The following is a 57393-nucleotide window of genomic DNA, read 5'->3' as shown; positions in this document are numbered from 1 at the left end:
CGGCGTCGGCCGACCACCTCGACCACCAGGCCGAGCACGCGCGGCGGGCGCCCGCCGAGCCGCAGCGAGACCACGACGTCGCGGACGCGGCCGACCTGGTCGCCGTTGGGGTCGAAGACCGCGATGGCCGACAGGTGGGAGATGAAGACCCGCGTGCCTGGCCCTGCCATGGACTCCCTCGACTCGCTCGACGCCGTGCGTGGTGCGCCCGGGCGCACCACGCGGCCAAATCTACCCGCGAGTGCGGGGCCCGGCCCGACGAGGGCACGGTAGCCGGGCGAGGAGTCCTCGGCGTGAACCCTCAGCGGCGCTTGAACAGCAGCTTGGGCAGGCCGGCCGGGATCGGGCGGCGGGTGGTGGCCGGGGTGGGCATCGGCTGTGCGGCGTGCGAGCCGTCCGGCATCGCGCCCGGGCCCTCGGCGAGCGGGCCGGAGGGCTCCAGCCGCAGCACCCGGCACTCGCGGGCCCAGCGCTCGGTGATGGCGTCGGTGTCGGGCGCGTTCAGCCGCTTGCCCTTGAGTTCCTCGACCGCGCCCAGCCACTGCGGGCTGCCCGGCGCGAGCTCGACCACCCGGGCGTGCCAGCCGGTCAGCCGGCCGCCCTTGTCCTTGCTGCGGACGGTGACCACGGCCCCGGCGCCGGGGGCCAGGCCGTGCAGCGGCTGCTCGCCGCCCTCGCCGACCACCACGACCGCGCCGTCGTGCCAGGCGTGCCACAGCGGCCGGGCCTGCTCCTGGCCGTCCGCGCGCACCCAGAGCAGGCCGGACTTCTTCGCGGCCTCCTCCAGCAGTGCCTGGTCGAGGAAGGCGTCGGCGGTCGCGGCAGCGGGCGTACGGTCCATGGCCGACAGCGTACGGGTTTCCGGTCCGTTCCCGTCCACGGGACGGCGGGACGTCTCAGCCTCCGGGCGACAGTTCCATTACTGCGCCACGGGCCTTACCGTATGAGCGCCCCGCCCACCGCGACCAGCAGAGGAGCGCCGTGCCCGCCGCCCGGCCCGCGACCGCCCCCGCCGCCACGCCCACCGCCGACCCGCGGCCGACGCATCCGCTCCCCACCCTCGACCTGCTGCTGCTCGCCGTCTCGATCGGCGGCATCTCGCTGTCCGGTCCGCTGATCAGCGCCACCGCCGCGCCCGCGCTGGCGATCGCCTTCTGGCGCAACGTCATGTCGGTCGGGGTCCTGGGCCCGTACGCGCTGCTGCGCCACCGCGCCGAGCTGCGCGGGATCGGCCGGCGGGCGCTGCTGCTCGCGGTCGCGGCCGGGGCGCTGCTCGCCGTCCACTTCGCGCTGTGGATGCCCAGTCTGCGGATGACCTCGGTGGCCTCCGCCACCGCCCTGGTCACCACCACCCCGCTGTGGACCATCCTGCTGATGCGGCTGATGGGCGTCCGGGCGCCCCGGACGGTCTGGCTCGGCACGGTCGTGGCCTTCGCCGGCGTGCTGGTGCTCACCGGGGTCGACCTCTCGCTCTCCCCGCGCGCGCTGCTCGGCGACGCGCTCGCCCTCGCCGCCGGCCTGGCCGCGGCCGGGTACATGCTGCTGGGCGCCGAGGTCCGCAGGACCGTCAGCACCACCGCGTACACGCTGGTCTGCTACGCCACCACGGCGGTCGTCCTGCTCGGCATCTGCCTGGTCGCCGGGACCCCGCTGTCCGGCTGGCCGGCCGGGGTGTGGTGGCAGATCGTGCTGCTGATGGTCGCCGCCCAGCTGCTCGGCCACTCGCTGAGCAACCGCGTGGTGCGCAGCCTCGGGCCGTCGATCACCTCCACCGCGATCCTGCTGGAGACCCCGGGCGCGGCCCTGATCGCCGCGCTCTGGCTGGGCCAGTGGCCCCCGGCGGCCGCCTACCCGGCGGTGGTGCTGATCCTGCTCGGCCTCGTCCTGGTCGCCCGCGGCGGCCGGCGCTGACCGGCCCTAGAGCCAGCCGTTGCGGCGGAAACCCCGGTACATCCCGACGCAGATCAGCGCGATCGCGCCGAGCACCATCGGGTAGCCGTACTCGTGGTGCAGTTCGGGCATGTAGTCGAAGTTCATGCCGTACACGCCGGTGATCATGGTGGGCACGGCGAAGATCGCCGCCCAGGCGGTGATCTTGCGCATGTCCTCGTTCTGCGCGACCGAGACCTGCGCCAGGTTGGCCTGCAGCAGCGAGTTCAGCAGCTCGTCGAAGCCGTGCACCTGCTCGGCGACCCGGGCCAGGTGGTCGGCGACGTCCCGGAAGTACTTCTGGATGTCCGGGTCCACCAGGCGCTGCAGCGGCTCGGACAGCTGCTGCATCGGGCGCAGCAGCGGCACCACGGCGCGCTTGAACTCCAGGACCTCGCGCTTGAGTTGGTAGACCCGGCCGACGTCGGAGCTGCGGCCGCCCTTGGCCGAGAAGACGCCGTACTCGATCTCGTCCACGTCGTTCTGCAGCCGCTCGGCGACCAGCAGGTAGTTGTCCACGACGTGGTCGGCGATCGCGTGCAGCACCGCCGCGGGGCCCTTGGCGAGCAGTCCGGCCTCGTCCGCGTCGGCCTCCAGGCGGTGGCGCAGCTCCTGCAGCGAGCCGTGGCCGCCGTGCCGGACGGTGATCACGAAGTCCCGCCCGGCGAACACCATCAGCTCACCGGTGTCCACCACCTCGCTGGTCGGCGTGAGCTGGTCGTGCTCGACGTAGCGGATGGTCTTGAAGACGGCGAACAGGACGTCGTCGTAGCGCTCGACCTTGGGCCGCTGGTGCGCGTGCACCGCGTCCTCGACCGCGAGCGGGTGCAGGCCGAAGCGCTGGGCGATCCCCTCGAACTCCGCCTCGGTCGGCTCGTGCAGTCCGATCCAGCTGAACGATCCCGCGCCGTCGTGGAGTTGCTGCTCGGCCTTGACCCGGCGGGCGGCCTCGCGCGGGCTGCAGGACTCGCCCTTGCGCTTGCCGTGCTGGTAGACCGCGCAGTCCACGACCGCCGAAGCGGCGTCCTCGGGCAGGACGTCGTACACCCCGGCCGCGACCCGGCGGCGGTTGGTGCGGACGGCGGCACGCAGGCTGTTGATCATCGACATGGCAGGCTCCCAGGGGCAGGGAGCCGTCGCAAGGCGGCGCGGAAGAAGAAACGTTCGGCCGCGGTACGACGGCGAAGAACACCGGTGAAGGGGGGGATGAAGGTGCTCTCCCGGCCGGTCCGTCCGCCGTGGTCCTGCGCCCTGGGCTACTGCGGCTGATTCAGCCGGTTGGGCCTGCGGGGCGAGGGGTACGGGGAAGTCGGGGCCGGGCAGAGCTGCCGGTACTGCATGGTCGGCCGGTATCCACCGCAACCACCTCCTTCGCGCCGCCGCCCCGGGACGGAAGCATCCCGGTGGCCAGTCGCTCACCCTAACATCTGACCGGCCATCGGCGCCCGGGGGTTCCCCGAGGCTTTACGGGTCCTTGACGGGCCGCTCCACCGGGCCGCCCGCACGCGGCCCGCACGCCCCACCGGGTTACGCTCACCGGCATGGCCCACGACTTCCCGCTCTTCGGCGATCCCCACGGCGGCAGCTCCCCGGAGCTCTCCCGGGAGGCGGTGCTGGCCGCCGTCGAGGCCCGGCTGATCTCCACCTTCGGCGAGCCGAGCGGCCGGGCCGCGGTCACCTTCCTCGGCACCGACCGGATCGAGGTGCTGCGCTTCGGCCCCGACGCCGAAGGCCTGGTGCGGTACGCGACGCTCGGGATGTCCGCCGCGCCGATGGCCGACCCGACCGCGATGGTCGCCGACCAGGTGCGCGGCCCGCGCGCCGAACTGGTGCTGACCGTCCGCGGCGGGCGTGACGGCGTGCTGCGCAGCCTGGCCACCTTCGCCGCCACGCCGCAGGTCGAGGGCCTGGTGGTGGCCCCGGGCGGCTCGCTGGACCTCGGCGCCCCGCTGTGGGAGGGCGCGCCCTTCACCTCGGTGCTGGCCGCCGAGCCGGGCGGTCTGGTCGAGGACCTGGAGCTGGCCGAGCCGGCCGAGCCGGTCCGCTTCCTGCCGCTGCTGCCGATGACGCCCAACGAGGCGGGCTGGAAGCGGGTGCACGGCGCGGCCGCGCTCCAGGAGCGCTGGCTGAACCAGGGCACCGACCTGCGCGATCCGGAGCGCCGCGGCGTCCGGCTGGACTGACGGCCCGGTCCGCGGCCCGGTCGGCGTTCCCCCGGCGGCCGCTGACGGCTGTTCAGGCGCCGCTCGGGCAGGGCCCGGAGGGGGACCCGGGAGGGCGTGCGGGTCGCGCCCGCAGGCCCCTGCCGCGCCCCGCACGCCGGAGCGCGGCGGCCCGCACCCTCAGCGCTCGATCGGCTTCGCGCCGGTGGCCTGCGCCAGCAGTGCCTCGTAGACGGCGGGGTCGGTGGTGTGCTCGCCGAGCCGGACGGTCTTGCGGGTGCCGTGGTAGTCGCTGGAGCCGGTGACCAGCAGGCCGAGCTCGCCGGCCAGCCCGCGCAGCCGGGCCCTGGTCTCCTCGTCGTGGTCGGTGTGGTCGACCTCCAGTGCGCCCAGCCCGGCCGCCGCGAGGTCGGCGATCACCGCGTCCGGGACCACCCGGCCGCGCTTGACCGCGCCGGGGTGGGCGAAGACCGGCACCCCGCCGGCCGCCCGGACCAGCCGGACCGCCTCCAGCGGATCGGTCTCGTGCTTGCGGACGTCCGCCCGCCCGCCGTTGGCCAGCCACTCGGGGGTGAAGGCGTCCGAGACGGTGGCCACCACGCCCGCCTCGACCAGCGCGCTGGCGATGTGCGGCCGCCCGACCGAGCCGGCGCCCGCGATCCGCTGCACCTGCTCCCAGCTGATGTCCGCGCCGAGCTCCCGGCAGTGCTCGACGATCGCCCGGCCGCGCCGGAACCGGTCGGTGCGCACCAGCTCCCGCTCCTGCGCGAACTCGGGCTCCTCCGGGTCGAACAGGTACGCCAGCAGGTGCATGCTGACGCCGTCCACGACGCAGGACAGCTCCGCGCCGGGCACGACGGTCAGTCGGGTGCCGTCGGGCAGCGCGTGCACCGCCCCGGCCGCCTCGGCGTGGCCGGCCACGGTGTCGTGGTCGGTGAGCGCCACGACGTCGAGGCCCGCGGCGACGGCCGCCGCGACCAGCTCGGCCGGGCTGTCGGTGCCGTCGGAGGCGTTGCTGTGGGCGTGCAGGTCGATGCGCACGGGGCGGGCTCCTGGGGGCTCGTGGGTGCCGACCAGGATAGGCCGTCCGGGCGAGGGGCGGGCGGTGCGGCGGGGGGCCGGCGGCCCGGGCGGGTCAGCCGAGCAGTCGGGGTGAGAGCGCCCCGCAGGGCAGCAGGTCCAGCTCGGCACCGGCGTCGCGCAGGTCGGTGAGCACCAGCTCGTCGTACATCACCAGCGCGGACTGCTCGGGCCAGGCGATCGCCCACAGCCACAGCCCGCGCGCCTCGCCGACGAAGACCGCGCGGTCGGCCGGGGCGTCCGGGACGTGGAACATCGGGGTGGGCCGGCCGGCGGCCATCAGCTTGGCGTCGGCGGGCTTGTAGAGGCCGACGGAGTCGCCCGGGTCGGGCCCCGGGAGTCCGGCGTAGCGGGCGCCGAGCCCGACGCCCAGTTCCTCGGCGACCAGCACCAGTTCACCGAAGCCGCCGAGCGGCGCCGGGCCGGAGCAGGCGACGGCGGTGGCGCGGGCGCCCGAGACGTCGTCGCCGGCGTGGGCGATGCCGGTGTAGAGCCAGCCGACCGGGAGCGGCCAGGGCATCCAGACGGGGACCTGCGAGCGGGCGACGGCGACGCCCAGGGCCTCGACGCTCGGGGGCAGGACGGGCTGCATCGGGTGCACGGCTCCGTGCCGGTCGCACTGCCAGGTGTCTGAGAACAGACCGGGGGCGCGGACCCGACCGGCGCACCTCGGGCAGCTTGGCTCGCCCCTCATAGCCGACAACGCTCCTCCCTCCGGACCGCCGCGTCAAGGACGATCACCCGTACGGAGGGCTCGGCGGCACCTGTCGGTGGCGGACGCCCGGCCGGCGCGGGGTGGGCGCGGCGCGGGGTGGTTCCCGTTGGGGGATGTCCCGTGACGGGCGGCGGCAAACGTCCGGGGCGCGACCCCGGACACACTGACGCCCCGTCATCGGCGGTCGCGATGACGGGGCGTCAGTCCGGTATCGGGACGTCCGGATCGGACGCCCCCGGCTCGTCTGCGGCGGGTGAGGACTCCCGGTCGGAGGCGCCGCGCGGGGTCAGACGGTCGGGCACGGCCGGATGAGCAGGCGTTCGCCGGTGCGGGCGGCGGCCTGGACGTGCTCGCGGACGGTCGCGGCGTCGGCGATCAGACGGTCGGTGGCGGAGCCGTTGGTGTCGTCCAGTCGGACGATCTCGAAGCGCATGGTCTTCGTCATGGGCGTCTCCCTTCCTTGCCCCGTCGGGCGGGGCGATTGCGGCTGAGTCGGTATCAGCCCTTTCGGGGTCTTGCGGGTCCGGCGAAGGGGCCGGACCGGGCGGGTCGTGCGTGCGGCGGTCTGCTGCGGCAAGGGCTCCCCCTGCTTGCCTGGTGCGTCCAGTGCCTCGTAACCACGGTGTCGTGGCGGTGCTACCGGGCCGTTGCCCGTCCGTGAAGTCCAGGTTTCGAGCGGTACGCGTCGGCGTCGAGGCCGACGATGATTCCCGGACAGAATCAAAGATTACCGTAACTAACGAATTTTGTCCTGCGGTGAAGCCCGTCGAACTTCCGAAAGTGGTACAGACCACTCCCGGAAGGCGGTGAGGTGACGTGGGTCGGCCGGGGCCGGAGGGCGGTCAGGCCCAGAACGCGGCCAGCGCCTCGGCGGTCGCGGCCGGCTGCTCGGCGTTGGGGGAGTGGCCCGCGTTCGCGACCACCACCCGTCGGGCGCCCAGGCGCTCGGCCATCCCGGTCTGCTCCGGGACCGGCCAGGCGTAGTCCCGCACGCCGGACAGCACCAGCACCGGCAGCCCGGCGGTGGCGGCGGCCAGCTCGTCCACCCGGTCCGGCGCGGCGACCAGGTGGCCGCCGGTGACGGACAGCGCCCGCGGCACGTTGGCCAGCCAGCGGCGGTGCAGGAACTCCGCGACGGCGGGGTCGAGGGCCGGCAGCGGCTGCCCGCTGTCGGCCTCCATCTGCCGCATGACCTGCCAGATCTCCTCCAGGCCCATCACCTGCAGCGCGTCCAGCAGCAGCTTGGTGCGGGCCGCCTCGGCCGGGTCGATCGCGCCCGGCCCGGTGGACATCAGGGTCAGCGACCGCCACGGCAGCGGGCCGTGCGCGGCGGCGGAGAGCACTGCCTCCCGCACCACCTGGCCGCCGAAGGAGTGCCCCAGCAGGTGCAGCGGCTCGCCGTCCGCCGCCAGAGCCTCGGTGAGCGCCAGCACGTCCGCGCCCAGCTCGCCGGCGGCGTACGCCGCGGGGTCGTCCGGCCCGCCGGTCTCGTGCTGCCCGCGCTGGTCCACGGCCGTCACCCGGTACCCGGCCGCCGCGAGCGGTTCGAGCAGCCCGATGAAGTCCTCCTTGCTGCCGGTGAACCCCGGGACCAGCAGTGCCGAACCCAGCACCGCCCCGTCGGGCTCCGCCCGCAGCGCCGCGAACCCGCCGCGCCCGGTCACCACCCGCTCGGCCCGCGCGCACCGGGGCAACCTCAGGAACGGCGGCGTGCTCATGGCGTGGTCTCCCTGCTCTCCTGCCTGCGACTTCCCGACGTCCCCGAGCTTAGGGCGTGCCCGCCGCCGTCCGGCGCCCGTGCCGTCGGCGACGTGTCGTGCCGCCGGCCGCCGGTGGGCCCGGACGGCGGCAGGCTCCTCGTCGCCGGTGCGGCCGGGGCCCGGGAACGCCCGAGGGGGCGGGCCGGGCCTGTCGGCCTGGCTCGCCCCCTCGGGGATGCACCGGGATCAGCTCTCCGGGGTCGCCTCGACGGTCGCGGCGGCCTTGCGGGCGCGGGTGCGCTTGCGCGGAGCCGGGACCTCGGCCGCCTCGGCCTCGGCCGCCGGCGCCGCCGGGGCGGTCTCGGCGGTGGCCGCGGCCTTCGGCTTGCGGGTCCGGGTCCGGGCGGCCGGCTTCTTCTCCTCGGCCGGGGCCTCGGTGACGACGGCCTCGGCGACGACGGCCTCGGCGGCCGGAGCGGCCTCGACGGCCTCCGCCTTCGGCTTGCGGGTCCGGGTCCGGGTGGCCGGCTTCTTCTCCTCGGCCGGGGCCTCGGTGCCGACCGCCTCGGCGACGGCAGCCTCGGCGGCGGCCTCGACGGCCTCCGCCTTCGGCTTGCGCGTGCGGGTCCGGGTGGCCGGCTTCTTCTCCTCGGCCGGGGCCTCGGTGCCGACCGCCTCGGCGACGACGGCCTCGGCGGCCGGAGCGGCCTCGACCGCCTCCGCCTTCGGCTTGCGCGTCCGGGTCCGGGTGCGGGCGGCCGGCTTCTCCGCCACCGGAGCCTCGACGGCGGGAGCGGCCTCGACGACCGGAGCCGCCTCCACCACGGTCGCCTCCACCGCGGCAGCGGCCACGGCCTCACCGGCGGCACCGCCGCGCGAGCGGCGACGGCGACGGCGCGGTGCGGCCTCGCCCTCGGCGCCCTCGGCGGCCGGGGCCGCCACGGCGGCCTCGGTCACGCCGGCGACGGCCTCGCCCTCGGCGCCGAGCGCCGAGCCCCGACGGGTGCGGCGGCGCTCACGGGTGCGGCGCGGCTTCTGCTCCTCGGTCTCGGCCGGGGCGGCGGCCGGACGGCCGGGGCCGCCCTGTCCGCCGCGACCGCGGCCGGAACGGGCGGAACGGCTGCCGCGTCCGCCGGTCTCGCCGAGGTCCTCGACCTCCTCCGCGTTGAGCCCCGCCCGGGTCCGCTCCGAGCGCGGCAGGACACCCTTGGTGCCCGGCGCGATCTTCAGCAGCTCGTAGAGGTGCGGCGAGGTGGAGTAGGTCTCCTCCGGGTCGTTGAACGGCAGGTCCAGCGCCTTGTTGATCAGCTGCCAGCGCGGGATGTCGTCCCAGTCGACCAGGGTGACGGCGGTGCCGGAGGCGCCGGCCCGGCCGGTGCGGCCGATCCGGTGCAGGTAGGTCTTCTCGTCCTCGGGGCACTGGTAGTTGATGACGTGCGTGACGCCCTCGACGTCGATGCCGCGGGCGGCGACGTCGGTGCAGACCAGGACGTCCACCTTGCCGTTGCGGAAGGCCCGCAGCGCCTGCTCGCGGGCGCCCTGGCCGAGGTCGCCGTGGACCGCGCCGGCCGCGAAGCCGCGCTGGGTCAGCTGGTCGGAGACGTCGGCGGCGGTGCGCTTGGTGCGGCAGAAGATCATCGCCAGCCCGCGGCCGTCGGCCTGCAGGATGCGCGAGACCATCTCGACCTTGTCGAGCGAGTGCGCACGGAAGATGTGCTGCTCGATGTTGGCGACGGTGGTGCCGGTGTCGTCCGGGGCGGTGGCCCGGATGTGGGTCGGCTGGCTCATGTACCGGCGGGCGAGGCTGATGACCTGGCCCGGCATGGTGGCCGAGAACAGCAGGGTCTGCCGCTTGGCCGGCAGCATGGTGATGATCTTCTCGACGTCCGGCAGGAAGCCGAGGTCGAGCATCTCGTCGGCCTCGTCCAGGACCAGCGCGCGGACCTTGGACAGGTTCAGCTTCTTCTGGCCGGCCAGGTCGAGCAGTCGGCCCGGGGTGCCGACCACGATGTCGACGCCCTTGGTGAGCGCCTCGACCTGCGGCTCGTACGCCCGGCCGCCGTAGACGGCGAGGACGCGCACGTCGCGGACCTTGCCGGCGGTCTGCAGGTCGTTGGTGACCTGGGTGCAGAGCTCACGGGTCGGGACGACGATCAGCGCCTGCGGGAAGTCCGAGAGCTGCTCCTCGGTGCACCGGCCGGCGTCCACGTCGGCGCGCACGACGACCCGCTCGATCAGCGGGAGGCCGAAGCCGAGGGTCTTGCCGGTGCCGGTCTTGGCCTGGCCGATGACGTCGTGGCCGGTCAGCGCGACCGGGAGGGTCATCTCCTGGATGGGGAAGGGGTGGACGATGCCGACGGCTTCGAGCGCCTCGGCGGTCTCCGGGAGGATCCCCAGGTCCCGGAACGTCGTCTTGATGGGTTCAGCGGTGGTGGACAGGGTGCTGCCTCTTCCGTGTGGAGGGGCCGAGAGCGAGCGGCGGGCGGGCAGCCGCGCGGCTGCGTACGGGCCTGTGCGGCCCCGATTACAGCTGCGCGGACGCACAACCGCGCCGGTCCCTGCGGCCGGCCGGTGCGCGCTGCCCTGGTACGGGGCGCGTCGCCGGCGGCGTCGGGGAGGGTTCCCGTGAGGGACCTGCGCGGGACCTCCGCCAGGGGGCGTGGTCTCGGCGGCCCTCGCTCGGCCACTGATGCGGTGCCAAGGCTTGAAGTCCAAGCCATGGTCGGAGCCGATCGGCTCTCCGACCGGGCATCCGCGTACGTGAGTACCCGTGCCTCCGGTGCGGACACGTCCGGCTGGACGGTGCCGCTTCGGAGCGGGCTTGCGCGGGTTACCGAGACGGCGGTGACACCGTGCAAGCACGACGGGGCTCCGTACCACCATACAGTCAGGCGACGACTCGAACACGTGACGCGTCTGACATTGCCCCCGGCGACCGCCGCACGATCACACGATCGGGCCGGTCACCCGGCGTCGCGACGCGGGCGGGAGCCCGGGGACAGGCCTTAAGGTGACAGGTCATGGAGACCCATGGTGAGACGCAGGACGCCGCGGCCGGCTCGATCGGCGACTGGGCCGCGTGCTCGGCCGACCCCGGCTACCGGGCGGCGGTGCTGGATCTGCTCGGCGCGCTCGCGTACGGCGAGCTGAGCGCCTTCGAGCGGCTCGCCGAGGACGCCAAGCTGGCGCCGGACCTCGCCGACAAGGCGGCCCTGGCCCGGATGGCCTCCGCCGAGTTCCAGCACTACCAGCGCCTGCACGACCGGCTCGCCGAGATCGGCGCCGACCCGCAGGAGGCGATGCGCCCGTTCGTCGAGCCGCTGGAGCTGTTCCACCGGATGACGGCGCCCTCGGACTGGCTGGAGGGCCTGGTCAAGGCCTACGTCGGCGACGCCATCGCGACCGACTTCTACCGCGAGGTGGCCGTCCGGCTGGACGACGACACCCGCGACCTGGTGCTCGGCGTCATGTCCGACACCGGCCACGCCCAGTTCGCCGTCGACAAGGTGCGGGAGGCGATCCAGGCCGACCCGCGGGCCGGCGGCCGGCTCGCGCTGTGGGGCCGGCGGCTGATGGGCGAGGCGCTCAGCCAGGCCCAGCGGGTGGTCGCCGAGCGTGACGCGCTGTCCAACCTGCTGGTCGGCGGCGTCCGGGTGCAGGGCTTCGACCTCGTCGAGGTCGGCAAGATGTTCAACCGGATCACCGAGGCGCACACCAAGCGGATGGCCGCCCTGGGCCTGGCCAGCTGACCGACCCGCTACGCGGGCCGGTGCCGCCGCGGCGCGCGGTGGGCGCCGGTCCGGTGCGGGTGGTGGCGGTGCGCCGGGGCCCGCCCGACGGCGAGGTCCGGCCGGGCCAGCATCGAGGTGAGCACGGCCGAGGCCAGTGCGGCAGCCGCCACCGACACCGCCGGGTAGCGCCCGTCCAGGCAGAAGTGCGCCACCACGCCGCCGACCAGTGCCGCCGCCAGTGCGGTGCCGAGCGTCAGGGCGCGCGGAGCCCGGAAGTACGCGGGCAGGGCCAGCAGTGCGGCGCCGCCCGTGACCAGGCCGACGAGGGCGAACGCGAGCGACTCCACCAGCAAGGCTGCCTCCCGGGGACGGGCGTGCGGCACCGTTGCCGCACCTGTCGCCGTACCCAGCCCCACCCGGCCGTACACGCAGCGGTGCCCCGCTCCCTCGCGGGAACGGGGCACCGGTAACGACTGCTCGGGCGGCGCCTCAGAGGGTGCCGAAGCCGACCTTGCGGACGGCCTGCTCACCGATCTCCACGTACGCCAGGCGCTCGGCCGGGACGATGACGCGACGGCCGTGCTCGTCGGTCAGCGTGAGGAGCTTCTCCGAGCCCTCCAGCGCCTTCGCGACCGCGCTCTGGACCTCATCGGCAGTCTGCGAGCTCTCGATCACGATCTCGCGCGGCGCGTTCTGCACGCCGATCTTGACCTCCACGGCTTCCGTCCCTCCGGGGTTGCAGCCTCCACGCGCGGGCACCGGACCGCCTGGAACAAGCGTTCGCGGCGACCGCGCCGTACGGCTTCACCATAGAGCACCGGATCAGCGCCCAGGCGAAGGTCGGCGGATCACCCCTGGTGGGCACCCTCGCCGGGCTGGTCGCCCGGGTGCATCGGGAAGCCCTTCAGACCGCGCCAGGACAGGCTGGCGACCAGCCGCACCGCCTCGTCGCGCGGGATCTCCAGACCCTGCGAGAGCCAGTACCGGGCGGTGATCTGGGCCAGGCCGCAGACGCCGGCGGCGAGCAGCTTGGACTCCGCCTCGGGCAGGTCGGTGTCCTCCTGGATCACCTTGCTGACCAGCGTCGCGCTCGCCTCGGAGGCCCGCTCGACCCGCTCGCGCACGGCCGGCTCGTTGGTCAGGTCCGACTCGAAGACCAGACGGAAGGCGCCCGACTCGCTGGAGACGTAGTTGAAGTACGCCTCCATGGTGTTGGCCACGCGCTGCTTGTTGTCGTTGGTCGTCGACAGCGCCTCGCGGGTCGACTCGACCAGGGCGTCGCAGTGCTTGTCGAGCAGCGCCAGGTAGAGCTCCAGCTTCCCGGGGAAGTGCTGGTACAGCACCGGCTTGCTGACCCCGGCGCGGTCGGCGATGTCGTCCATGGCGGCCGCGTGGTAGCCCTGCGCGACGAACACCTCCTGGGCGGCACCGAGCAGTTGTTCACGGCGGGCGCTTCGCGGCAGGCGGGCACCGCGCGGGCGCTCCTGCGCCTCCTGGATGGCCGTCACGGCGCTCCTCACTTCGGGTCTGTTCGGGGCTGGCAAGATGGCCGATTCTACTTTTCGGTAACCGCGCCCGCGTTCGGCGAAGGCGAGAAAAGACGGTCGGCTGGTTGTCAGGAGCCCACAATACGGCGCTGACCTCGGCCTCGGCAGTGGTGTGACGAAGGGAAGGGACGGCCGGACCACCCCGGGTGCTCCGGGCCCGGGCTCACTACCATCGTCCACCATGAGCAGCGCTGAGCAGCAGGTACGTACGGTCGAGGTCCCCGGCGCGGTGCTCGCGGTGCACCGGGCCGCCGCCGACGGCGTCGCCGGCGCCCGCGAGCCGGGCCTCTTCGTGCACGGGCTCGGCGGCTCGGCCGCCAACTGGACGGCCCTGATGGACCGGCTCTCCGGACTGGTCGACGGCGAGGCCGTGGACCTGCCCGGCTTCGGCCGCTCCCACCCGCCCACCGACGGCAACCTCACCGTCTCCGGTCACGTCCGCGCGGTGATCGGCTACCTGGAGGCCGCCGACCGCGGCCCCGTCCACCTGTTCGGCAACTCCCTCGGCGGCGCGGTCGCCGTCCGCCTCGCCGCCCTCCGCCCGGACCTGGTGCGCAGCCTCACCCTGGTCTCGCCCGCGCTGCCCGAGCTGCCCCCGCAGCGCTCCGCCTGGCCTACCGGCCTGCTCGCCGTCCCCGGGGTGCCCGCGGTGCTGCGCCGGCTGGCCGCGAACGGGCGCGACGTCGAAGCGGCCACCGAGGACCTGCTGCGGCTGGTCTACGGAGACCCGGGCAGCCTGAGCCCGGCCGCCCGGGCCGAGGCGGTCGCCGAGTACCGGCGCCGGCTGGAGGTGCCGCACGCGATGCAGGCGCTGATCGGCTCGGCCCGCGGCATCGTCTCGGCGTACACCGAGCGCGGCGACCAGGCGCTGTGGCGGCAGGCCGAACAGGTCACGGCACCGGTGCTGCTGGTGTACGGGCTGCGCGACAAGCTGGTCTCCTACCGCTCGGCCCGGCGCGCCTGCGCCGCCTTCGCGGACGCCCGGCTGCTGGTGCTGCCGGAGTCGGGGCACGTGGCGATGATGGAGCACCCGGACGAGGTCGCCCGCGCCGTGCGGGAGCTGATCGCGCAGACCGCGCGCTGAGCGGGCGGGCCCGCCGCGGGCGGGCGTCGCGGGCGGGCCGGACGCGGGCGTCGCGGGCGGGCGCGCGTACCGCCCGGTAACGGCCCGGTTCGGGTCGAGGTCACGGCCTTTCACTCGTTCAGGTGGCAGCCAGGCATGTGACCGATGGATTGCCCGGGGCCGGTCCTACCTTTCTGCTGTCGGACCGAACAGGTGTGGGGGAGTCGCGGCCGCCGGAGAAACCGGAGGGCGGCCGCGGCCAGGGGTCCCGGCGGCCGGGTCCGGCCGCCGGAGCGGGCGGGCGCCCGGGGGAACGGAACGCGGCACGGCCGCGGCCGTGCCGCCGGGCCGCCGCACGGGGCGCCGCGGCGCCGGCCCGGCCGACCGACTCCCCGGCCCCGGCCGTCCCCGCCGCGCGCGGGGGCGCCCCCGGCCACCGCTCGGGCCGCTCGGCCGTCCGTGATCCGTCCGCGAATCCGCTCTGCCCTGGAGGTCTCCCGTGCGCATTGCCCTGCTCACCGAGGGTGCCCGTCCGCATCCCCAGCGTGGCGCCGGAGGCTGGTGCGACCGACTGGCCGAGGGCCTGCCGGAGCACGAGTTCGAGCTGTACCTGCTGACCGGCCCGGACGGCCCGGGTGCCGTGGAGCGGCTGTCGCCCGCCTGGCGCGACGTCCGCGACCTGGCCCTGTGGGGGCGCCGGCCGGCCGGGCGGGCACCCGGCGCGGTGCGCAGACGCAGGTACGCCGGGGCGTACGAGCAGCTGGTGCGGGCGCTGGTGCTGCCGGGGGAGCGGGCCGGCTTCGGCCCCGGGCTGTACCGGCTGGCGGCGCTCGCGGGCGAGGACGGCGGGCTGCCCGCCTTCCTGGCCTCCGCGCACGCCCGGCGGATCCTGGAGCGGACCTGGCGGCTGCCCGGCGCGGACACCTCGGCCGGGCAGCCGCTGGTGTGCGACGTGCTGGTCGCGGCCGACCTGCTGGAGCAGTGCCTGCGGCCGCTGTCCGCGCCCTGGTACGGCACCGGCCCCGGCGGCCTCGGCGCGGCCGACCTGTGTCACGTGGTCGGCGGCGGGCTCGCCGCGCTGCCCGCCCTGGTGGCCCGGCACCTGCACGGGGTGCCGTTCGTCGTCACCGAGCACGGCCTGCACCTGCGCGAGCAGTACCTCGGCTACCGCGAGGCGCCGTACCGGTGGCCGGTGCGGGTGCTGCTGCTGTCCTTCTACCGGGCGCTCACCGGCGAGACCTACCGGCAGGCGGCCGTGCTGACCCCGGGCAGTGCCCACGACCGGCAGTGGCAGGGCCGCTGCGGGGCCGACCCGGCCCGCACCCGGGTGGTGTACGAGGGGACGCCGGCCGTGGACCGCCCGGCCGCCGGGCCGGAACCGGCCGCGCCGACCCTGGTGTGGGCGGGCGCGCTGGAGCCCGGCCGGGACCCGGAGCTGGCGCTGCACGCGTTCGCCCGGGTCCGCGACGAGCTGCCCGGAGCCCGGCTGGTGCTGTACGGCGAGGAGGCGGCGCCCGGCTACCGGGCGCACTGCGCGATGGTGGCCGAGCGTCTGGGGGTGGCCGCCGCGGTGGACTTCGCCGGACGGCCGGGGACGCTCGCCGAGGTCTGGGAGGCCGGTACGGCGGTGGTCTTCTCGGCGCTGTCCCAGCGCGCGCCCCGGCTGCTCGCGGACGCGATGCTCAGCGGCCGGGCGGTGGTGTCCACCGACGTCGGGGTGGCCCGCGAGGTGGTCGGGCCCGCCGGGCTGCTGGTGCCCGCCCGCGACCCGCGCGCCCTGGCCGGCGCCTGCCTGGCGCTGCTGCGCGACGAGGAGCGGCGGGCCCGGCTCGGGCTGGCCGGGCGGCTGCGGGCGCAGGAACGCTTCGCCGTCGAGCCGGTGATCGGCGCCTTCCGGGAGATATACCTGGAGCTGGTCTCGCAGTACCCGGCCTTTCCCGGCGGCGGGGGCGGCGGCGGGGGCGGCCCGGCGCCGCGTCCGTTCGCCCGGCCCGCCGAGTACTGGCTGGCGGACGGCCGGGGAGTCCCGGCCGGGGACGGCGGGGACGGTGGCGGGGAGGGCGTGGGCGCCGGCACCCGGACGTCGGCCGCGCCGGAGCCCGCCGCGTTCGCGGAGGCCGTCTGATGTCCGGCCGCGCAGCGCTCGGCAGCAGCGCGGACCCGGTGCGCGAGGTGATGGCGGAGCACCGGGAGCTGTGCGAGCGAGCCGTCGACCCGCTGGAGATCGCCGCCGGGCTGGAGGAGGCCGGGTTCGGCCCGGACGCCGCCGCCCGCTGCCGGCACGCCGACCTGTTCTCGCTCGCCGAGGAGCTGTACGCCCGGGTGCCCCGGCGCCCGGCGGAGCCCGGGCCGGTCCGGCCGCCTCGGCGCGGGGCCGCGGCCAGGGCGGCGCTGACCGCCGCCGCACTGGCCGCGCTGCCCTGCGCGGGGGTGGCCGCGCTCGGTGCCCGCTGGCCGGTGCTGCTGACCGCCGCCGTCCCGCTGGTGCTGCTGCCCGTGCTGACCGCGCCGCCGGAGGGCGGGCCCGGCCTTCCCTCGGCCGCCCCGCCGTGCCGCCCGTCGGACGTCCTCGGGCCGGCTCCGGTGCCGGGGTGGTCCGTGAGCTCCCGTCGGCACCCGGCCGCGTTCGGGTACGGGCTGGGGCTGGCCGCACTGCTGCTGCTCCCGCTGGCCGTACCGGCCGGGGACGGCCCGTCGGCCGTCGCACTGGCCCTGGCGGCGGCGGTGTCGGCCGGGTCCGCCGAGCGGGCGGCCCGCTGGTACCGGCAGGTCGGCCGGGGCCACCTCGGTGCGGCGGGCACCCTGGCCGAGTTCCGGTCCCGGATGCGCCCGGTGCTGCCGGTCGCGGTCGCCCTGCACCTGGCGGCGCTCGCCGCGCTGACCGTCGCCGCACTGGCCGTGCGGACCGTCGTCGCGCCGGGCCCGGCACCGGGCCACGGCGGAGGGCTGCTGCACCTGGCGGCCGAGCGGGCCGGCCCGGGGCCGTGGGCGGCGCAGGGCGTGCTGGGCCTGCTGCTGGTGCTGCCCGCGCTGCTGGCGCACTGCGGCCGGCCGACCGCGGCGGCGGTGGGGGCGCTGGCCGGGCCCGCCGCGACGCTGGGCCTGCTCGCCGCTGGTCGCACCCTGCCCTCGGCCCTCCTGCTCGGCGGCGGCGCCGTCGCGGCGGTGCTGCTGGCGTACGCCTGGGCGGTGCTGGGCCGCGCGGGCTCCTACCGCTGATCCGGCCCGCGCCCCGCCCCCCGATGCCCGCTCCCCGATCCGTGTTTCGTCCCTTCGTTGATTTCAGTCCGCCAGGTCGTCCCCGACCTCGCTTCGTGGAAGGACACCCCCGATGAGGGTGCTGCTGCTGGGCGCCGACGGCTTCATCGGCCGCCGGGTCACCGACCGTCTGCTGATGGACCAGGAGTTGCAGGTGACGGTGCTCGGCCGGCGCGACTCGGCCGACATCCGCTTCGACCTGACCACCGGGAGCCCGGGCGCGCTGGCCCGCTTCCTGGACGCGGTCGCGCCGCAGGTGGTGATCAACTGCGCGGGTGCCACCTACGGCAGCTCGCGCACCCTGATCCGGTCGAACACGCTGGCCGTCGCGACGGTCTGCGAGGCGATCCGGCGCAGCCGGGAGCCGGCCCGGCTGGTGCACGTCGGCTCGGCCGCCGAGTACGGGCCGGTGCCCGGCGGCGTGCCGGTGTCCGAGGCGGCCGAGCCGCGGCCGGTGGGCCCGTACGGGGTGTCCAAGCTGGCCGGGACGGAGCTGGTGCTGGCCTCCGGGCTGGACGCGGCGGTGCTGCGGGTGTTCGACGTGGTGGGACCGGGCGCGCCGACCGCCTCGCTGTTCGGGCGGCTGGCCGAGGGCCTGCGGCGGGCGCTGGAGCGGGACGAGAACCAGGTGCGGATGCCGGACCTGTCCGGATACCGGGATTTCGTCGACGTGCGGGACGTCGCGCGGGCCATCCAGGCGGCCGCGGTGTCGGCCGCCACCGGGGTGATCAACATCGGCAGCGGGCACGCCGTCCGGGCCCGGGACGCGGCCCAGCTGCTGGTGCGGGCCTCGGGCTTCGAAGGGTCGATCGTCGAGGAGAACCGGCAGGTCCTGCTGCCGGCGCAGGCCGTCGGGGCGGGCGGCGACCACCTGCCCGGCCACCTTCCCGGCCACCACCACCAGCCCGGCCCGTACCTGCCGGGGCACCGGCTGGAGGGGCAGCGGCCGGACGGCCGGACCGTGCCGGGCGAGCCGGTGCCGTGGCGGCAGGCGGACGTGCGCACCGCCAGGGACCGTCTCGGATGGCGGACACAGGTGCCGTTGGAGGAGTCCCTGGGGGACGTCTGGCTGGAGACGGCCTGCCGGGTCTGAGGGTGTTCCGCAGGCTTCCCCGGGCCCGGGAACCCAGGCCCGGGGCGGCTGTCGGGGCCTCGCGGCCGATTCCACGATCCGGCGCCGCCCGTCTCGCTCTTCGGACGGGCTGTCTCGGAATACCGGGGGGACGTGACACTGTTGGTCTGGACAGCCACCCGAGTGGCGGAGCAACAACCCCACACCGAGGCTGGCCCTGGCCACCCCGAACAAGACACCCATCGGAGTCCCCGTGTCGTTGCCACCCCTGGTCGAGCCGGCCGACGAGCTCACCGTCGATGAGGTCCGCCGGTACTCCCGCCACCTGATCATCCCCGACGTGGGCATGGCCGGGCAGAAGCGGCTGAAGAACGCCAAGGTGCTGTGCGTCGGCGCCGGCGGTCTGGGCTCGCCCGCGCTGCTGTACCTGGCCGCCGCCGGTGTCGGCACGCTGGGCATCGTCGAGTTCGACGTGGTGGACGAGTCGAACCTGCAGCGGCAGATCATCCACGGCCAGTCGGACGTCGGCCGCTCCAAGGCGGAGTCGGCGCGCGACTCGGTCAAGGAGATCAACCCGTACGTGGACGTGGTGCTGCACGAGGAGCGCCTCGACAACTCCAACGTCATGGAGATCTTCTCCGGCTACGACCTGATCGTGGACGGCACCGACAACTTCGCCACCCGCTACCTGGTGAACGACGCCGCGGTGCTGCTCGGCAAGCCGTACGTGTGGGGCTCGATCTACCGCTTCGACGGCCAGGCCAGCGTGTTCTGGGCCGAGCACGGCCCCTGCTACCGCTGCCTGTACCCGGAGGCCCCGCCGCCGGGCATGGTCCCCTCCTGCGCCGAGGGCGGCGTGCTGGGCGTGCTGTGCGCGTCCATCGGCTCGATCCAGGTCAACGAGGCGATCAAGCTGCTGGCCGGCATCGGCGACCCGCTGGTCGGCCGACTGATGATCTACGACGCCCTGGAGATGAACTACCGCCAGGTGAAGATCCGCAAGGACCCGAACTGCGCGGTCTGCGGCGAGAACCCGACGGTCACCGAGCTGATCGACTACGAGGCCTTCTGCGGCGTCGTGTCGGAGGAGGCGCAGGCCGCCGCCGCCGGTTCGACCGTCACCTCGCAGCAGCTGAAGCAGTGGCAGGACGACGCGGAGGACATCTACCTCATCGACGTCCGCGAGCCCGGCGAGTTCGAGATCGTCAACATCCCCGGCGCGGTGCTGATCCCGAAGAACGAGTTCCTGATGGGCGACGCGCTGGAGAAGCTGCCGCAGGACCGGAAGATCGTGCTGCACTGCAAGTCGGGCGTGCGCTCGGCCGAGGTGCTGGCCGTGGTGAAGGCGGCGGGCTTCGCCAACGCCGTCCACCTGGGCGGCGGCGTGCTCGGCTGGGTGAACCAGATCGAGCCGCACAAGCCGGTCTACTAGCAGGTGTCACACGACTGAGGGCCCGGCCGTACGGCGGGGCCCTCAGTCGTGCGCCGGGCACCCCGGCGAATGGTCAGAGCGCGTTCCGGCGCTGCAGCACGTTGTAGGCGATCCAGCCCGGCAGGACCGGCAGCCAGAAGGTGAGCGCCCGGTAGAGGAAGACCGCCGGGGTGGCGACCGCGGGGGACACGTCCGCGACGGTCAGGGCGCCGATCAGGGCGACCTCGACCGGGCCGATGCCGCCCGGGGTGGGGATCGCAGAGCCGGCCGCGTTGGCGGTCAGGAAGACCACCGCGACCGCCGAGAAGCTGACGTCGCCGCCGAAGGCCTGCACCGAGAAGTCCAGGCAGGCGGTGAAGGAGAGGGTCAGCAGCAGGATGCCGCCGAAGCCGGTGACCAGCTTGCTGGGCGTCTGCATCAGGTCGAGCATCCGCGGCACCACGCCGAAGAACAGCGAGCGCAGCCGCCCCAGCACGAACCGGCGCAGCGGCGCGACGGCGGCCACCACCAGGGCGAGCACGGCGGCGGTCAGCACGCCGATGATCACCGCGCGGGAGGCGGAGAGGTCGCCGTTGGTCTGGCTGCCGGTGATCAGACCGAAGCTGAACAGCAGCAGCAGGTGCCCGGCCAGGCCCGCCAGCTGGGAGGCGCCGACCGAGGCGACCGCCTGGCCGGAGCGGATGCCGGCCTTCTGCAGGTAGCGGGTGTTGAGCGCGATGCCGCCGATCGCGGCGGGGGCGACCAGTTTGACGAACGAGCCGGCCAGCTGGGCGGCGACGGTGCGCCGGAACGGCAGCTTCTCGGGGACGAAGCCGGTCAGGCTCATCGCGGCGGCGACGTAGCTGAAGGCGGCCGCGAGCAGGGCGGCCGCGGCCCAGGCCCAGTTCATCTGGGAGAGCTTGAGCTGGGCCGGCTTGATGGTGGTCAGGGCCAGGTACGCGGCGAAGGTGAGCGCGATGACCATGATCAGGGTCTTCGGCTTCAGCCGTTCCAGCTTGGCCGGCTCCATCGGCGCCTCGGGGGCGATCTGGAGGATCTGCCCGCGGATGCGGCTCAGCAGGTCCTCGCCGGCCACCGCGATGTCCTCCTCGGCCTGCTGCTGGGTGCGCTCGCCGGCCGCGACCTGCTCCAGCGCCTTGGCCCGGGCGGTGGCCTTGCGCTCCTTGCTGAGCTTCGACAGGTCCACCCTGGTGGACCGGCTCATCCCGACCGGCTGGAGCAGCGGCAGCGCCTGGGCGACCCGCTCGGCGCCGAGCACCGCGTTGGCGGTGGCGACGGCCCGCTCCGGGCCGATCCGCAGGGCGAAGGTGGTGAGCAGCTGGGCGACGTCGATGCGCAGGGTGAGGTCGGTGGCGGCGATGTCGCCGCCGGAGAGGTTGACCAGGCAGGCGCTCCGCTCGTCCACCACCAGCAGGGACTCGCCGGTCAGCCGGCGGTGGGCGATCCGGCGCTCGTGCAGCGCGGCCACCGACCGCCAGATCGAGGCCATCACCTCGTCGGTGACCTCGTCGTCGGCCAGCTCGTCGAGGGTGCGGCCCTCGACGTTCTCGTACACCAGGATCGCCGCGTCCGGGCCGAGCTCGGAGGTGGCGACCAGCTGCGGGGCGTGGGCGCCGGAGGCGGCCGCCGCGTACGCGATCAGGGCCTCCTGCTCCAGCGCCTGGCGCAGCGACTGCGGGCTGCGGCGCACCGCGACCGAGCGCAGCCGCAGCCGCCGCCAGGCCCGGTAGAAGAAGCCGGAGGCCTGCTGCTCGCGGTCGATGATGTGGACGTCCAGGGGCCGGCCGCCCTGCTGGGTGACGTAGTAGCGGCGGGTGCCGCCGGGGGCGTCGGGGGCGCGGTGGGCGCCGTCCGGGGTGAAGCCGACCTTGCGCAGACCGATCATCAGGTGCTGGCCGGTGGGCCGGATGTTGGGGGAGCCGATCGCGTACAGCGTGCCGTAGGCGACGGACCAGCCGATCAGCACGGTGAGCATCAGCGACAGCGGGGTGGTGTAGCCGCCGAGGAGCTCGGTGACGCCGCTGAAGACCACCACCACCCACAGGGCGACCCGCCAGCGCGGTCTGCTCGACATGCCGACGGCGGTCATGTAGGCGATCACCGGGGCGAGGTAGCCGTGCACCGGGTCGGTGAGGGTGCCGTTGCTGTCCAGCGGCAGCCGGGTCAGCGCGTCGCGGATGTGTTCGGAGGCGCCCTCGGCCACCCACCAGTCGATGCCCAGCGAGACGCCGTACGCGAGCACCGAGGCGAGCACGCCGTCGGCGACCCGCAGGCCGTCGCGTTTGATCAGCCGTTCGACGGCGAAGGCCAGCGGTACGGCGAGCACCGCGACGCTGGAGACCAGGCCGGTGATGGTGGAGAGCACCGCGGAGAAGTGCGGCGCGTTGGTCGCGATGTCCTGCTCGATGCCGGTGGTGGTCGAGGTGGCGATGCCGGCCAGCACGAAGACGGCGACTATCCCGAAGACGCCGGCCAGGAAGCGGATCAGGTCGGACGGGCGGTGCGCGCGGGCGGCGAGCAGCGGCTCGTCGACGTCCAGGTGCGGGGCGTCGTCCAGCGGGTCCTGGTGGTCCGGCAGCGGTTCGGGGGCCGCCGGCTCGGGGGCCGCCGGCTCGGGGGTCGAGGGCTCGGGGGTGGAGGGCTCCGGGGCCGTCGGCGCCGGGACGACCGCCTTCGGGGCCGCGGCCTCCGGTGGTGCGGTCCGTTCGGGCTGTTCCGGGGCCCGGGCGGGTGCGGGGGTCTTGATCGTCCGGTCCTTGATCAGGGAGACTTCCGGCGTCGGCCCGGGTTCGGGCCGGCCTTCGGTCCCGCCGCCGGGCGCCGGGGGCACGGCGGCAGAGGACTCGTCGGAGTCCTTGTCCACGCCCACGTCAGCCGTCCCGGTCATCTGGTCTTGTCCTCGTATCACCACTCACCGCCCCGAAGATGGTGGCATGCCCCGGCCCCCCGTGCTGGACAGGGGGCGGATCGGGCGCGGCGTCCCGTTCGTACGGGACCAAGGGTGCGCCCCTGTGAGGAAGAATGCCGCAGGTGACGGACGCAACAGACGACGGCCCCCCGGACGCCCTGCCGCCCTTCGCCGAACTGGTGCTCGACCTGACCGAGCGGATTCCACCCGGCAGGGTGATGACCTACGGCGACGTCGCCGAGTACCTCGGCCAGGGCGGGCCCCGGCAGGTCGGCCGGGTGATGGCCCTGTACGGCGGCTCGGTGCCCTGGTGGCGGGTGATCCGCGCGGACGGCCGCTTCCTGCCCGGGCACGAGCAGCGCGCCCTCGCCCACTACGGCGAGGAGGGCACCCCGCTGCGCGAGCTCGCCGACCCGCCCCGGGTCGACCTCCGGCGGGCCCGCTGGGACGGCCGGGAGACTTCCCCGAACTCCCCGCACGGACGGGATTGACGGGGGAGGATCGTAGGCTCGATGCGGGCGGGCCCGAGCGGGCCCGCCCTGCCGTGCCCGCCCCGCCCTGCTCGACCCCAGGATCCGTTCGTTGACCTCCCCCTACCGGCTCGTGCGCAGCCCGCTCGTCCAGCCCGACCCGCCGGTGCTGGACGCCTACCAGCGTGCCGTCGTCGAGCACGCCGACGGGCCGCTGCTGGTCCTGGCCGGGCCCGGCACGGGCAAGACCACCACGCTGGTCGAGGCGGTCGCCCGGCGGATCGCGGACGGCACCGACCCCGAGCGGATCCTCGTCCTCACCTTCAGCCGCAAGGCCGCGATGGAACTGCGCGACCGGATGTCCGGCCGGCTCGGCAGCTCCGCCGCCGCCCCGCAGGCCACCACCTTCCACTCCTTCTGCTACGCCCTGCTGCGCGCCCACCAGGACCCCCGGGACTACGCCGAGCCACTGCGGCTGCTCTCCGGCCCCGAGCAGGACGTCATGGTCCGCGAACTGCTGGCGGGCGGAGCCGAGGACGCCCGCCTCGGCAGCTCCCGGATCGCCTGGCCGCTGGACCTGCGGGCCTGCCTGACCACCCGCGGCTTCGCCGACGAGGTCCGCGCCGTCCTCGCCCGCAGCCGCGAGCTCGGCCTCGGCGAGGCCGAGCTGGAGCGCTTCGCGCAGGGCGTCCAGCGCCCCGACTGGGCCGCCGCCGCGCACTTCCTGGCCGACTACCTCGACGTGCTCGACCTGCGCGGCGTCCTGGACTACGCCGAACTCGTCCACCGTGCCGTCCTGCTCGCCGAACGCCCCGAGGTCGAGGAGGACCTGCGCCGGCGCTACGACGTCGTCTTCGTCGACGAGTACCAGGACACCGACCCCTCCCAGGTCCGGCTGCTGCGCCGGCTCGCGGGCGGCGGACGCGACCTGGTCGCCGTCGGCGACCCCGACCAGTCGATCTACGCCTTCCGCGGCGCCGACATCAACGGCATCCTCGACTTCCCGCAGGCCTTCCGCCGCGCCGACGGCGAGCCCGCCGAGGTCAAGGTGCTGCGGGTCTCCCGCCGCTCCGGCGCCCTGCTGCTCGCCGCCTCCCGGGAGCTCGCCCGGCGGATGCCGATGGGACGGCTGCCCGCCGACAAGCTCGCCCAGCACCGCGCCCTGCTGCCCTCCCGCGAGGGCGGCCGGGTCGAGATCTACACCTACCCGACCCCCGGCGCCGAACTGGACTCGATCGCCGACCTGCTGCGCCGCGCCCACCTGGAGGACGGCGTGCCCTGGGGCGAGATGGCCGTGCTGGTCCGGGCCGGCGCCCGGTCCATACCGGGCGTGCGGCGGGCGCTCGGCGCGGCCGGCGTCCCGCTGGAGATCGACGGCGACGACCTGCCGCTGCGCGAGGAGCCGGCCGTCGCCCAGCTGCTGCTCGCCCTGCGGGTCTGCGCCCAGCAGGCGGCCCGGCAGAGCGCCCGCGACCGGCACGGCGAGCCGGATCCCGACACCGGGGACGACGGCGCCGGTGACCCCGGCACCGGGGACGGCGCCGCCGCCCCCGACCCGCTCACCACCGAACTGGCGCACGCCCTGCTCACCGGCCCGCTCGGCGGCCTCGACGGCTCCGACCTGCGACGCCTGGGCCGCGCCCTGCGCGAGGAGGAACGCGCCGCACTGCGCGCCGAAGGCCGTCCCGCCACCGCCCCGCGCCCGGCCGGCGAGCTGATCCGCGAGGCCCTCGCCGAACCCGAGCGGCTGGTCGCCCTCGACCCCGCCCAGGCCCGCCGTGCCCGCGACCTCGGCGCCCTGCTGCGCAAGGTCCGCGAGCTGCTGGCCGGCGGCTGCACCGCCGAGGAGGCGCTCTGGGAGCTGTGGGACGGCAGTCGCCGCTGGCGCGAGCGGCTGGAGCGGGCCGCCCTGCGCGGCGGCGCCGCGGGCCGCAACGCCGACCGCGACCTGGACGCGCTGTGCGCCCTGTTCGAGACCGCGGCCCGTGCCGAGGAGCAGGTCACCGGCCACCGCAGCGCCCTCGACCTGCTCGCCGAGCTCGAAGCCCAGGACATCGCCGCTGACACCCTCACCGTCCGTGCCGTCCGCCCCGAAGCCGTCCGGCTGATGACCGCCCACCGGTCCAAGGGCCTGGAGTGGCGCCTGGTCGTCGTCGCCGGAGTCCAGGACGGCCTCTGGCCCGACCTGCGCCGCCGCGGCTCCCTGCTGGAGGCCGACCGGATCGGCCGCGACGGACTGGCCGAGCCGCTCTCCCCGGCCGCGCTGCTCGGCGAGGAGCGCCGCCTCTTCTACGTCGCCGCGACCCGCGCCAAGGAGCGGCTGATCGTCACCGCCGTCAAGGCCCCGGCCGACGACGGCGACGAGCCCTCCCGCTTCCTGCGCGAGCTCTACCGCGAGGACGTCGACCCCCGTACCGGAAAGGTGGTGCGCCGCACCCCGCCGGTCACCGTCGAGGACGTCACCCACCGCCCGCGCCGGCCGCTGTCCGTCGCCGCGCTGGTCGCCGAGCTGCGGGCGGTCACCGTCGACCCGGCCCGCTCGCCCGAGCTGCGCCGCGCCGCCGCCGAACGGCTCGCCACCCTGGCCGCCGCCGCCGACGAGGACGGGCTGCCACTGGTGCCCGCCGCCCACCCCGAACGCTGGTGGGGACTGGACGACCCGACCGCCGCCCCCGAGCCGCTGCGCAGCGCCGACCTGCCGGTGCGGCTGTCCGGCAGCGGTCTGGAGCAGCTGGAGAGCTGCTCGCTGCAGTGGTTCCTGGACAAGGAGGTCAAGGCACGCGGCGTCGGCTCGGCCGCCCAGGGCTTCGGCAACGTGGTGCACGCGCTCGCCGACGAGGTCGGCTCCGGCCGCACCCCCGCCGACCTCGCCGTCCTGATGGAGCGCCTGGACACCGTCTGGGACGCGCTGGCCTTCGACGCGCCCTGGAAGTCCCAGCAGGAGAAGACCGAGGCCCGTGCGGCCCTGGAGCGCTTCCTCAACTGGCACGTCCTGGAACGCGGCCGGGACGTGGTCGCCACCGAGCACGGCTTCGACGTCACCCTCGACGTCGGCGGCGTCTCGGTGCGCATCCGCGGCTCGATGGACCGGGTCGAGAAGGACACGGCCGGGCGCGCCTACGTCGTCGACTTCAAGACCGGCAAGCAGCTGCCCACCGACAAGTCCCTGCCCGAGCACAAGCAGCTGGCCGTCTACCAGCTCGCCGTCCGGGCCGGCGCCCTCAACGAGCTGCCCGGCTTCGCCGAGCACACCCCGGCCACCGGCGGCGCCGAACTGGTCCACCTGCGCGAGCCCGCCGGCAAGGCCTCCCAGGACGCCCCCAAGGTGCAGCGGCAGGACCCGCCGGAGGGCGAGCCGTGGATCGAGGGCCTGCTCGCCGAGGCCGCCGGGAAGGTCCTGGCCGAGCGCTTCGTCCCGCAGACCGGTGGCGGCTGCGACCGGTGCACGTTCCGCCGCAGCTGCTCGGCCCAGCGGGACGGCGCGCAGCTGGTCGAGTAGCCGACGGGTGGCCGTCGGGTGGCCGTCGAGTAGTCGGGGTCACGGCGGCCGGACGTCCGCAGTGTCGGTCCGGCCCGTTAACGTTGCTGGGTGACCGCCGTGCTCAGCCATCCCGACCAGCTCAAGGAGCTGCTGGGGATCCCCTTCAACCGGGAGCAGATGGCGGCCATCGGCGCCCCCCTGGCTCCGGCCGTGATCGTGGCCGGAGCCGGCTCCGGCAAGACCACCGTGATGGCCGCCCGGGTCGTCTGGCTGGTCGGCTCCGGCGCCGTACGGCCCGAGGAGGTGCTCGGCCTCACCTTCACCAACAAGGCCGCCGGCGAGCTCTCCGAACGCGTCCGCGCCGCCCTGCTCCGCGCGGGGGTGGCCGACCGGGACGCCGCCGACCCGCTCGGCGACCCGGAGATCTCCACCTACCACGCCTTCGCCGGCCGCCTGCTCAAGGAGCACGGCCTGCGGATCGGCATCGAGCCGGACGTGCGGCTGCTCGCCGACGCCACCCGCTTCCAGCTCGCCGCCAAGGTGCTGCGCACCGCCCGCGGCCCGTTCCCCGCGCTCACCGGCACCTTCGCCAACCTGGTCGCCGACCTCACCGCGCTGGACGGCGAACTCGCCGAGCACCTGGTTGAGCCGCAGGCCCTGCGCGACTTCGACGAGGGGCTGCTGGACACCCTCGCCACCGTCAAGCTCACCAACGACGACCTGCGGGCGGTGCCGGCCACCGCCCGGGCCCGCCTGGAGCTGCTGCGCCTGGTCGAGGAGTACCGGCGCCGCAAGCACTCCGCCGGGCTGATGGACTTCGGCGACCAGATAGCCGCCGCCGCCCGCCTCGCCCAGCAGCGCCCCGAGGTGGGCGAGCTGCAGCGCGGCCAGTTCCGGGTCGTGCTGCTGGACGAGTACCAGGACACCTCGGTCGCCCAGCGCCTGATGCTCGCCGGGCTCTTCGGCGCCGGCCCGGACGGCGCGGGCAGCGGCCACCCGGTGACCGCCGTCGGCGATCCCTGCCAGGCGATCTACGGCTGGCGCGGCGCCTCCGTCGCCAACCTCGACGAGTTCCCGCGGCACTTCCCCATGGCCGACGGCCGCCCCGCCGACCGCTACGCGCTCAGTGAGAACCGGCGCAGCGGCGGACGCCTGCTCGCCTTCGCCAACGCGCTCGCCGCGCCGCTGCGGGAGATGCACGAGGGCGTCGAGGCGCTGCGCCCGGCCCCCGGCGCCGAGCTGGACGGCTTCGTGCGGACGGCACTGCTGCCCACCCACGCCGAGGAGGTCGACTGGCTCGCCGACTCGATCTCCCACCTGGTGCGCACCGGCACCGCGCCCGGCCGGATCGCCGTGCTGTGCCGCGGCGGCGCCGCCTTCCCGGACATCCACGCGGCGCTCGTCGCCCGCGAGGTGCCGGTCGAGGTGGTCGGCCTCGGCGGGCTGCTGCAACTGCCCGAGGTGGCCGACCTGGTGGCGGTCTGCGAGGTGCTGCAGGACCCGACCGCGAACGCCGCGCTGGTGCGGCTGCTGGTCGGCCCGCGCTGGCGGATCGGTCCGCGCGACCTCGCGCTGCTCGGCCGGCGGGCCGCCGAGCTGGTCCGCACCGACCGGCCCGAGGGCGTCGAGGCGCTGGCTGCCGCCGTCGCCGAGGCCGACCCGACCGAGGTGGTGTCGCTGGCCGACGCGGTCGAGAGCTTCCTGACTGCTTCGACCGGTGAGGAGGGCTCCCAGCCGGACGAGCTGCCGTTCTCCGCCGAGGCGCGGGTGCGCTTCGCCCGCCTCGCCCAGGAGCTGCGCGAGCTGCGCCGCTCGCTCGCCGACCCGCTGATGGACGTGCTGCACCGGGTGCTGGCGGTCACCGGCCTGGAGGTCGAGCTCGCCGCCTCCCCGCAGGCCCTGGCCGCCCGCCGGCGGGAGACCCTGCACGCCTTCCTGGACGTCGCCGCCTCCTTCGCCGACCTCGACGGGGACCCGGGCCTCGCCGCCTTCCTCGGCTTCCTGCGGGCCGCCCAGGAGTACGAGCGCGGCCTGGACAGCAGCCTGCCCGGCGGCGAGGACACCGTGAAGGTGCTCACCGCGCACAAGTCCAAGGGCCTGGAGTGGGACGTGGTCGCCGTGCCCGGCCTGGTGCGGGGCGCATTCCCCTCCTCGACCCCGCGCGAGCGCTGGACCAGCGCCAAGCGCGTGCTCCCGCACGCCCTGCGCGGCGACGCCGCCACCCTGCCCGACGTGCGCGGCGGGTGGACCGGCAAGGCGATGACCGCCTTCAAGAAGGAGCTGGCCGAGCACACCGCCACCGAGGAACTGCGCCTGGGGTACGTCGCCTTCACCCGGCCGCGCTCGCTGCTGCTGGCCTCCGGGCACTGGTGGGGGCCGAGCCAGAAGACCGTCCGGGGCCCGTCCGCCTTCCTGGAGGGGCTGCGCGAGCACTGCGAGCAGCCCGGTGCGGGCGAGGTCGAGCGCTGGGCCGAGCAGCCGGAGAAGGGCGCCGAGAACCCGGCGCTGGCCGCCCCCGTCCAGCGCCCCTGGCCGCTGCCGCTGGATCCGGCGGCGCAGCACGCCAGGCGCCGGGTCGCCGAGGTGGTGCACGCCCGCCTGGCCGGCGCCCCGGCTCCCGAGCCCGAGCCGATGGCCCCCGAGGACCAGCGCCAGGTGGCCTCCTGGGACCGCGATCTGACCGCGCTGCTGGGCGAGTTGGAGCGCTCCCGGCGGACCGCGCGCGAGGTGCCGCTGCCCGCCGCGCTGTCCGCCACCCAGCTGCTGCGCCTGGCCGCGGATCCGGACGGTTTCGCCCGCGACCTGGCCCGCCCGATGCCGCGCCCCCCGCAGCCCGCCGCCCGGCGCGGCACCCGCTTCCATGCCTGGGTGCAGTCCCGGATCGAGCCGCTGCTGCTGGTCGAGCCGGGCGCGCTGCCCGGCGCCGACGACGACGGCATCGAGGACGAGCAGGACCTGGAGCGGCTCAAGGAGGCGTTCCTGCGCACCCCGTACGCGCAGCGCAAGCCCCACCGGGTCGAGGCGCCGTTCCAACTGGTGCTGGCGGGGCGGGTGGTGCGCGGCCGGATCGACGCGGTCTACCGGGACGGTGACGTGTTGTCAGGATCCGGTGGTGCGTCACGCTACGAAGTGGTGGACTGGAAGACCCACCGCGAGGAGACCGCGGACCCGTTGCAGCTCGCGGTCTACCGACTGGCCTGGGCCGAGCAGGCGGGCGTCGATCCCGAGCTGGTCACGGCTTCGTTCCTGTACGTCCGCAGCGGGCGGATCGTCCGTCCGACAGGACTTCCCGACCGAAAAGAGTTGGAACGGCTCCTGATCGGGAACAGTGAATAATGAGTCACGCAGAGCATCCAAGTCATCACGCCAGTGCCCGAAACCTGTGCGTCGTGCACGTTTCGCGCCTATTGTGGGGTCGGTAACCGGTCAACCCCCGTGCTCCGGCCGCCAGCGAGGCCCGTTTTCCCTAACCCTCAGTCATCACCGCAGGTGCCCTTGGGCATCGGCGCCTTCTGCTGGAGAAACCGACGTTGAGCGCGACCGGATGGATCAGAGAGCGGTTCACCGGGCCGACCCCGGGACCCGCCCCGGGCGCGACCGGCACCTGGCCGAGGACGGCGCTGGCACTGCCGTTCATCGGGATGGGGCTGATCGTCGTCCTCGACTACCTCAGTGGCACCGGGGTGACGGTCGAACCGGCCCTCACCGCCGTGCCCGCGCTGGCTGCCGTGGTCAGCCGGCGCACCTGGTACCCGCTCGTCATCGGGCTGTGCACCGAGGCGGCGGCCTTCCTGATGGCCTTCCGCAGCGACACGCTCGGCTCGTCCGTGCACGCCGCCAGCGTGATCGCCGTCCTGCTCGTGGCCACCATCGGCTGGGTCAGTGCGACCCTGCGGCTGCGCCAGGAACGGGCACTGGCCGACGCCCAGCTGGTCGCCTCGATCGCCCGCCGGGTCCTGCTGCGGCCCGTCCCCGAGCGGGTCGGCACCGTCCGGGCCGCCGTCCACTACGAGGCCGCCGCCGCGCACGCCCGCATCGGGGGTGACCTCTACGAGGTGGTCAACACCCGGCACGGGGTCCGGGCCGTGGTGGGCGACGTCCGGGGCAAGGGCCTCGGCGCGGTCGAGACGGCCGCCGCCGTGCTCGGCGCCTTCCGCGAGGCCGCCCACCAGGAGCCCGCGCTGGACCGGGTGGCCGGCTGGCTGGCCGTCAGCCTCGACCGCGCCCTGCACGAGAACGACCACCCGGGCGTGGAGGAGGAGTTCGTCACCCTGGTGCTGATCGGCGTCGGCCCGGACGGCGCGGCGGAGATCGTCAACTGCGGCCACCCCGCGCCGCTGCTGTTGCGCGCGGGGGAGGTGCGCCCGCTCGAACTCGCCGAGACCGTACCGCCGCTGGGCGTCCTGGACCCGGCCGACGTGCGCCCGCCGGTCCACCGGGTGCCGTTGCTGGGCGAGGACCGGGTGCTGCTGTTCACCGACGGGGTGATCGAGGCCCGCGACCGCGCGGGCGCCTTCTACCCGCTCGCCGAGCGGTTCCCGCGCTGCGCCGACGGCCGCCCCGCCGACGTCCTGCAGCGCCTGCACGAGGACGTGGTGCGGCACGTCGGGCGCCAGCTCGGCGACGACGCGGCGATGCTGCTCCTGCAGTACGACCCGTCGCCGACGGGGGGCGTCCACGTGCCGCAGCAGGCCGGTGTCCTGGCGCGCCACCAGCCGGCCGTCGGAGGCCAGGCCCCGGCCTGACCTAGAGCGAGACCTCGACCAGCAGCGGCCGGTGGTCCGACACCGCGGCGCGCGGGGCCGCGGCCGGGCCCACCGCCGTGCGCGGCACGCCGATCGCCAGCACGTGGTCGAACTGCACCGCCGGCCGGTGCGAGGGGTACGTCGGCGTGCGCGCCAGGTCGTACCAGCCCTGCAGCCGGGCCCGCGGCTCCCGCACCCGCCGCCGACGCGGCTCGGTCAGCAGCGGCCGGGTGCGCCGGGCCGCCCGCAGTTCCCGGACCCGGGCCCTGGGCGCGGTGCGGTCCAGCGCCGCCGCCCCGCCGAGCACCGTGCGCGGCACCGCTCCCACCAGGTTGAAGTCGCCCAGCACCAGGTACGGCTGCGGCAGGTCGGCGATCCACCGCCGGATGCCCGCCAGCTGCGCCATGTTCCAGCCCGGTACGAAGGACAGGTGCGCCGCCACCACGGTGAACGGCCCGCGTTCGCCCTCCAGCACCGCGGCCAGCGCGGCCCGGGGCTCGTCCGGCACGGGGGTCAGCCCGCGCCGCCCGGCCACCCGCAGCGGCAGTCCGAACGGCGCCGGGGCGAAGCGCCTGGCCCGCCAGTGCCGCACCGGCAGCCGGGTCAGCAGCGCCGTCCCGTAGGAGGGCGGGGCGGCCTCGTCCACCTCGGCCGGCCCGTACACGCGCAGGCCGTTCGGCGCGGACGGGTCGGGCACCCAGCCGGCCACCGGCGCCGGCCGGCCGTGCAGCGCGGCGGCGAAGCGCCAGTCCTTCGCGCCCATGGCCGCGGCGGCGACCGCCGCCTGGTCGGTGCCGCCGGAACGCGCCTGGTGCCGGTCCACCTCCTGCAGCGCCAGCACGTCGGCGTCCAGCGCGGCCACCGCCTCGGCCAGGGGCTGCCCGGCGTCGGCCGGGTAGGGCTGCGGCGCGCCGTCCCGGGCGAGCGGCTGACCGTGCAACAGGTTGAAGGTGGCGATGCGCAACTGGCTCACACCGCACGACGGTACCCGCTCGCCGGGGGAGGGGGTGCCGCTTGAGGCGGTGGGGCATACCGGGTATACATACTCGGTATGTCCATCCGTCACGGTCTGCTCGCCCTGCTCGACCAGGGCCCGCGCTACGGCTACCAGCTGCGCACCGAGTTCGAGGCGCGCACCGGCGCCACCTGGCCGCTCAACGTCGGGCAGGTCTACACCACGCTGTCCCGACTGGAACGCGACGGCCTGGTCGAGGCCGCGGGGGAGGACGACGAGGGCCACCAGTTCTACGCCGCCACCGACGCCGGCCGCGCCGAGCTGCGGGCCTGGTTCGACACCCCGGTGCCCCGGACCAGCCCGCCGCGCGACGAGCTGGCGATCAAGCTCGCCATGGCCGTCACCGTCCCGGGGGTGGACGTCTCCTCCGTCGTCCAGGGCCAGCGCCGGCACAGCATCAAGGCGCTCCAGGACTACACCCGGCTCAAGGGCCGCGCCCTGGCCGGCGAGTCGCGCCCCGGCGTGGTGCCCTCCGCGAGCAACGACCTCGCCTGGCTGCTCGTCCTCGACCAGCTGATCTTCCAGACCGAGGCCGAGATCCGCTGGCTCGACCACTGCGAGACCCGCCTCGCCCAGCAGGCCGAACTCCTGCAGACCCGCAACGCCGAGGCCGCCCGCGACGGCGGCGCCGCACCCGCCAAACGCGGCCGCCGCCTGCGCACCTGAGGCCTCCGGCACCCGAACCACCGGCCCGGGCCCCGGCCCCGGGCCCACACCCAGCACAAGGGGGGAATCGTGTCCCACACCCAAGAGTCCCGGCAGAGGCCGGTGTTGCACCTGGAGAACGTCACCCGCGTCCACGGCCACGGCGCGGCCGAGGTCCAGGCCCTGCGCGGCGTCGACCTCAAGGTCCACCCCGGCGAGTTCGTCGCCGTCATGGGCCCCTCCGGCTCCGGCAAGTCGACCCTGCTCACCCTGGCCGGCGGCCTCGACACCCCGAGCACCGGCCGCGTCCTGGTCGAGGGCGTCGTCCTCGGCGACCTCAACCGCAAGAAGCTCGCCCAGGTCCGCCGCCGCTCCGTCGGCTACGTCTTCCAGGACTACAACCTGATCCCGGCGCTCACCGCCGCCGAGAACATCTCGCTGCCGCGCGAACTCGACGGCCTGTCCGCCCGCGCCGCCCGCCGCGAGGCCCTGGTCGCCCTGGAGGAGCTGGGCATCCCCGAGCTCGCCGACCGCTTCCCCGACGACATGTCCGGCGGCCAGCAGCAGCGCGTCGCCATCGCCCGCGCCCTGATCGGCGACCGCCGCCTGGTCCTCGCCGACGAACCCACCGGCGCCCTCGACTCCACCACCGGCGAGGCCGTCCTCGCCGTGCTGCGCGCCCGCTGCGACGCCGGCGCCGCCGCCATGATGGTCACCCACGAGGCCCGGCACGCCGCCTGGGCCGACCGCGTGGTCTTCCTGCGCGACGGCCGCATGGTCGACGAGTCCGCCAGTCAGGACGCCGCCAGCCTGCTCGTCAGCGCCGCCACCAACAGCCTGAAGGTGGACGAGTGAAGCTCAGCGCCTGGCGGGTCGCCCTGCGCATCGCCCGCCGCGACGCCCTGCGCGCCAGGGGACGCAGCGCCCTCGTCATCGCGATGGTGGCGCTGCCCGTCCTCGGCGTCAGCGGCGCCGACGTGTTCTTCCGCAGCGCCGAACTCACGCCCGCCGAACACGCCGTACGGGTCATGGGCCAGGCAGGCGGCGAGCTGGAGATGGTCGAGCGCGGCTCCTCCGTGAAGCAGGCGCCCGACCCGGAGCAGGGGTTCAGCGTCCAGAACCCCAAGGACACCGTGAAGAACGGTGCCGCGCTCACCTACACCCCCGCCCAGCAGCGCGCCCTGGACACCGAACCGGCCGCGCTGGCAGCGCAGTTGCTCCCGGCCGGCGCCACCCTGGTGCCGGAGCGCCAGGGCCCGTACACCGCGGCGAGCAGCGCCGAGGGGCTGCTCAGCACCCGCGTCAACGAGGCCGACCTGAGCGACCCGGTCTGGCAGGGCCGGACGAACCTGGTCAAGGGCCGCGCCCCCGCGGACGAGCACGAGGCCGCCGTCACCCCGGAGTTCCTCAAGCGCGCCGGCCTCAAGCTCGGCGACCGCACCGCCGTCCGCGGTCTGGAGTCGAGCCCCTTCACCATCACCGGCGTCTACGAGTACCCCGGCGAACTGAGCGCCACCGAGCTCTTCGCCCGCCCCGGAGCCCTGATCGACCGGCTGGCCAAGACCGCCGGCACCGGTCGCGGCAAGACCGACGGCACCGACGAGCCGACCCGGTGGCTGGTCAAACTCCCGGCCGGCACCGTCCTCGACTGGCCCAAGGTCACCGAACTCAACCAGTACGGCTTCAGCGTCACCTCCCGCGCCGTCCTGCTCGACCCGCCGGCCCGCGCCGACGTCCCGTACTACGTCGAGCAGGACGCGAAGGGCGCCGCCGACACCGGGTACTTCGACCGGACCTCCGTCGTCATCCTCGCCACCGTCGTCGGCATGGCCCTGCTGGAGATCGTCCTCCTCGCGGGCCCCGCCTTCGCCGTCGGGGCCCGGCGCTCCCGGCGGCAGCTCGGCCTGCTCGCCGCCGCCGGCGGTGACCGTGCCAACGTCCGCGCCGTCGTCCTCGGCGGCGGCATCGTCCTCGGCGTCACCGGCGCCGCGGTCGGCCTCGTCCTCGGCGTCGGCCTGGTCGCCCTGCTGCGCACCCAGGCCGAGGAGTACGCCGGCCAGCGCTTCGGCCACTTCGCGATCCAGCCGGCCGACCTGTTCGGCGTCCTCCTGGTCGGCCTGGTCACCGGGCTGCTCGCCGCCATCGTCCCCGCCGTCCAGGCCTCCCGCCAGGACGTCGTGTCCGCGTTGACCGGCCGCGACTCGCTCAAGCCGCCGAACCGCAAGCTCGCCGCCCTCGGCCTGCTGATGCTCGCCGGCGGCGCCGCCCTCGCCCTGCTCGGGGCCACCAGCGGCGTCGGCAGCCGGAGCCTCGCCGTCCTCGGCGGTTCGGCCGTCGCCGAACTCGGCATGGTCGCCCTCACGCCCGCCCTGGTCAGCCTGTTCGGGCGGCTCGGCCGCTGGCTGTCGCTCGGCCCCCGGCTCGCCCTGCGCGACTCGGTGCGCCACCGCGGCCGCACCGCGCCCGCCGTCGCCGCCGTCATGGCGGCCGTGGCCGGCTCCGTCGCGGTCGGCGTCTACTCGGCGAGCTCGGACGAGCAGTACCGGCGCGAGTACGTGGCCCACGGCCCCGCCGGGTCCGTCATGCTCGGCAACGGCTGGCTGGCCAGCGCCGACGGCAAGGTGCTGCCCCAGATGCGCGAGGCCGTCGAACGCAGCATCCCCGACCTCGGCCCGCGTGCCGACGTCCAGCGCGTCAGCTACAAGACCGCCTGCACCGACAGCGGCCCGTGCGGCTACATCAGCGTGGAGATGCCCAAGGAGGACCGCTGCCCCGCCTTCGAGGCGGACAGGGAGCTGGGCCCGGGCGAACTAGAGCGGCTCATGGCGAGCGACAAGCGCTGCCAGGTCACCACCCGCCGCGGCAACCCCTTCGGCGCGCTGAACGCGGGGGACGCGACCCTGCTGCGCAACCTCTACGGCGTCACCGACGACGCCGCCGGTCAGGCCCTCGCCGCGGGCAAGGCCGTGGTCTTCGACGCCCGCTACATCAAGGACGGCAAGGTCGCCATCCAGTACCGCGAGCCGGTCGACTACACGGCGCGGGGCAACGCCGACCACAAGCCCGCCCAGACCGAGATCGCCGTCGACGCCGTCCTCGCGAACGCCAAGCTGGCCGCCCCCGCCCAGGCGGTGATCAGTCCGGCCACGGCCGCCAGGCTCGGCTTCGTCACCACGGCGGCGGGCTCGGTGTGGCTGCCCGACGCGATGCCCTCCGACGGCTCCGAGCAGAAGGCCGACGGCGCGCTCGCCAAGATCAGCGACCACGACGTCCTGACCATCGAGCGGGGCTACCAGTCCGAGGCCGGCCTGGTCCGCCTCGGCCTGACGGTCTTCGCCGCCCTGGTCGCCCTCGGCGCCGCCGGCATTGCCACCGGGCTGGCCGCCGCCGACTCCCAGCGGGACCTGACCACCCTCGCGGCGGTCGGCGCCGAGCCCCGCATCCGGCGCTCGCTGTCCGGCTTCCAGTGCGGCGTGATCGCCGCCATGGGAGCCCTGCTCGGCGTGGTCTGCGGCATCGTGCCCGGCGTGGCGCTGCGCAAGGTCGAGGGCGCGACGAGCATCTACCCCGGCATGAGCCCCGAGCAGATCGCCAACAAGGCGCTCGTGGTCTTCCCGTGGCCCACCATCGCCGCCACCGTCGTGGTCCTGCCGCTGCTCGCGGCCGCCCTCGCGGCGGTGCTCACCCGCTCGCGGATCACGATGCTGCGCCGCTCGGGCTGAGACCCCGCGGCCCCGCCACCGCCACCTCCGTCGCGCGCCCGTGCCGCGACGGGGGTGACGGACGTTCGGGGGTGACGGAGGTTACAGCCCCGGGAGCGGCCGGCACCCGGACGGCCGGGGCGGACACCCGCACGGGCGAACTACAGTCGTCGGTATGACGAGAACCCCGGACAGCGCCGTCCGCTCCTACATCGACCGGCACCAGGCCTCCTTCCTCGCCGACCTCTCCGAGTGGCTGGCCATCCCGTCGGTCTCCGCGGAGCCGGACCGGGCCGAGGACGTGCGGCGCTCGGCCGACTGGCTGGCCGCCAAGCTGCGGGACACCGGTTTCCCGGTCGCCGAGGTGTGGGAGACCGACGGCCTGCCGGCGGTGTTCGCCGAGTGGCCCTCCGGGGACCCGTCCGCGCCGACCGTCCTGGTCTACGGGCACCACGACGTGCAGCCCGCGGCCAAGGAGGACGGCTGGGACACCGAGCCGTTCACCCCGACCGTGGTCGGCGGCCGGCTGTACGCGCGCGGCGCCGCCGACGACAAGGGCCAGGTGTTCTTCCACACCCTGGGCGTGCGCGCCCACCTGGACGCGACCGGCCGCTCGACGCCGGCCGTCAACCTCAAGCTGCTGATCGAGGGCGAGGAGGAGTCCGGCTCGCCGAACTTCGCCGACCTGGTCCGCCGCGAGGCCGACCGGCTGGCCGCCGACGTGGTCGTCATCTCCGACACCGGCATGTGGTCCGCGTCCACGCCGACCGTCTGCACCGGCATGCGCGGCCTCGCCGACGCCCAGATCGACCTGTACGGGCCGGACACCGACATCCACTCCGGCTCCTTCGGCGGCGCCGTCCCCAACCCGGCCCAGGTCGCGGCCGAGCTGGCCGCCGCCCTGCACGACGCCGACCGCCGGGTGGCGGTCCCGGGCTTCTACGACGGCGTGATCGAGCTGACGGAGCGCGAGCGCGAGCTGTTCGCCGAGCTGCCCTTCGACGAGGAGGGGTGGCTGGAGGTCGCCAAGTCGCACGGCACCCGCGGCGAGGCCGGCTACTCCACCCTGGAGCGGATCTGGGCCCGCCCGACCGCCGAGGTCAACGGCATCTGGGGCGGCTACACCGGCCCCGGCGGCAAGACCATCGTCCCGGCGTCGGCGCACCTCAAGCTGTCCTTCCGGCTGGTCGCCGGGCAGGAGGTGGAGAAGGTCCGCGAGGCGGTGCGGGCGTGGGTGGCCGAGCAGGTGCCCGCGGGCGTGCGGTACGAGCTGGTCTTCCCGGGCGCGACGCGGCCCTGCCTGACCCCGCTGGACCACCCGGCGCTGCAGTCCACCGTCCGGGCGATGGGGCGGGCGTTCGGGCAGAAGATCCTCTTCACCCGCGAGGGCGGCTCCGGCCCGGCCGCCGACCTGCAGGACGTGCTCGGCGCCCCGGTGCTGTTCCTCGGCATCTCGGTGCCCTCGGACGGCTGGCACTCCGTCAACGAGAAGGTCGAGCTCGACCTGCTGGCCAAGGGCGTGGAGACCGCCGCGTACCTGTGGGGCGACCTGGCCGAGAACTTCCGGCCCGGCTCGTGACCGGGCGGCCGCACACCGAGGCAGTCAGATCACTCATCCGGATGATTCACCACGTGGGGATGGAACGACGTGAGCACCGTGCCTGAGACCGAGCGCCCGATGCACCTGGCACTGGCCCGGGCCGGGGTGGACCGGGCGGCCGAGCACCGGTTCGACGAGCCCTGGCTGGCCGCGGCCTGGAGCCACCCGACCACCCGGGTGCTGCCGATCGCCGGCGGCGAGGCGTTCGTGGTCGACACCGCGAAGGGGACCGAACTGGTCCTGCTGCCCTCCTTCGAGTCGCCGCAGACCGGTGACCGGTACTTCCTCGGGACCGACCAGGACGGCGTGTCGTACTTCGCGCTGGCCGGTGAGAGCCTGCCCGGGCGCCTGGACGGCGACGCCCGCCCGGCCGGGCTGCGCGAGGTCGGTGCGATGCTGTCCGACCGCGACGCCGGGCTGCTGGTGCACGCCGTCGCGCTGGAGCACTGGCACCGGCTGCACAGCTTCTGCTCGCGCTGCGGCCACCCGACCGAGAAGGCCGGCGCCGGGCACGTGCGGCGCTGCACGTCCTGCGCGGCCGAGCACTACCCGCGCACCGACCCGGCGGTGATCATGGTGATCACCGACGAGCAGGACCGCTGCCTGCTCGGCCGGCAGGCGCTGTGGCCGGAGGGCCGCTGGTCGACGCTGGCCGGTTTCGTCGAGCCGGGCGAGTCCATCGAGCAGGCGGTGGCCCGCGAGGTGCACGAGGAGGCGGGCGTGCGGGTCGGCGAGGTGCGCTACGTCGCCAGCCAGCCCTGGCCGTTCCCGTCCAGCCTGATGCTCGGCTTCGCGGGCAAGGCGCTGCCGGGCGGCACCGAGATCACCGTGGACGGCGAGGAGCTGGCCGAGGCGCGCTGGTTCTCCCGCGAGGAGCTGCGGGCCGGGATGGAAGCGGGCGAGATCCTGCCGCCGTCCGGCATCTCGATCGCGCGGCACCTGGTGGAACTCTGGTACGGCGAGCCGCTGCCCTCGGCGGCGCGCTGGTAATTCCGCAACGGGGGCTTCCGCCGGGCGGAGGCCCCCGCAGAAAGGGGGCGTGCGGCCAATGCCATGCGCCCCCTTTTTCCTTTCCAATCCCTTCTCGAATTCCTCACCACCTGCTGTTCGTATCCGGACGGGCCAGTTCTGCTACCGGAACGCGGCTCGACGGCCCCGACGCCGACCCGCACGGACGACATTGCCGGAAACGGCTGAAACCGTGTCACCGTGCTCGCTACATTCACTCGGGTGACAATCCCCCGGGGCACCGCCCAATCGCCCAAATACCAGCGCCTCGCCGCCGACCTCCGCCGTCGGATCGCCGAGGGCGAGTTCACCGCCGACGCCGCCCTGCCGGTGGAGAGCGAACTGGAGCGCCAGTACGGCGTCGCCCGCAACACCGTCCGCCTCGCCGTCGACGTCCTGGTCAACGAGGGCCGTCTGGTCCGGCTCCAGGGCAAGGGCACCTACCTGCGCGAACACCCGGTCCTGGACCACCGCGCCTACGGGCCGACCCTGGCCCCCGCGCCGCGCGACTGCCTGGCCGCGCCCTCCGCCGTCTACCTCGGGGAGGCCGCCGAGGCCGGGCGCGAACTCGGCACCGACTTCGAGATGATGATCGTCCGGGCCCGGGTCGACATCGCCGAACGGCTGGGGCTGCGCCCCGGCGAGGCCATCGTGGTCCGCCGCCAGCTGCGGCTGCTCGACCGCGAGCCGTACTCCATCGAGGAGAGCCACTACCGGGCCGGCCTCGCCGCCGGCACCCCGCTGATGGAACCCGACCCGGTCGAGGGCGGGGACGAGGCCGTGCTCGCCGCCCTCGGGCGCACCGAGATCGGCGCCGTCGACCACCTCGTCGCCCGGATGCCCGGCCCCGAGGAGGCCCAGTGGTTCCAGGGCGGCCCGGGCGTGCCGCTCATGGTGCAGACCCGCGTCACCTACGACCGGCGCGGGCCGGTGCGGGTCATCGAGACCCGCTACTCCGCCGACCGCAGCCGGCTCGTCTACGGCATCGGCGACCTCGGCGCGCGCACCACCCTGCCCGCGCCCGCCGCGCCCGTCGACCCCGCCCGGGCCGACGCGACGTGACGCGCGCCGACCGGGCGACCGGGCCGGATCAGGCCGCCAGGGCCTTCTTGACCTGCAGCAGGCTCGGGTTGGTCATGACGACCTGCTCGCCGCCGCCCACCGGCGTCACCAGCACCGTCGGCACCGTCTGGTTGCCGTTGTTCACGGACTCGACGAAGGACGCCGACGCCGGGTCCTCCTCGATGTTGATCTCGGTGTAGCCGATGCCTTCACGGTCCAGCTGGCTCTTGAGTCGGTTGCAGTAACCACACCAGGTCGTGCTGTACATCGTCACGGTGCCGGACATCGAGGGGGCTCCTTCGAAAGAGAGGTGCGTACGGTCTCCGGAGGGAACGTCCGCCGGGCGGCGGGCATTCCGGTCCGCCATCGACCGCACTGCGGAGCGATCATCCTGCGATCACACCCGGCCTGTGGACAACCCCGCCCCCGTTGTCCCACCGGGCTGAGAAGATGGAACGCATGCAGGAAGACCTCTTGAGCGGCAGCCCGTACGACGCCTCCCACGGCTCCCCCTGGGCCGACCCCGGCGCCGCCACGGGCCCCGACGCGGTGCTCGCCGGGCTCGACCCGGAGCAGCGCGCCGTCGCCACCGCCCTGCACGGTCCCGTCTGCGTCCTCGCCGGCGCCGGCACGGGCAAGACCCGCGCCATCACCCACCGCATCGCCTACGGCGTGCGCAGCGGCGTCTACCACCCGCAGCAGGTCCTCGCCGTCACCTTCACCGCCCGCGCGGCCGGGGAGATGCGCGGGCGGCTGCGCCAGCTCGGGGCCGACGGCGTCCAGGCCCGCACCTTCCACGCCGCCGCCCTGCGCCAGCTCCAGTACTTCTGGCCGCGCGCCGTCGGCGGCCCCGTGCCCCAGCTGCTGGAGCGCAAGGTGCAGCTCGTCGCCGAGGCCGCCGGCCGCTGCGGCCTGCGCGTCCAGCGCACCGAACTGCGCGACCTCACCGCCGAGATCGAGTGGGCCAAGGTCACCCAGACCGGCCCCGACGACTACCCCGCCGCCGTCGCCAAGTCCGGCCGCGAGGCCCCCCGCGACCCGGCCGAGACCGCCCAGGTCTACCGCGTCTACGAGGAGACCAAGAGCCGCCGCGGCAACATCGACTTCGAGGACGTCCTGCTGCTCACCGCCGCCATCCTGGAGGACCGCCCGGACATCGCCGACCAGGTCCGCTCCCAGTACCGGCACTTCACCGTCGACGAGTACCAGGACGTCTCCCCGCTCCAGCAGCGCCTGCTCGACCAGTGGACCGGCCCCGGCGGCGGCGCCAGCCTCTGCGTCGTCGGCGACGCCAGCCAGACCATCTACTCCTTCACCGGCGCCACCCCCGACTACCTGCTGAACTTCCGCGGCCGCCACCCCGAGGCCACCGTCGTCAAGCTCGTCCGGGACTACCGCTCCACCCCGCAGGTGGTCCACCTCGCCAACGGACTGCTCGCCCAGGCCCGCGGGGAGGCCGCCCGGCACCGCCTCGAACTCGTCTCCCAGCGCGAGGCCGGCCCCGAACCCGTCTACACCGAGTACGAGGACGAACCCACCGAGGCCGAGACCACCGCGCGCCGGATCAAGGACCTCCTCGCGGCCGGCGTGCGCGCCAGCGAGATCGCCGTCCTCTTCCGCACCAACGGCCAGTCCGAGGTCTACGAGCAGGCCCTCGCCGACCTCGGCGTCCCCTACCAGCTCAAGGGCGCCGAACGGTTCTTCGAGCGCCCCGAGGTGCGCGACGCCGGCGTCCTGCTGCGCGGCGCCGCCCGGGCCGCCTCCGACCCGCTCACCGACGGCGCCCCCGACCTCGCCGGCCAGGTCCGCGCCGTCCTCGCCACCCGCGGCTTCACCCCCGAGCCCCCGGCCGGCTCCGGGGCCGTCCGCGACCGCTGGGAGTCCCTCGCCGCCCTCGTCCGGCTCGCCGAGGAGTTCGAGCGCACCCGCACCGCCGCGGGCCAGGGCACCGACCTCGCCGCCTACGTCGCCGAGCTCGACGCCCGCGCCGCCGCCCAGCACGCCCCCGCCGTCGAGGGCGTCACCCTCGCCTCCCTGCACGCCGCCAAGGGCCTGGAGTGGGACGCCGTCTTCCTCGTCGGCCTGACCGAGGGCACGCTGCCGATCATCTACGCCAAGACCGACGAGCAGGTCGAGGAGGAGCGCCGCCTGCTCTACGTCGGCGTCACCCGCGCCCGCAAGCACCTCACCCTCTCCTGGGCCCTCTCCCGTTCCCCGGGCGGGCGCGCGAGCCGCAAGCCGAGCCGCTTCCTCGACGGGCTGCGCCCCGGCTCCTCCGCACCCGGCGCGCGGACGGGCGCGCGCGGCGGTCGCGGGGGCGTCGAGCACGGCGAGCGCTCCGCCGCCCGGCGGGTCCGCGGACCGGTCAAGTGCAGGGTCTGCGACAAGGTGCTCACCGAGGCCGTCGAGCGCAAGCTGCGCCGCTGCGAGAGCTGCCCGTCCACGATGGACGAGGGGCTCTACGAGCGGCTGCGCGAGTGGCGCGCCGGGCAGGCCAGGAAGCAGGGCGCCCCGGCGTACGTCGTGTTCACCGACGCGACGCTGATGGCGATCGCCGAGGACGTGCCCGCCAGCCGCGGCGAACTGGCCTCGATCTCGGGGGTCGGCGCCATGAAGCTGGACAAGTACGGGGCTGCCGTGCTCTCGTTGTGTGCGGGGGAGGAGCCCGAGGAGGATCCGGACGGCGTCGAGGACGACGGTTCGGTCGATCCGGCGTGAGCCGGCACGGGCGCGGTCCAGGAGACTGCTCGGGGACTTCGAATCCGGCTGCGGAGCGCGCCGTGGAACTCGCCGCGAAAAATAGTTTGCGCGGTGTACCGGGAGCGCAATAGCCTGCCGGGGCGGTCAAGGGGACGCGATCGCACGGGGTCACACCTGTGCCGATTCCCTTGCACCCAGAGCTGTACCGAGACAGACATCCGAACATTCGGAGCCGGGGGAACCGGGCTCCGCGAGACGCCGAGAGGAGGCGAAGACAGTGGGAAACATCATGATCACCAAAATGACTGGCCAGACCGTTGTCGCTGCCTCCCTGCGTGCCGCCCGTCTGCGGGCGCTCGCCGAGCTCGGTGGAACCGGTCTGGGTCTCGACACCACCGGTGTCTCCGTCGCCCCCGTTGTCAGTGGTCTTGGACACACTGATCTGTGCTTCACGGGCAGCAGGAGCATCGAAGGCACCGTTGTCGAGACCGGTCTGTCCCGTGGCTGGGCGTCGTTCGGCACGTCGCGCTCCCTGCGCGATGAGCGACCGACCCAGGCACCGAAGGCAGCTGTAGCCGCCGCCACGCATGGCGGCTATGCGCAGGTCATCGGTGCCGGAAACCCCCAGAAGCAGAACGAGCAGCTGATTAACCAGGCCATGGCCGCCTTCAACGGCGCCAAGGCCGCCCGGATGCGGGCCTTCCGCGGCCCTGAACCCTGGAGAGAACGAACCTGAGTCAGCCTCAGGTCGGCACCTCCAGGGCCGCGGAACCCGTCACACCGGGATCCGCGGCCCTTCTGTTTTGTCCGGTACGCAAGACCAACCCAGGCCCTCCGGGGCCTCCGGCCCAGCACCACCAGTCCACTGGGCCGGAACCACTGAGAAGACGAGGAAGACGCCCACAGTGTCCACGGTCATCACGCCGCCCACCCCGTCCGTACCGCCGACAAGCCAGATCACCAAGGCCGACCAGGCCGACCCCCCGGAGGTTCCTTCCATGCAGATCAGCTCCATCGAGCAGGCCGAGGCGCTCGGTCTCCCCATCCCGTGCCGCGCCTTCGACCCCGAGGTCTTCTTCGCCGAGACGCCCGCCGACGTCGAGTACGCGAAGTCCCTCTGCGGCACCTGCCCGGTGAAGGACGCCTGCCTGGCCGGCGCCCTTGAGCGGCGCGAGCCGTGGGGCGTCTGGGGCGGCGAGCTGTTCGTCCAGGGTGTCGTCGTGGCCCGCAAGCGGCCCCGTGGCCGCCCGCGCAAGACCGAGGTCATGGCGTGAACCCCGCCGACCAGGCCAGGGTCGTCCGCCGGGGAGAGCAGCCCCCGCTGGACAGCGCCCTCCGCCGTTCCGTGCGGATCGCCGCCGCCAAGGCCGACGCCGCAGTCCGTAGCCCATTCCCGAGCACGCACCACGAGCAGGACCACGACATGACCCCCGCCGCCGTCGATCCGACCGCCCGCGCCGAGCAGGCCACCGAACGTCAGACCCAGAACAGGATCCTCGAAATGCAACTCCTCCACGAATCCCTGGCCCGGGCCCATATGCATGACAGGCTCCACGAGGCCGAGAACCAACGGCTCGTCAGCCGGGTCATCCGGGCCCGCAAGCTCAGGCAGCGGGCCGAGCGGGCCTCGCTGCGGGCCCGCAAGGCGCTCGCCGTGGCGCTGATGTAGGACCCGTGGGCCCCGCCGGCCCTCCGCTTGACCCCCGTCGTGCCGCAGGCCGCTTCCCCAGGTGGGGAGCGGCCTGCGGCCGTGGGGGCGGCGGTCGGGGCGGACGCCCTCCGCCGGCCCCGGCGGTGTCAGTCCTTCGTGACGCGGACCGGCGCGGTGCCCTTGCGGGCCTTCGCCTGCTGCGGCGGCCGCGGCCGGTCGCCGAACTCGGGGAGCCACTCCAGCATCTCCGCGCGGAACGGCGCCTTGGCGCCCAGCTGGCAGAGCACGCCGATGGTGCTCAGCGTCACCCGGTGGATCAGCAGGTAGGCGGGCGGCAGGTTGAGCTGCTTGCCCAGGTTGTAGGCGGGCGAGCGCGGATCGGCGATCCGGGCCGCCTGCGCGCGCATCCAGGCGCGGGTGAAGTGGAAGTTCTCCACCGCGGCCGGCTCGATGATCGGGAGCAGGTAGTCCAGCACCGCGTCCGGGTCGAGCTGGATCGAGGGCTTCACGAAGCCCTCCTCACGCAGCATCTTCAGCACGCCCGCCGCGTTGCCGTCCAGCGCCATCCGCAGCGAGGCCCCGATCGGCGCGGGGAGCCCGCCGGGCAGCCGGTCCACCGTGCCGAAGTCCAGCACGCCCAGCCGCCAGCCGGACACCGGGCCGTCGTCCTTCAGCAGCCGGAAGTTGCCCGGGTGCGGGTCCGCGTGCAGCAGGCCGGTCCTGGACGGCCCGGCGAACAGGAACCGGGCCAGCAGCTGCCCGGCGCGGTCGCGCTCCTCCTGGGTGCCGCGCGCGATCACCTCGGCCAGCGGCGTGCCGTCCATCCACTCGGTGACCAGCACCTGGTCGGCCTGCGCCACCACGCCGGGCACCACGATGTCCGGGTCGCCCGCGAACTCCTCGGCGTGCAGGCGCTGGGCCTGCGACTCCAGCTCGTAGTCCAGCTCCTCCGAGACGCGCTCGCGCAGCTCGGCGATCAGCGGCTTGATGTCCAGCCCGGGGATCAGCGGGCCCAGCAGCCAGGCCACCCGGCTCAGCTGCGACAGGTCCGCGAGCAGCGCGTCGCCCGCGCCGGGGTACTGCACCTTGACCGCGACCCGGCGTCCGTCGTGCCAGACCGCCCGGTGCACCTGGCCGATCGAGGCCGCGGCCGCGGGCCGGTCGTCGAACTCCCGGAAGAGCTCGCGCCAGTCGTCCCCGAGCCGCTGGGCGAGCGCGGTGTGCACCTTGGCGGCGGGCATCGGGGGAGCGGCGTCCTGCAGCTTGGTGAGCGCGGCCCGGTACGGACCGGCGACCTCCTCGGGCAGCGCGGCCTCGAAGACGGACAGCACCTGCCCGAACTTCATCGCCCCGCCCTTGAGCTCGCCGAGGACCTTGAACAGCTGGTCGGCCGTGGCCTGCTGGAGCTCGGCGGTGACCACCTCGGCGGAGCGGCCGCCGATGCGCCTGCCCAGGCCGAGCGTGGCGCGTCCGGCTATCCCCAGCGGCAGGGCGGCGAGCCGTGCCGTGCGGGTCACTGCCTTGCGCGGAAGATCGCTCACCCGGGCCTCCAATCCCCTGGCCCCCCGACACCGGACGGCCGACCATCACTACGCCATTGTGCCCGCTCCCCGCGCCGGGCCCGTCGGAATTCCGCGGGGCGGGGCGGGGAGTTCCGCCCCTTTGCGGGGAGTTGGGCGGCTTGGTCCCGGTCGGCCGGGTCAGCGGGGCAGACGCAGGGCGAGACCGTCCAGGACGACCTCCAGGCCGTAGCAGAACTTGCTGTTGCGGATCTCGACCGGGTCGGGGGTCGCGGCGGCGGCCGTGTAGGCACCGGAGAGGTGCGCGTAGTCGGCGGTGGCCTCCAGGGCAGCGGGCATCAGCCGGGCGATGAACTCGGCCTCGGTCTCGCCGGAGCGCGCCACGGTGGTGAGCCAGGCGGCCTCGGTGGTGCTCATGCCGATCACGAAGGCGAGGAGCGTCTCGATCGCCCGGGCCGGCTCGGGGAAGCCGGCGGCGGTGAAGAGGGCGCCCAGCCGCTCGGAGAAGGCGAGCAGGTTGGGCCCGAGGTAGGCGAGGCCCGCCTGGCCCAGGACGGAGGAGAGCCAGGGGTGGCGCAGGGCCGTCTCCCGGAAGCCCTCGGCGGCCTCGGCGGCGGCGGCCCGCCAGTCGGGGCTCCCGGCGGCCGGCAGGGCCATCTCGCCGAAGACCTCGTCCACGGCGAGCTCCATCAGCTCGTCCTTGGTGGCCACATGCCGGTAGAGGGAGGTGGCGCCCGCGTTCAGACGGGCAGCGAGCTTGCGCATGCTCAGGGCGTCGATGCCGTCGGCGTCCAGCATCGCGATCGCCTCGCGGACGATCGCGGCCCGGCTGAGGGCGGGCTGGTCGGGCTCGGGCTGCCGACGGGCCCAGACGGACGGGATCGGGTTCGTTCGGGCGGCCATGCGGCTTCTCCTCCTACGCGCTGCGTACACCGTTCGCATGGAGCGTACAGGAGTCAAGGGTTGCGCACACTGTTCCACGGTGCGTACAGTGTTCGCATCGACGGAACGCAGTGCGCACCGGGGGAACGGTGTGCGCAGATGGGGAGGGATGGCCGATGTCAGCCGACGACGTGACCGGGGCGGTCGACACCGCGGGGCGCTCCACCGGGGGCCGCAATCCGCACCGCTGGTGGATCCTGATCGTGCTCTGCCTGAGCTCGCTGGTGCTGGTGGTCGACAGCATGGCGCTGACCGTCGCGGTGCCCTCGATGACCGCGGACCTGGGCGCGAGCGCCCAGGACACCCAGTGGATCCTCGACTCCTACGTCCTGGTCTTCGCCGGCCTGCTGCTGACCGCCGGCAGCCTCGGGGACCGCTTCGGGCGCCGGAAGGTCATGATCATCGGACTGCTGCTCTTCGGGGCCGCGTCGCTCGCGGCTACCGTCTGCACCAACCCCGGCGAGGTCATCGCGGCCCGGGTCGCGATGGGCGTCGGCGGAGCACTGATCATGCCCTCGACGCTGTCGATCCTCATCACCGTCTTCGACGCGGAGGAGCGCAACAAGGCGATGGCCGCCTGGAGTTCGGTGGCCATGCTGGGGCTGGTCGGCAGCCCGGTGCTCGGCGGCGTGCTGATCGACCACTTCTCGTGGCACTCGATCTTCTTCATCAACGTCCCGGTGGTGGCGCTCGCGGTCCTGGCCGGCCTGCTGCTGATGCCGGAGTCCAAGGGGCCGTGGCAGAAGCCCGACCCGCTCGGCGCGGTGCTGTCGGCCGTCGGCATGACCGCCCTGGTCTGGTGGATCATCGAGATCCCGCAGCACGGCGCGTTCGCCGGGCGTGAGCTGGTCACCCTGGCCGTCGCGGTAGCCTCGCTCGTCGGGTTCGTGGTGTGGGAGAACGTCACCGCCGCGCCGATGGTGCCGCTGGTGCTCTTCAGGGCCCGCGACTTCAGCGGCGGTTCGCTCTCGCTGACCCTCGTCCAGATCGGCAACGGCGGGCTGCTGCTGGTGCTCACCCAGTACCTGCAGTTCGTACTCGGGTACTCGCCGGTCAAGGCGGGCCTGGCGTTCCTGCCGCTGGCCGTCGCGGCGCTGCTCGGCAACGGGGTCGGTGCCAAGGCTGCGGCGAAGATCGGCAACCGGCTGCTGATCCTCGGCGGGATGCTCGTGATGGCCTCCTCGTTCGCGCTGCTGACCACCGTCTCGGCCGACACCGGCTTCGCAGTCCCGGCCGTCGCGCTCGGTCTGCTCGGCCTCGGTGCGGGCCTGGCGATGCCGGCCGCGGTGGGCGCGCTGATGGGGACGATCCCGCCGGAGCAGGCGGGCGTCGGTTCGGCGCTGAACGACACCATCCAGCAGGCGGGCACCGCGCTCGGCATCGCGATCCTGGGCTCGCTGCTGTCGAGCGGCTTCGCGGACCGGATGCCGGCCGGGACGCCGGAGCAGGCGAAGCACTCCATCGCCGGGGCGCTGGCGATCGCCGGCGGGGACTCCGGGCTGGTCCGGACCGCCCGGGAGGCGTTCACCGGGGCGATGACGACCACCTTCACCGTGAGCGCGACCGGTGTGCTGGCGGCGGCGCTGGTGGCCACGCTGGTGATGCGGGACCGGAAGGCGGCGGGGGCCGCGGAGAGCGCGGAGGAGGCCGTGAGCGCCGCCTGACGCCGGGCGGCGAGTGGACCGGGAAGGCCGGCACCCTGCGGGGTGCCGGCCTCCGGCGGTCCCCGGCGGTCCCCGGCGGTCCCCGGCGGTCCCCGGCGGTCCCCGGCGGTCCCCGGCGTTCCGTGATGCTCCCCGGCGTTCCCCGGTGTCGGCGGTGCCGCTCGGGCGACCAGAGCCGGCGCTCACCCCGGCGGCAGCGGCTGCCACAGGCACCCGCAGTCCGGATGCCCCCGCAGCCGCAGTCGCCGGGCCATCCCGTCGCCCGCCGACACCTCGCACCACCCGTCCACGCTCGGTGGCCGACCGCCGTCCAGGTACACCTGGGTGTGCAGCGCCGCCAGTCCGGCGACCGCCGTCGCCAGGGCCGTGTCGCAGGCCGGGGTGCGGGCCCGCCCCGGGCCCTCGTGGGCCAGCTGGGCCAGGACCCGCGGCCAGGCCGCGTCCTCGTCCTCCCTCCGCAGCACCAGGCAGTGCCCGCACGCCGACCTCCCGGGGACCACCAGCGGTCCGACGACGCCGAACTCCTCGACCACCCCCACGTACAGGTGCGGCACCCCGGCCCGGAGCAGCAGCCGGGCCTCGTACGTCCCGCCCGCGAAGGCGGCGCTGCCGTCCCGGGGAGCGAGGACCACGAAGTCCGGCGGGCCGTCCCCCGGTCTGCGGCGCGGCACCGGAGCGGCCGGACGGCCCGCGGCGCGCAGCACCGCCTCCCGGGCCGCCGTCGCGCGCAGCCGTCCGACGTCCGCGGGCGGCAGCCCGGCCGGGGAGCAGTCGCCCGGCTCGACCCGGCCGCCGTCCGTGACGGTGACCGTGCCCGTTCCGCCGGCGGCGAGCACCGCCGCCACGGCGGCGCCGACCCGGCCCGCGCCGCGCACCTCGATCCGGGCGTCGGCACGCCGGGTCAGGACCGCCGGGGCGGCGCCGGGGCCGGAGTGGACCAGGGAGAGCGAGGCGAGGTCGGGCCCGAGCAGCTCGCGGTGCGGCTGGGGGAAGCGGGTCAGGGCCCGGTCGGCGGCCTCGGCGTCGTCCAGCAGCCCGGTCTCCTCCAGCTCGGTCAGCAGGGTGTCGGCCGGCTCGCGGCCGAGGCCGATCCGCTCGCCGGCCGCCAGGAGCTCGGGCCGGTCGCGGGTGCCATCGAGCAGCCCGAGGAACGCGCACAGGGTCGGGTCGGCGTTGCCGAGCACCCCCGCGTGGCGGGTGACGGTGCCGAACTGCAGGGTCTCGGAGTCCCGCCAGCTGCGGGACAGGGCGGGCTTCAGCGCGAGGCGCACGGCGATCTCCCTTCCGATCGTTTCCGGACTGGCGACCGCAGCATGCCCCGTCGCGCCGACGGCGTGCCGAGGGTTGTCCACAGGTCCGTACCCATGATCGGAACATCGGTTCGCACGCCCTGTGGATAACTGCTCATCCTCCCCGGCGTCGGTTTCCGGACACCCGCCGTCGACTTTTCGTTCCCGATCACTCCATGAAAGATTCCGGCCATGGCAGCGGACTTCTGTCCGTGGTACCGGGTAACGTCGTGTGCCATGGCAGCCGAGCGGGACTCCCATCCACCGGCGTCGCGTCGGCGTGCCCGTGCAGCGTCCGGGTCGCAGGTCGCGGCGCCGAACACGCGCGGGCGCCCGGACCAGATGCACCCGGAGCAGCCGTCGAGGCCCCCGTCGCCGCAGCACCCGCCCGTCGGGGCGCTCTCCCCGGAGGCGCACGACCGCAGCCGGGTCGAGGTGCGGCGCAGCGCCCGCCGCAGCCGTACGGTCTCCGCCTACCGCGAGGGTGACCGCACCGTCGTACTGATCCCGGCCCGGATGTCGCACGCCGAGGAGCAGCGCTGGGTCGCGCAGATGCTGGAGAAGCTCGCCGCCCAGGAGTCCCGGCGGATCCCCGGGGACGGGGCCCTGATGACCCGGGCCCGCGACCTGTCGGCCGCCTACCTGGGCGACCGCGCCCATCCCACCCAGGTCCGCTGGGTCACCAACCAGAACTCGCGCTGGGGCTCCTGCACCCCGAGCGAGGGCACCATCCGCCTCTCCCACCGCCTCCAGGGCATGCCGGAGTACGTCCTGGACTACGTACTGCTGCACGAACTGGCGCACCTGCTGGTGCCGGACCACGGTCCGGCGTTCTGGGCCCTGCTGGAGGCCTACCCCCGCACCGAGCGGGCCCGCGGCTACCTGGAGGGCGTGGTCTCGGCGGCCCGTCTGCCGCACATCCCCGGTGCCCGGCACGCCGGTCCGGGGCCGGACCCGGCCGCCTCCTGCGGCTGAGGGCACTGCCGGGAGCGCGGCCGGGGCCGCGGCCGGGGGCGTGATCGAGGAGGGCCCGGGACGCCGGACGGCCGGAGCGCGGCGGGGCCCGATCGGAGGACGACGCGAAGGGGGCGCGGGCCGCAACGGCCCGCGCCCCCTTCGTCTGTCTCACCTCAGCCGGTCAGCCGCCGTGCCCGGGCCACCAGGTCGCGCACCGAGTGGTCGGTGAGCTCCGGCAGCCGGTCGTAGTCGAACCAGCGCAGGTCCAGCGACTCCTCGCTGATCAGCGCTTGCGCGCCGGCCGGGGCCACCGCGACGTACTGGACGTCGAGGTGGGTGTTCTCCGGCCGGTCCTTTCCGGCGCAGCGCACCTGGTGCCGGTCCAGCTTGGCCGGGACGGGGGCGCCGTCCACCTCCAGCAGGACCAGGTCGGGGATGCCGGACTCCTCGACGGCCTCGCGCAGCGCGGCCGAGGCGAGGTCGCCGTCCCCGGGCTCGCAGTGCCCGCCCATCTGCAGCCACATGCCGACCTTGGGGTGCAGGGTGAGCAGCACCCGACCGGCCGCCGGGTCGACGACCGCCGCGCTGGCGGTGATGTGAGCCGGCAGGCAGGAGCGGTACAGGCCCTCGGGCTGCTCCGCCAGGTGCTCCAGGTAGTCGAGCCGCAGCCGTTCCTGGTCCTCCTCGGCGGGGCGCCACGCGGACAGTGTGCGGACGGCGTCCGCGTGCAGGGTGGACGCGGACGTCCCGGTGTCCGTGGTCATGCGGTGGGCTCGCCCTTCCCGTCGGTGTCGGTGCCGTCGGCCTTCGGCTCGTCGTCGCGCTTGGTGAGGTCGGGCTTGCCGGCCGCGGCCTCGCCGAGCAGCTTGTCGAGCGCGTCGAAGTCGATGCCGCCCTCCAGGCCGTCCGCGGTGCCCCGGTGCACGAAGGCGTCCGGGTCGTCGAGGTCGGCGGCGGTGGGCAGCATGTCCGGGTGCTCCCAGAGCGCGTCGCGGCCCTCGATGCCCCGGGCGTCGGCGAGCAGCGCCCACAGCCGGGAGGCGTCGCGCAGGCGGCGCGGGCGCAGTTCCAGACCGACCAGGGTGGCGAAGGTCTGCTCGGCGGGCCCGCCGGCCGCGCGGCGGCGGCGGACGGTCTCGCGCAGCGCGCCGGCCTGCGGCAGGTGCGGTTCGGCGGCGGCGTGCACGACGGCGTCGACCCAGCCCTCGACCAGCGCGAGCGCGGTCTCCAGGCGGGCGAGCGCGGCCTTCTGCTCGGGGGTGTCCTCGGGCTGGAGCAGGCCGCCGGCCAGGGCGTCCTGGAGCGCCTCGGGGTTGCTCGGGTCGAGCTGGCCGACGAGCTCCTCCATGCGGGAGGTGTCGACCTTGATGCCGCGCGCGTAGGCCTCGACGGCGCCCAGCAGGTGGGCGCGCAGCCACGGCACGTGGGCGAAGAGCCGCTGGTGGGCGGCCTCGCGCAGGGCGAGGTAGAGCCGGACCTCGTCGGCGGGCACGTTCAGGCCCTCGCCGAACTCGGCGACGTTCTGCGGCAGCAGCGCGGCCTTGCCGGCCGGGGCGAGCGGCAGGCCGACGTCGGCGGAGCCGACCACCTCGCCGGCGAGCGCGCCGAGCGCCTGGCCGATCTGGGTGCCGAACATGGCGCCGCCCATGGAGCGCATCATGCCCATCAGCGGGCCGGCCATGGCCTGCATCTCCTCGGGCAGGATGCCGCCCATGGCGTTGCCGACGCGCTCGGCGACCGGGTCGACCAGGTCCTTCCAGACCGGGAGGGTGGCCTCGATCCACTCGGCGCGGCTCCAGGCGACGGCGGTGCCGGCGCCGGAGGGGAACTCGGTGGAGCCGTCCAGCCACAGGTCGGCCAGCCGGACGGCCTCGGCGACGGCGGAGCGCTCCGCGTCGCTGACCGAGCGGTCCTTGCTCTTGCCCTCGGCGGGCTCGGCGACGACGCTCTGGCGGGCGATGTTCGTGGCGAGGTCCCAGTTCACCGGGCCGCCCTCGAACGAGAGCATCTGCCCGAGCTGCTGGAAGGCGGCGCCGAGGTCACCGGGGTTCATGCCGCCGAACATCGCGGCGAAGGGGTTGTCGGCACCGCCGCCGCCGGGGGCACCGGGCATGCCGAACATCGCGCCGAAGGGGTTGGCACCCCCGAAGCCGAAGGGCTGCGGGCCGGAGGCGGACTGCTCCTGGTCCCTCTTCTTCTGGGCGTCGTCGGGCTTGGCCTTGCCGTCCTCGGGCTCCTCGGGCGGAACGCCGAATCCGAAGGGAAGGTCGCTCACGGGGTCCTCGATCCGGTCGGCCGTCATGCGGGTGTGGCGGAAAAGTCTGCGCCCGGGGCGGCGGTGGAGTGGGGGACTCGGGGGCGGCTCCCGCGCGGCAGGCCCGCGCCGGGTGCACCGCCGGGCCTTCGCCTCGGGCAGGATGGACGTACGTGACACACGTCCGTACGCACATAAGCTAACCGTGGAGGATGGCCGGTGAGTTCCCCGCCTTCGGACGTTCGCTCTGGGCTGACCGGAGGAGAGGACGCGTCGGACACCACGGCGTCACCGCATCCAGCCTACGGCGGACGGCCGCTGACCGTGGCGGTGACCGGCGCCGCGGGCGTGCTGGGGGAGCAGGTCGCGGCGCGACTGGTGGCCTCCCCGCACGTGAAGAAGGTCCTGGCCGTCGACGACCGGCGCGGCGAGGTGCCGGGCGTGCACTGGCGGGTGCTGGACGTCCGGGACCCGGCGGTGGCCGAGCGGCTGGCCGGGGTCGACGTGGTGGTGCACCTGGCGATGGACTTCGGCATGGAGTCGGACCCGCGGGCCCGCAGCGCCTACAACGTGCGCGGCGCCCAGACGGTGCTGACCGCGGCCGCGGCCGCCGGGGTGCACCGGGTGGTGCTGTGCACCTCGGCGATGGTCTACGGCGCGCTGGCCGACAACGAGGTGCCGCTGGCCGAGGACTCCGAGCTGCGGGCGACCGAGGAGGCCTCGCTGGTCGGGGACCTGCTGGAGATCGAGCGGCTGGCCCGTCGCGCACCGCGCGCCCATCCCGGGCTGCAGGTGACGGTGCTGCGTCCGGCCGTGGTGGTGGGCCCGGGTGTGGACACCGTGCTGACCCGGCACTTCGAGGCGCCCCGCCTGCTGGTGGTGGCCGGCTCCCGCCCGTGCTGGCAGTTCTGCCACGTGGACGACCTGGCGGCGGCGCTGGAGTACGCGGCGCTGGGTCTGGTCGAGGGCGAGGTGACGGTCGGCTGCGACGGCTGGCTGGAGCAGGAGGACGTGGAGCGGCTGTCCGGGATCCGGCGGATGGAACTGCCGGCGGCGCTGGCGCTCGGGACGGCGGCGCGGCTGCACCGGCTGGGCCTGACCCCGGCGCCGGCCGGGGACCTCGCCTACACGATGTACCCGTGGGTGGTGTCCGGCAGCCGGCTGCACGAGGCGGGCTGGCGCCCGGTGCACACCAACGAGCAGGTGCTGGCCGAGCTGCTGGCCCAGGTGTCCGGCAAGCACGCGGTGGCCGGGCGGCGGCTGGGCGGGAAGGAGGCCGCGACCAGCCTGGGGGCGGCCGGGGCGACGGTGGCACTGGTCGGTACGGCGGCGCTGGTGCGCCGGGCCCGCAAGCGGCGCCGCTTCTGAGGAGGTCCCGGCACGGCGCCGCCACGGATCCGCGGCGGCGCCGTCGTTTCTCACGATGCGAAATTTCCACATCGTGATGCGGAAGACCCTTGCCTCCGACCGCCCCGGATGGGGAATCATGGGGTCATGTCCGAGAACCACGACCCCATCCGCCTGCTCGCCGTCCGCGACGCCCCGCTCTCGCTGGACGAGGTGTACGAGGCGGTCGGCGACGACGCGGCCGGCGGCACCACCGTCTTCGTCGGAACGGTCCGTGACCACGACGGCGGCAAGTCGGTCGCCGCGCTGGAGTACAGCTGCCACCCCACCGCCGAGCAGGAGATGCGGCGGATCGCCGAGAAGGTCGTCGCCGACTTCCCGGTCCGGGCGCTCGCCGCGGTCCACCGGATCGGCCGCCTGGAGATCACGGACAAGGCCGTGATCGTCGCCGTCTCCTGCGCCCACCGCGGCGAGGCCTTTGCGGCCGCCCGCCGGCTGATCGACGACCTCAAGCACGAGGTGCCGATCTGGAAGCACCAGGTCTTCGCCGACGGCGAGGAGGAGTGGGTCGGCGCCGGCAGCTGCTGACGCCGCCCGGAACGGCACCGCACCGGCCGCCCGCCCGCCCGCGCCGCGGAACGGCACCGCACCGCACCGGCCGCCCGCGCCGCGGAACGGCACCGCACCGCACTGGCCGCCCGCCCGCCCGCGCCGCGGAAGCGCCCTCGCATGCCCCGGCCGGTGCGCGGAACCGCCCACGAGTGCCCTGACCAGCGCGCGGAACCGCCCGCACGTCCCGCGCGTCTGTCGGGGCAGGCGCGCCGGGGCCTCACTCGAACGGGTTCGCGGCGGCGCCCCGAATACTCCCTGGAAGTGAGCCGATCGGCCGTCCCGTAACCCGGACGGCGCCGGCCGCGTTGTCCGCCGGAGTGGTTAATCTGCTCATAGACACGACGAGCTGGGAGTACTGATATGGGTGCGCTCGCCTGGTTGATCATTCCGGTGGTCGCCGTCGTGGCCGCCGCCCTCTGGGCGGGCTGGGCCCAGCGGGCCCCGCGGGCCACGGGGGATCCGGCCTCGCTCGCCGAACACCGGCGCTTCATGGCCGCCATGGAACGCACCACGGCGGGGGCCGCCGCCCCCGGCGAGCGCTCCGGTCGGTAGCCCGCCGGGCGCCGCGTCACCCGCGTCCCGTACTGTCGAGGCATGCCACGCCGCTCCGCGACGATGCTCGCTGCCACCCTGCTGCTCATAGCACTGCTCTGCGTCTCGGTGCTGATGAAGGTGCCGTACACGGAGATGAGCCCGGGGCCGACGTACAACACGCTCGGCAACCAGGGCGGCAAGCCGGTGATCAGCATCGCCGGGCACGACTCCTACCCGACGACCGGGCACCTCAACATGACGACCGTCCAGGTCACCGGGGCCAAGTACGAGCCCAGCCTGGTCAACGCGGTGGTCGGCTGGCTGCGCGACGACGTGCTGATGGTTCCGCACGACAACGTCTACCCGAAGGGGCAGTCGGACGCGGACGCGAAGAAGCAGAACGCCGAGGAGTTCGCCTCCTCCGAGGACAGCGCCCGCACCGCGGCGCTCAAGCAGCTGGGCGTCCCGGTCGGCAGCGAGCTGATCGTCAAGTCGGTCACCGCCGGAGCGCCGGCCGAGGGCAAGCTGCACGCGGGTGACTCGATCGTCGCCGTCGACGGCGCCCCGGTCACCACGGTCGACCAGGTGGTCGCGGCGGTCACCAAGCACAAGCCGGGCGAGTCGGTGGTCTTCACGGTCGTGCCGCGGGTCAAGGACGCCGCCGGAAACGCCGCCGCCGACCCCGCCGCCAGGACGGACGTCGCCGTCCCGACCGTCCGGGTCAAGGACCTCGACCCGAAGGCCGCGCCCGAGCGGGCCGAGCTCGCCGCTGTCGGCATCGGCACCGGGATCCGGCACACCTACCCGTTCCGGATCGACATCGGCCTGCAGGACGTCGGCGGCCCGAGCGCCGGCCTGATGTTCTCGCTCGGCATCATCGACAAGCTGACCCCGGGCGGCGACCTCACCGGCGGCCGGTTCGTCGCGGGCACCGGCACCATCGACGACGACGGCAAGGTCGGCCCGATCGGCGGGATATCGATGAAGCTGATCGCCGCCAGGGACGCCGGGGCCGAGTACTTCTTCACCCCGTCCTCGAACTGCGCCGAGGCCACCAAGAACATCCCGTCCGGGCTGACCCTGATCAAGACGGACACGCTGGACGGCGCGCTGAAGTCGCTGGAGCAGATCCGCTCCGGGCAGACCTCCGCGCTGCCGTCCTGCGCCAAGTAGGGGTCAGGAGAAGGTCGCCAGCAGGGCCTCGGTGAGGCCGGGCACCAGGTCCGGACCGGTCAGCACCTCGCGGGCGACGTCCTTGGAACGCAGCCGCAGGGCGATCTCCTTCTTGCCGTCGCGCAGCACCGCGGCGGTGATCCGCACCTCCTCGCGCTGCGGGTGGTTGGACACCCACTCGGCGAGCTGGGCGTCGCTGGCACCGCGGGGGCGGGTCTGCTCGGCGCCGGGCGGCAGCATCTGCCGCTCGACGACCAGGGCGCAGCCGGCCACCGAGTCGGGCCAGGCGATGGTGCCGAGGAACTTGTCGAGCGGCGTGCCGGCCGGGATCTCGTCCTGCTCGATCGGGGTGAGGCCGGGCTCGTCGCCGTCGGCGAGGCCGAGCTGTTCGGCGATCTTCGGGTTGGCCTTGCGCAGGGCGGCGCT

48 protein-coding genes (2 of these 48 running past the window's edge) are annotated in these 57393 nt (G+C 74.8%); 28 read left to right on the top strand and 20 right to left on the bottom strand.

Going from position 1 to position 57393, the window contains the following annotated elements:
* Together ACZ7KX_RS15580 and ACZ7KX_RS15575 are read right to left on the bottom strand one after the other, a co-directional pair.
* A protein-coding gene (locus ACZ7KX_RS15580; protein ID WP_470326875.1) for a magnesium transporter MgtE N-terminal domain-containing protein crosses the window boundary here: on the bottom strand, nt 1–170 show its 5' end (the start). It extends 1126 nt beyond the left edge of the window; the window shows 170 of its 1296 coding nt (coding positions 1–170); its start codon is at nt 168–170; its stop codon lies beyond the left edge, outside the window.
* A 131-nt stretch (nt 171–301) separates the two neighbouring features.
* The gene (locus ACZ7KX_RS15575; RefSeq protein ID WP_470326874.1) at nt 302–841 is read right to left on the bottom strand and encodes a hypothetical protein; all 540 of its coding nucleotides are present in this window, start codon (nt 839–841) and stop codon (nt 302–304) included.
* 140 nt (nt 842–981) lie between these two features.
* Between ACZ7KX_RS15575 and ACZ7KX_RS15570 the strand changes: the two genes are divergently transcribed.
* Nucleotides 982–1911 carry a DMT family transporter gene (locus ACZ7KX_RS15570; protein ID WP_470326873.1) on the top strand — a complete coding sequence of 310 codons (930 nt, stop codon included), beginning with the start codon at nt 982–984 and terminating at the stop codon, nt 1909–1911.
* A gap of 6 nt (nt 1912–1917) precedes the next feature.
* Here ACZ7KX_RS15570 and corA read toward each other — a convergent pair whose 3' ends face one another.
* The gene (corA, locus tag ACZ7KX_RS15565; RefSeq protein WP_470326872.1) at nt 1918–3039 is read right to left on the bottom strand and encodes a magnesium/cobalt transporter CorA; all 1122 of its coding nucleotides are present in this window, start codon (nt 3037–3039) and stop codon (nt 1918–1920) included.
* Nucleotides 3040–3470: 431 nt separating this feature from the next.
* Between corA and ACZ7KX_RS15560 the strand changes: the two genes are divergently transcribed.
* Nucleotides 3471–4112, top strand: coding sequence for a suppressor of fused domain protein (locus tag ACZ7KX_RS15560; RefSeq protein WP_396544543.1), 642 nt, complete (start codon nt 3471–3473; stop codon nt 4110–4112).
* A 159-nt stretch (nt 4113–4271) separates the two neighbouring features.
* Here ACZ7KX_RS15560 and ACZ7KX_RS15555 read toward each other — a convergent pair whose 3' ends face one another.
* The 5 genes from ACZ7KX_RS15555 to ACZ7KX_RS15535 form a co-directional block, all read right to left on the bottom strand.
* Nucleotides 4272–5132 carry a PHP domain-containing protein gene (locus tag ACZ7KX_RS15555; protein ID WP_470326871.1) on the bottom strand — a complete coding sequence of 287 codons (861 nt, stop codon included), beginning with the start codon at nt 5130–5132 and terminating at the stop codon, nt 4272–4274.
* Between the two features lie 94 nt (nt 5133–5226).
* On the bottom strand, nt 5227–5865 hold the full coding sequence (locus ACZ7KX_RS15550) for a DUF6758 family protein (RefSeq protein ID WP_350522125.1): 639 nt from the start codon (nt 5863–5865) through the stop codon (nt 5227–5229).
* A gap of 307 nt (nt 5866–6172) precedes the next feature.
* The gene (locus tag ACZ7KX_RS15545) at nt 6173–6331 is read right to left on the bottom strand and encodes a hypothetical protein (RefSeq protein ID WP_158834957.1); all 159 of its coding nucleotides are present in this window, start codon (nt 6329–6331) and stop codon (nt 6173–6175) included.
* Nucleotides 6332–6728: 397 nt separating this feature from the next.
* Nucleotides 6729–7604, bottom strand: a complete 876-nt coding sequence (locus tag ACZ7KX_RS15540; protein ID WP_470326870.1) for an alpha/beta fold hydrolase — start codon at nt 7602–7604, stop codon at nt 6729–6731.
* Between the two features lie 228 nt (nt 7605–7832).
* On the bottom strand, nt 7833–10130 hold the full coding sequence (locus tag ACZ7KX_RS15535; protein WP_470326869.1) for a DEAD/DEAH box helicase: 2298 nt from the start codon (nt 10128–10130) through the stop codon (nt 7833–7835).
* Nucleotides 10131–10606: 476 nt separating this feature from the next.
* On the opposite strand from ACZ7KX_RS15535, the gene ACZ7KX_RS15530 reads away from it, so the two are divergent.
* Complete coding sequence (locus ACZ7KX_RS15530) at nt 10607–11335, top strand: ferritin-like fold-containing protein (protein ID WP_350522122.1); 729 nt, start codon at nt 10607–10609, stop codon at nt 11333–11335.
* Nucleotides 11336–11343: 8 nt separating this feature from the next.
* Here ACZ7KX_RS15530 and ACZ7KX_RS15525 read toward each other — a convergent pair whose 3' ends face one another.
* The 3 genes from ACZ7KX_RS15525 to ACZ7KX_RS15515 all read right to left on the bottom strand — a co-directional run bounded on the left by ACZ7KX_RS15525 (nt 11344) and on the right by ACZ7KX_RS15515 (nt 12825).
* Nucleotides 11344–11670, bottom strand: a complete 327-nt coding sequence (locus ACZ7KX_RS15525) for a hypothetical protein (RefSeq protein ID WP_470326868.1) — start codon at nt 11668–11670, stop codon at nt 11344–11346.
* A gap of 136 nt (nt 11671–11806) precedes the next feature.
* A complete protein-coding gene (locus tag ACZ7KX_RS15520; RefSeq protein WP_350522120.1) occupies nt 11807–12034 on the bottom strand; it encodes a DUF3107 domain-containing protein in 228 nt (75 codons plus the stop codon).
* A gap of 131 nt (nt 12035–12165) precedes the next feature.
* Nucleotides 12166–12825, bottom strand: a complete 660-nt coding sequence (locus ACZ7KX_RS15515; protein WP_396544533.1) for a TetR/AcrR family transcriptional regulator — start codon at nt 12823–12825, stop codon at nt 12166–12168.
* A 220-nt stretch (nt 12826–13045) separates the two neighbouring features.
* Between ACZ7KX_RS15515 and ACZ7KX_RS15510 the strand changes: the two genes are divergently transcribed.
* From ACZ7KX_RS15510 to moeZ, 5 genes are all read left to right on the top strand, one after another.
* Nucleotides 13046–13948 carry an alpha/beta fold hydrolase gene (locus ACZ7KX_RS15510; RefSeq protein ID WP_470326867.1) on the top strand — a complete coding sequence of 301 codons (903 nt, stop codon included), beginning with the start codon at nt 13046–13048 and terminating at the stop codon, nt 13946–13948.
* Nucleotides 13949–14426: 478 nt separating this feature from the next.
* A complete protein-coding gene (locus ACZ7KX_RS15505) occupies nt 14427–16052 on the top strand; it encodes a DUF3492 domain-containing protein (protein WP_470326866.1) in 1626 nt (541 codons plus the stop codon).
* Nucleotides 16052–17146 (top strand): hypothetical protein, encoded by a 1095-nt coding sequence (locus ACZ7KX_RS15500; RefSeq protein ID WP_470326865.1) that lies wholly within the window; start codon nt 16052–16054, stop codon nt 17144–17146. Before ACZ7KX_RS15505 ends, ACZ7KX_RS15500 begins: the two co-directional genes overlap by 1 nt.
* 112 nt (nt 17147–17258) lie before the next feature.
* Nucleotides 17259–18278, top strand: coding sequence for an NAD-dependent epimerase/dehydratase family protein (locus ACZ7KX_RS15495; protein WP_470326864.1), 1020 nt, complete (start codon nt 17259–17261; stop codon nt 18276–18278).
* A 232-nt stretch (nt 18279–18510) separates the two neighbouring features.
* A complete protein-coding gene (gene moeZ, locus ACZ7KX_RS15490; RefSeq protein WP_350522114.1) occupies nt 18511–19689 on the top strand; it encodes an adenylyltransferase/sulfurtransferase MoeZ in 1179 nt (392 codons plus the stop codon).
* Between the two features lie 73 nt (nt 19690–19762).
* On the opposite strand, the gene ACZ7KX_RS15485 is transcribed toward moeZ, so the two are convergent.
* A complete protein-coding gene (locus tag ACZ7KX_RS15485; RefSeq protein ID WP_470326863.1) occupies nt 19763–22576 on the bottom strand; it encodes a flippase-like domain-containing protein in 2814 nt (937 codons plus the stop codon).
* Between the two features lie 134 nt (nt 22577–22710).
* Between ACZ7KX_RS15485 and ACZ7KX_RS15480 the strand changes: the two genes are divergently transcribed.
* The 4 genes from ACZ7KX_RS15480 to ACZ7KX_RS15465 all read left to right on the top strand — a co-directional run bounded on the left by ACZ7KX_RS15480 (nt 22711) and on the right by ACZ7KX_RS15465 (nt 31293).
* Nucleotides 22711–23088: an MGMT family protein gene (locus tag ACZ7KX_RS15480; protein WP_470326862.1), complete on the top strand. Its 378-nt coding sequence runs from the start codon at nt 22711–22713 to the stop codon at nt 23086–23088.
* Nucleotides 23089–23179: 91 nt separating this feature from the next.
* Complete coding sequence (locus ACZ7KX_RS15475; protein WP_470326861.1) at nt 23180–26566, top strand: ATP-dependent helicase; 3387 nt, start codon at nt 23180–23182, stop codon at nt 26564–26566.
* Nucleotides 26567–26656: 90 nt separating this feature from the next.
* Complete coding sequence (locus ACZ7KX_RS15470; protein WP_470326860.1) at nt 26657–29884, top strand: UvrD-helicase domain-containing protein; 3228 nt, start codon at nt 26657–26659, stop codon at nt 29882–29884.
* Between the two features lie 194 nt (nt 29885–30078).
* A complete protein-coding gene (locus tag ACZ7KX_RS15465) occupies nt 30079–31293 on the top strand; it encodes a PP2C family protein-serine/threonine phosphatase (protein ID WP_470326859.1) in 1215 nt (404 codons plus the stop codon).
* A gap of 1 nt (nt 31294) precedes the next feature.
* Here the strand turns inward: ACZ7KX_RS15465 and ACZ7KX_RS15460 are convergent, their stop codons facing one another.
* Nucleotides 31295–32266 carry an endonuclease/exonuclease/phosphatase family protein gene (locus ACZ7KX_RS15460; RefSeq protein WP_350522108.1) on the bottom strand — a complete coding sequence of 324 codons (972 nt, stop codon included), beginning with the start codon at nt 32264–32266 and terminating at the stop codon, nt 31295–31297.
* Between the two features lie 78 nt (nt 32267–32344).
* On the opposite strand from ACZ7KX_RS15460, the gene ACZ7KX_RS15455 reads away from it, so the two are divergent.
* The 6 genes from ACZ7KX_RS15455 to ACZ7KX_RS15430 all read left to right on the top strand — a co-directional run bounded on the left by ACZ7KX_RS15455 (nt 32345) and on the right by ACZ7KX_RS15430 (nt 40324).
* A complete protein-coding gene (locus ACZ7KX_RS15455; RefSeq protein ID WP_470326858.1) occupies nt 32345–32974 on the top strand; it encodes a PadR family transcriptional regulator in 630 nt (209 codons plus the stop codon).
* 66 nt (nt 32975–33040) lie between these two features.
* The gene (locus tag ACZ7KX_RS15450) at nt 33041–33808 is read left to right on the top strand and encodes an ABC transporter ATP-binding protein (RefSeq protein ID WP_470326974.1); all 768 of its coding nucleotides are present in this window, start codon (nt 33041–33043) and stop codon (nt 33806–33808) included.
* Nucleotides 33805–36675, top strand: a complete 2871-nt coding sequence (locus ACZ7KX_RS15445) for an FtsX-like permease family protein (RefSeq protein ID WP_470326857.1) — start codon at nt 33805–33807, stop codon at nt 36673–36675. The genes ACZ7KX_RS15450 and ACZ7KX_RS15445 overlap by 4 nt, the downstream gene beginning before the upstream one ends.
* A 154-nt stretch (nt 36676–36829) precedes the next feature.
* On the top strand, nt 36830–38233 hold the full coding sequence (locus tag ACZ7KX_RS15440; protein WP_470326856.1) for a dipeptidase: 1404 nt from the start codon (nt 36830–36832) through the stop codon (nt 38231–38233).
* Nucleotides 38234–38332: 99 nt separating this feature from the next.
* Complete coding sequence (nudC, locus tag ACZ7KX_RS15435; protein WP_470326973.1) at nt 38333–39244, top strand: NAD(+) diphosphatase; 912 nt, start codon at nt 38333–38335, stop codon at nt 39242–39244.
* A 240-nt stretch (nt 39245–39484) separates the two neighbouring features.
* Complete coding sequence (locus ACZ7KX_RS15430) at nt 39485–40324, top strand: GntR family transcriptional regulator (RefSeq protein ID WP_350522103.1); 840 nt, start codon at nt 39485–39487, stop codon at nt 40322–40324.
* A gap of 28 nt (nt 40325–40352) precedes the next feature.
* Here the strand turns inward: ACZ7KX_RS15430 and ACZ7KX_RS15425 are convergent, their stop codons facing one another.
* Nucleotides 40353–40610 (bottom strand): mycoredoxin, encoded by a 258-nt coding sequence (locus tag ACZ7KX_RS15425; RefSeq protein ID WP_218203367.1) that lies wholly within the window; start codon nt 40608–40610, stop codon nt 40353–40355.
* Between the two features lie 164 nt (nt 40611–40774).
* Between ACZ7KX_RS15425 and ACZ7KX_RS15420 the strand changes: the two genes are divergently transcribed.
* From ACZ7KX_RS15420 to ACZ7KX_RS15405, 4 genes are all read left to right on the top strand, one after another.
* Nucleotides 40775–43042, top strand: a complete 2268-nt coding sequence (locus tag ACZ7KX_RS15420) for an ATP-dependent DNA helicase UvrD2 (protein ID WP_470326855.1) — start codon at nt 40775–40777, stop codon at nt 43040–43042.
* 259 nt (nt 43043–43301) lie between these two features.
* Nucleotides 43302–43760, top strand: coding sequence for a hypothetical protein (locus ACZ7KX_RS15415; protein WP_350522101.1), 459 nt, complete (start codon nt 43302–43304; stop codon nt 43758–43760).
* Nucleotides 43761–43929: 169 nt separating this feature from the next.
* On the top strand, nt 43930–44298 hold the full coding sequence (locus ACZ7KX_RS15410) for a WhiB family transcriptional regulator (protein ID WP_402219043.1): 369 nt from the start codon (nt 43930–43932) through the stop codon (nt 44296–44298).
* Nucleotides 44295–44693, top strand: a complete 399-nt coding sequence (locus ACZ7KX_RS15405) for a hypothetical protein (RefSeq protein WP_470326854.1) — start codon at nt 44295–44297, stop codon at nt 44691–44693. The genes ACZ7KX_RS15410 and ACZ7KX_RS15405 overlap by 4 nt, the downstream gene beginning before the upstream one ends.
* Before the next feature lie 128 nt (nt 44694–44821).
* Here the strand turns inward: ACZ7KX_RS15405 and ACZ7KX_RS15400 are convergent, their stop codons facing one another.
* Together ACZ7KX_RS15400 and ACZ7KX_RS15395 are read right to left on the bottom strand one after the other, a co-directional pair.
* Nucleotides 44822–46216 (bottom strand): ABC1 kinase family protein, encoded by a 1395-nt coding sequence (locus ACZ7KX_RS15400; RefSeq protein WP_470326853.1) that lies wholly within the window; start codon nt 46214–46216, stop codon nt 44822–44824.
* A gap of 159 nt (nt 46217–46375) precedes the next feature.
* A complete protein-coding gene (locus tag ACZ7KX_RS15395; RefSeq protein ID WP_470326852.1) occupies nt 46376–47098 on the bottom strand; it encodes a TetR/AcrR family transcriptional regulator C-terminal domain-containing protein in 723 nt (240 codons plus the stop codon).
* Between the two features lie 155 nt (nt 47099–47253).
* Between ACZ7KX_RS15395 and ACZ7KX_RS15390 the strand changes: the two genes are divergently transcribed.
* Nucleotides 47254–48801: an MFS transporter gene (locus ACZ7KX_RS15390; protein ID WP_470326851.1), complete on the top strand. Its 1548-nt coding sequence runs from the start codon at nt 47254–47256 to the stop codon at nt 48799–48801.
* A 182-nt stretch (nt 48802–48983) separates the two neighbouring features.
* On the opposite strand, the gene ACZ7KX_RS15385 is transcribed toward ACZ7KX_RS15390, so the two are convergent.
* Complete coding sequence (locus tag ACZ7KX_RS15385; RefSeq protein ID WP_470326850.1) at nt 48984–50072, bottom strand: TOMM precursor leader peptide-binding protein; 1089 nt, start codon at nt 50070–50072, stop codon at nt 48984–48986.
* 360 nt (nt 50073–50432) lie between these two features.
* On the opposite strand from ACZ7KX_RS15385, the gene ACZ7KX_RS15380 reads away from it, so the two are divergent.
* On the top strand, nt 50433–51065 hold the full coding sequence (locus ACZ7KX_RS15380; RefSeq protein ID WP_470326849.1) for a M48 metallopeptidase family protein: 633 nt from the start codon (nt 50433–50435) through the stop codon (nt 51063–51065).
* Between the two features lie 155 nt (nt 51066–51220).
* On the opposite strand, the gene ACZ7KX_RS15375 is transcribed toward ACZ7KX_RS15380, so the two are convergent.
* The gene (locus tag ACZ7KX_RS15375; RefSeq protein ID WP_470326848.1) at nt 51221–51811 is read right to left on the bottom strand and encodes an NUDIX hydrolase; all 591 of its coding nucleotides are present in this window, start codon (nt 51809–51811) and stop codon (nt 51221–51223) included.
* Nucleotides 51808–53322, bottom strand: coding sequence for a zinc-dependent metalloprotease (locus tag ACZ7KX_RS15370; protein WP_470326847.1), 1515 nt, complete (start codon nt 53320–53322; stop codon nt 51808–51810). The genes ACZ7KX_RS15375 and ACZ7KX_RS15370 overlap by 4 nt, the downstream gene beginning before the upstream one ends.
* Nucleotides 53323–53520: 198 nt before the next feature.
* Here ACZ7KX_RS15370 and ACZ7KX_RS15365 point away from each other — a divergent pair, with 198 nt between their 5' ends.
* The 4 genes from ACZ7KX_RS15365 (at nt 53521) to ACZ7KX_RS15350 (ending at nt 56967) form a co-directional block, all read left to right on the top strand.
* A complete protein-coding gene (locus tag ACZ7KX_RS15365) occupies nt 53521–54669 on the top strand; it encodes an NAD-dependent epimerase/dehydratase family protein (protein WP_470326846.1) in 1149 nt (382 codons plus the stop codon).
* 126 nt (nt 54670–54795) lie between these two features.
* Nucleotides 54796–55236, top strand: a complete 441-nt coding sequence (locus ACZ7KX_RS15360) for a molybdenum cofactor biosynthesis protein MoaE (protein WP_470326845.1) — start codon at nt 54796–54798, stop codon at nt 55234–55236.
* Between the two features lie 384 nt (nt 55237–55620).
* Entirely contained in the window at nt 55621–55812 is a 192-nt protein-coding gene (locus tag ACZ7KX_RS15355) for a hypothetical protein (protein WP_350523027.1), read from the top strand.
* A 42-nt stretch (nt 55813–55854) separates the two neighbouring features.
* Nucleotides 55855–56967: a YlbL family protein gene (locus tag ACZ7KX_RS15350; protein ID WP_470326844.1), complete on the top strand. Its 1113-nt coding sequence runs from the start codon at nt 55855–55857 to the stop codon at nt 56965–56967.
* A 3-nt stretch (nt 56968–56970) separates the two neighbouring features.
* Here ACZ7KX_RS15350 and ACZ7KX_RS15345 read toward each other — a convergent pair whose 3' ends face one another.
* Nucleotides 56971–57393 carry the 3' portion of a PPA1309 family protein gene (locus ACZ7KX_RS15345; RefSeq protein ID WP_470326843.1) on the bottom strand. Its footprint extends 150 nt past the window's final position, so only the last 423 of its 573 coding nucleotides appear in the window; its start codon lies off the right edge, out of view; the stop codon is at nt 56971–56973.

Source organism: Kitasatospora sp. NPDC038210 (assembly GCF_055600605.1).
This window is presented reverse-complemented; position numbering and strand designations above follow the sequence as displayed.

Excerpts from the sequence above, each read along its gene's own strand:
- ACZ7KX_RS15575 (WP_470326874.1), bottom strand. The coding sequence starts at position 841 with ATGGACCGTACGCCCGCTGCCGCGACCGCCGACGCCTTCCTCGACCAG.
- corA (WP_470326872.1), bottom strand. The coding sequence starts at position 3,039 with ATGTCGATGATCAACAGCCTGCGTGCCGCCGTCCGCACCAACCGCCGC.
- ACZ7KX_RS15560 (WP_396544543.1), top strand. The coding sequence starts at position 3,471 with ATGGCCCACGACTTCCCGCTCTTCGGCGATCCCCACGGCGGCAGCTCC.
- ACZ7KX_RS15550 (WP_350522125.1), bottom strand. The coding sequence starts at position 5,865 with ATGAGGGGCGAGCCAAGCTGCCCGAGGTGCGCCGGTCGGGTCCGCGCC.
- ACZ7KX_RS15545 (WP_158834957.1), bottom strand. The coding sequence starts at position 6,331 with ATGACGAAGACCATGCGCTTCGAGATCGTCCGACTGGACGACACCAAC.
- ACZ7KX_RS15540 (WP_470326870.1), bottom strand. The coding sequence starts at position 7,604 with ATGAGCACGCCGCCGTTCCTGAGGTTGCCCCGGTGCGCGCGGGCCGAG.
- ACZ7KX_RS15530 (WP_350522122.1), top strand. The coding sequence starts at position 10,607 with ATGGAGACCCATGGTGAGACGCAGGACGCCGCGGCCGGCTCGATCGGC.
- ACZ7KX_RS15510 (WP_470326867.1), top strand. The coding sequence starts at position 13,046 with ATGAGCAGCGCTGAGCAGCAGGTACGTACGGTCGAGGTCCCCGGCGCG.
- ACZ7KX_RS15500 (WP_470326865.1), top strand. The coding sequence starts at position 16,052 with ATGTCCGGCCGCGCAGCGCTCGGCAGCAGCGCGGACCCGGTGCGCGAG.
- ACZ7KX_RS15495 (WP_470326864.1), top strand. The coding sequence starts at position 17,259 with ATGAGGGTGCTGCTGCTGGGCGCCGACGGCTTCATCGGCCGCCGGGTC.
- ACZ7KX_RS15485 (WP_470326863.1), bottom strand. The coding sequence starts at position 22,576 with ATGACCGGGACGGCTGACGTGGGCGTGGACAAGGACTCCGACGAGTCC.
- ACZ7KX_RS15480 (WP_470326862.1), top strand. The coding sequence starts at position 22,711 with ATGCCGCAGGTGACGGACGCAACAGACGACGGCCCCCCGGACGCCCTG.
- ACZ7KX_RS15455 (WP_470326858.1), top strand. The coding sequence starts at position 32,345 with ATGTCCATCCGTCACGGTCTGCTCGCCCTGCTCGACCAGGGCCCGCGC.
- ACZ7KX_RS15440 (WP_470326856.1), top strand. The coding sequence starts at position 36,830 with ATGACGAGAACCCCGGACAGCGCCGTCCGCTCCTACATCGACCGGCAC.
- nudC (WP_470326973.1), top strand. The coding sequence starts at position 38,333 with ATGCACCTGGCACTGGCCCGGGCCGGGGTGGACCGGGCGGCCGAGCAC.
- ACZ7KX_RS15425 (WP_218203367.1), bottom strand. The coding sequence starts at position 40,610 with ATGTCCGGCACCGTGACGATGTACAGCACGACCTGGTGTGGTTACTGC.
- ACZ7KX_RS15420 (WP_470326855.1), top strand. The coding sequence starts at position 40,775 with ATGGAACGCATGCAGGAAGACCTCTTGAGCGGCAGCCCGTACGACGCC.
- ACZ7KX_RS15395 (WP_470326852.1), bottom strand. The coding sequence starts at position 47,098 with ATGGCCGCCCGAACGAACCCGATCCCGTCCGTCTGGGCCCGTCGGCAG.
- ACZ7KX_RS15390 (WP_470326851.1), top strand. The coding sequence starts at position 47,254 with ATGTCAGCCGACGACGTGACCGGGGCGGTCGACACCGCGGGGCGCTCC.
- ACZ7KX_RS15380 (WP_470326849.1), top strand. The coding sequence starts at position 50,433 with ATGCACCCGGAGCAGCCGTCGAGGCCCCCGTCGCCGCAGCACCCGCCC.
- ACZ7KX_RS15375 (WP_470326848.1), bottom strand. The coding sequence starts at position 51,811 with ATGACCACGGACACCGGGACGTCCGCGTCCACCCTGCACGCGGACGCC.
- ACZ7KX_RS15360 (WP_470326845.1), top strand. The coding sequence starts at position 54,796 with ATGTCCGAGAACCACGACCCCATCCGCCTGCTCGCCGTCCGCGACGCC.
- ACZ7KX_RS15355 (WP_350523027.1), top strand. The coding sequence starts at position 55,621 with ATGGGTGCGCTCGCCTGGTTGATCATTCCGGTGGTCGCCGTCGTGGCC.
- ACZ7KX_RS15350 (WP_470326844.1), top strand. The coding sequence starts at position 55,855 with ATGCCACGCCGCTCCGCGACGATGCTCGCTGCCACCCTGCTGCTCATA.